Source organism: Haladaptatus sp. T7 (genome assembly GCF_026008575.1).
Lineage (GTDB): Archaea > Halobacteriota > Halobacteria > Halobacteriales > Haladaptataceae > Haladaptatus > Haladaptatus paucihalophilus.
In genome coordinates this window covers 783,515-838,425 of sequence record NZ_BROP01000001.1, presented here as the reverse complement: position 1 = coordinate 838,425, position 54,911 = coordinate 783,515, and the positions used below count along the sequence as shown (strand labels likewise).

The 54,911-nt window shown below is 63.0% G+C and carries 57 protein-coding genes and 1 tRNA gene (1 of these 58 cut by a window edge); 26 read left to right on the top strand and 32 right to left on the bottom strand.

What is annotated here, in order from left to right; genetic code table 11:
• Nucleotides 1-99 precede the first annotated feature (99 nt).
• Complete coding sequence (locus tag OPC11_RS04605) at nt 100-684, top strand: DUF6149 family protein (protein ID WP_264781145.1); 585 nt, start codon at nt 100-102, stop codon at nt 682-684.
• A gap of 10 nt (nt 685-694) precedes the next feature.
• Here the strand turns inward: OPC11_RS04605 and OPC11_RS04600 are convergent, their stop codons facing one another.
• The 4 genes from OPC11_RS04600 to OPC11_RS04585 form a co-directional block, all read right to left on the bottom strand.
• Nucleotides 695-1,132, bottom strand: a complete 438-nt coding sequence (locus tag OPC11_RS04600; RefSeq protein WP_264781144.1) for a universal stress protein — start codon at nt 1,130-1,132, stop codon at nt 695-697.
• Nucleotides 1,133-1,207: 75 nt separating this feature from the next.
• Nucleotides 1,208-1,855: a DUF5828 family protein gene (locus OPC11_RS04595; RefSeq protein ID WP_264781143.1), complete on the bottom strand. Its 648-nt coding sequence runs from the start codon at nt 1,853-1,855 to the stop codon at nt 1,208-1,210.
• A 105-nt stretch (nt 1,856-1,960) separates the two neighbouring features.
• On the bottom strand, nt 1,961-3,130 hold the full coding sequence (locus tag OPC11_RS04590) for an inorganic phosphate transporter (RefSeq protein WP_264781142.1): 1,170 nt from the start codon (nt 3,128-3,130) through the stop codon (nt 1,961-1,963).
• 66 nt (nt 3,131-3,196) lie between these two features.
• On the bottom strand, nt 3,197-4,567 hold the full coding sequence (locus tag OPC11_RS04585) for an NAD(P)/FAD-dependent oxidoreductase (RefSeq protein WP_007977017.1): 1,371 nt from the start codon (nt 4,565-4,567) through the stop codon (nt 3,197-3,199).
• 220 nt (nt 4,568-4,787) lie between these two features.
• Between OPC11_RS04585 and OPC11_RS04580 the strand changes: the two genes are divergently transcribed.
• Nucleotides 4,788-5,021 (top strand): hypothetical protein, encoded by a 234-nt coding sequence (locus OPC11_RS04580; protein WP_264781141.1) that lies wholly within the window; start codon nt 4,788-4,790, stop codon nt 5,019-5,021.
• A 361-nt stretch (nt 5,022-5,382) separates the two neighbouring features.
• Here the strand turns inward: OPC11_RS04580 and mptA are convergent, their stop codons facing one another.
• A complete protein-coding gene (mptA, locus tag OPC11_RS04575) occupies nt 5,383-6,318 on the bottom strand; it encodes a GTP cyclohydrolase MptA (RefSeq protein WP_264781140.1) in 936 nt (311 codons plus the stop codon).
• Between the two features lie 48 nt (nt 6,319-6,366).
• Entirely contained in the window at nt 6,367-7,191 is an 825-nt protein-coding gene (locus OPC11_RS04570) for an NAD(+)/NADH kinase (RefSeq protein ID WP_264781139.1), read from the bottom strand.
• 167 nt (nt 7,192-7,358) lie between these two features.
• Here OPC11_RS04570 and OPC11_RS04565 point away from each other — a divergent pair, with 167 nt between their 5' ends.
• The gene (locus OPC11_RS04565) at nt 7,359-8,453 is read left to right on the top strand and encodes a KaiC domain-containing protein (protein ID WP_264781138.1); all 1,095 of its coding nucleotides are present in this window, start codon (nt 7,359-7,361) and stop codon (nt 8,451-8,453) included.
• Between the two features lie 491 nt (nt 8,454-8,944).
• Here the strand turns inward: OPC11_RS04565 and OPC11_RS04560 are convergent, their stop codons facing one another.
• The 4 genes from OPC11_RS04560 to OPC11_RS04545 form a co-directional block, all read right to left on the bottom strand.
• Nucleotides 8,945-9,598, bottom strand: coding sequence for a hypothetical protein (locus OPC11_RS04560; protein ID WP_264781137.1), 654 nt, complete (start codon nt 9,596-9,598; stop codon nt 8,945-8,947).
• A 110-nt stretch (nt 9,599-9,708) separates the two neighbouring features.
• Nucleotides 9,709-10,332, bottom strand: coding sequence for a hypothetical protein (locus OPC11_RS04555; RefSeq protein ID WP_264781136.1), 624 nt, complete (start codon nt 10,330-10,332; stop codon nt 9,709-9,711).
• 612 nt (nt 10,333-10,944) lie between these two features.
• On the bottom strand, nt 10,945-11,367 hold the full coding sequence (locus OPC11_RS04550) for a universal stress protein (protein ID WP_264781135.1): 423 nt from the start codon (nt 11,365-11,367) through the stop codon (nt 10,945-10,947).
• Between the two features lie 58 nt (nt 11,368-11,425).
• Nucleotides 11,426-13,255 carry an ATP-binding protein gene (locus tag OPC11_RS04545; RefSeq protein WP_007977032.1) on the bottom strand — a complete coding sequence of 610 codons (1,830 nt, stop codon included), beginning with the start codon at nt 13,253-13,255 and terminating at the stop codon, nt 11,426-11,428.
• Nucleotides 13,256-13,426: 171 nt separating this feature from the next.
• On the opposite strand from OPC11_RS04545, the gene OPC11_RS04540 reads away from it, so the two are divergent.
• A complete protein-coding gene (locus tag OPC11_RS04540; RefSeq protein ID WP_007977034.1) occupies nt 13,427-13,762 on the top strand; it encodes a hypothetical protein in 336 nt (111 codons plus the stop codon).
• Here OPC11_RS04540 and OPC11_RS04535 read toward each other — a convergent pair.
• The gene (locus OPC11_RS04535) at nt 13,756-15,006 is read right to left on the bottom strand and encodes a DNA double-strand break repair nuclease NurA (RefSeq protein WP_007977036.1); all 1,251 of its coding nucleotides are present in this window, start codon (nt 15,004-15,006) and stop codon (nt 13,756-13,758) included. The genes OPC11_RS04540 and OPC11_RS04535 overlap by 7 nt on opposite strands.
• 543 nt (nt 15,007-15,549) lie before the next feature.
• On the opposite strand from OPC11_RS04535, the gene gpmI reads away from it, so the two are divergent.
• Nucleotides 15,550-17,070 carry a 2,3-bisphosphoglycerate-independent phosphoglycerate mutase gene (gene gpmI, locus OPC11_RS04530; RefSeq protein WP_264781134.1) on the top strand — a complete coding sequence of 507 codons (1,521 nt, stop codon included), beginning with the start codon at nt 15,550-15,552 and terminating at the stop codon, nt 17,068-17,070.
• Here gpmI and OPC11_RS04525 read toward each other — a convergent pair.
• The 7 genes from OPC11_RS04525 to OPC11_RS04495 form a co-directional block, all read right to left on the bottom strand.
• On the bottom strand, nt 17,067-17,264 hold the full coding sequence (locus OPC11_RS04525) for an HVO_0649 family zinc finger protein (protein WP_264781133.1): 198 nt from the start codon (nt 17,262-17,264) through the stop codon (nt 17,067-17,069). The genes gpmI and OPC11_RS04525 overlap by 4 nt on opposite strands.
• A 97-nt stretch (nt 17,265-17,361) precedes the next feature.
• On the bottom strand, nt 17,362-18,129 hold the full coding sequence (locus OPC11_RS04520; RefSeq protein ID WP_264781132.1) for an inositol monophosphatase: 768 nt from the start codon (nt 18,127-18,129) through the stop codon (nt 17,362-17,364).
• A 54-nt stretch (nt 18,130-18,183) separates the two neighbouring features.
• Entirely contained in the window at nt 18,184-18,990 is an 807-nt protein-coding gene (gene nadC, locus OPC11_RS04515) for a carboxylating nicotinate-nucleotide diphosphorylase (protein WP_264781131.1), read from the bottom strand.
• On the bottom strand, nt 18,980-20,515 hold the full coding sequence (locus tag OPC11_RS04510; protein WP_264781130.1) for an FAD-dependent oxidoreductase: 1,536 nt from the start codon (nt 20,513-20,515) through the stop codon (nt 18,980-18,982). Before OPC11_RS04510 ends, nadC begins: the two co-directional genes overlap by 11 nt.
• Entirely contained in the window at nt 20,512-21,636 is a 1,125-nt protein-coding gene (gene nadA, locus OPC11_RS04505) for a quinolinate synthase NadA (RefSeq protein WP_264781129.1), read from the bottom strand. Before nadA ends, OPC11_RS04510 begins: the two co-directional genes overlap by 4 nt.
• A 160-nt stretch (nt 21,637-21,796) precedes the next feature.
• On the bottom strand, nt 21,797-21,982 hold the full coding sequence (locus tag OPC11_RS04500) for a hypothetical protein (protein ID WP_007983737.1): 186 nt from the start codon (nt 21,980-21,982) through the stop codon (nt 21,797-21,799).
• A gap of 24 nt (nt 21,983-22,006) precedes the next feature.
• Entirely contained in the window at nt 22,007-23,563 is a 1,557-nt protein-coding gene (locus tag OPC11_RS04495; protein WP_264781128.1) for an amidohydrolase, read from the bottom strand.
• A gap of 113 nt (nt 23,564-23,676) precedes the next feature.
• Here OPC11_RS04495 and OPC11_RS04490 point away from each other — a divergent pair, with 113 nt between their 5' ends.
• On the top strand, nt 23,677-23,901 hold the full coding sequence (locus tag OPC11_RS04490; RefSeq protein ID WP_264781127.1) for a hypothetical protein: 225 nt from the start codon (nt 23,677-23,679) through the stop codon (nt 23,899-23,901).
• A 52-nt stretch (nt 23,902-23,953) separates the two neighbouring features.
• Here the strand turns inward: OPC11_RS04490 and pyrF are convergent, their stop codons facing one another.
• Nucleotides 23,954-24,751: an orotidine-5'-phosphate decarboxylase gene (gene pyrF / locus OPC11_RS04485; protein ID WP_264781126.1), complete on the bottom strand. Its 798-nt coding sequence runs from the start codon at nt 24,749-24,751 to the stop codon at nt 23,954-23,956.
• Between the two features lie 71 nt (nt 24,752-24,822).
• Between pyrF and OPC11_RS04480 the strand changes: the two genes are divergently transcribed.
• Nucleotides 24,823-25,497 (top strand): HAD family hydrolase, encoded by a 675-nt coding sequence (locus OPC11_RS04480; protein WP_264781125.1) that lies wholly within the window; start codon nt 24,823-24,825, stop codon nt 25,495-25,497.
• 16 nt (nt 25,498-25,513) lie between these two features.
• On the opposite strand, the gene OPC11_RS04475 is transcribed toward OPC11_RS04480, so the two are convergent.
• Nucleotides 25,514-25,882, bottom strand: a complete 369-nt coding sequence (locus OPC11_RS04475; protein ID WP_069449281.1) for a hypothetical protein — start codon at nt 25,880-25,882, stop codon at nt 25,514-25,516.
• Nucleotides 25,883-25,906: 24 nt separating this feature from the next.
• On the bottom strand, nt 25,907-26,353 hold the full coding sequence (locus OPC11_RS04470; RefSeq protein WP_007983725.1) for a DUF2240 family protein: 447 nt from the start codon (nt 26,351-26,353) through the stop codon (nt 25,907-25,909).
• A gap of 91 nt (nt 26,354-26,444) precedes the next feature.
• Between OPC11_RS04470 and OPC11_RS04465 the strand changes: the two genes are divergently transcribed.
• The gene (locus tag OPC11_RS04465) at nt 26,445-26,822 is read left to right on the top strand and encodes a 30S ribosomal protein S8e (RefSeq protein WP_007983723.1); all 378 of its coding nucleotides are present in this window, start codon (nt 26,445-26,447) and stop codon (nt 26,820-26,822) included.
• Nucleotides 26,823-26,951: 129 nt separating this feature from the next.
• Here the strand turns inward: OPC11_RS04465 and OPC11_RS04460 are convergent, their stop codons facing one another.
• Nucleotides 26,952-27,947 (bottom strand): phosphate uptake regulator PhoU, encoded by a 996-nt coding sequence (locus tag OPC11_RS04460; RefSeq protein ID WP_007983721.1) that lies wholly within the window; start codon nt 27,945-27,947, stop codon nt 26,952-26,954.
• 322 nt (nt 27,948-28,269) lie between these two features.
• Between OPC11_RS04460 and OPC11_RS04455 the strand changes: the two genes are divergently transcribed.
• Genes OPC11_RS04455 through phoU form a run of 5 tightly spaced genes read left to right on the top strand, consistent with a single transcriptional unit; the run spans nt 28,270 to nt 33,594 of the window.
• The gene (locus OPC11_RS04455; protein ID WP_264781124.1) at nt 28,270-29,382 is read left to right on the top strand and encodes a substrate-binding domain-containing protein; all 1,113 of its coding nucleotides are present in this window, start codon (nt 28,270-28,272) and stop codon (nt 29,380-29,382) included.
• 14 nt (nt 29,383-29,396) lie between these two features.
• Entirely contained in the window at nt 29,397-30,461 is a 1,065-nt protein-coding gene (gene pstC, locus OPC11_RS04450; RefSeq protein ID WP_007983717.1) for a phosphate ABC transporter permease subunit PstC, read from the top strand.
• Nucleotides 30,458-32,005, top strand: coding sequence for a phosphate ABC transporter permease PstA (pstA, locus tag OPC11_RS04445; protein ID WP_264781123.1), 1,548 nt, complete (start codon nt 30,458-30,460; stop codon nt 32,003-32,005). The genes pstC and pstA overlap by 4 nt, the downstream gene beginning before the upstream one ends.
• Nucleotides 32,002-32,910 carry a phosphate ABC transporter ATP-binding protein PstB gene (pstB, locus tag OPC11_RS04440; protein WP_007983714.1) on the top strand — a complete coding sequence of 303 codons (909 nt, stop codon included), beginning with the start codon at nt 32,002-32,004 and terminating at the stop codon, nt 32,908-32,910. The genes pstA and pstB overlap by 4 nt, the downstream gene beginning before the upstream one ends.
• Nucleotides 32,911-32,916: 6 nt before the next feature.
• The gene (phoU, locus tag OPC11_RS04435) at nt 32,917-33,594 is read left to right on the top strand and encodes a phosphate signaling complex protein PhoU (protein WP_007983712.1); all 678 of its coding nucleotides are present in this window, start codon (nt 32,917-32,919) and stop codon (nt 33,592-33,594) included.
• 276 nt (nt 33,595-33,870) lie between these two features.
• Here the strand turns inward: phoU and OPC11_RS04430 are convergent, their stop codons facing one another.
• Both OPC11_RS04430 and OPC11_RS04425 read right to left on the bottom strand, forming a co-directional pair.
• A complete protein-coding gene (locus OPC11_RS04430; RefSeq protein ID WP_264781122.1) occupies nt 33,871-34,323 on the bottom strand; it encodes a hypothetical protein in 453 nt (150 codons plus the stop codon).
• A 266-nt stretch (nt 34,324-34,589) separates the two neighbouring features.
• Nucleotides 34,590-36,812, bottom strand: a complete 2,223-nt coding sequence (locus tag OPC11_RS04425; RefSeq protein ID WP_007983710.1) for a CDC48 family AAA ATPase — start codon at nt 36,810-36,812, stop codon at nt 34,590-34,592.
• A 199-nt stretch (nt 36,813-37,011) separates the two neighbouring features.
• On the opposite strand from OPC11_RS04425, the gene larC reads away from it, so the two are divergent.
• Both larC and OPC11_RS04415 read left to right on the top strand, forming a co-directional pair.
• On the top strand, nt 37,012-38,460 hold the full coding sequence (gene larC, locus OPC11_RS04420; protein WP_264781121.1) for a nickel pincer cofactor biosynthesis protein LarC: 1,449 nt from the start codon (nt 37,012-37,014) through the stop codon (nt 38,458-38,460).
• Between the two features lie 25 nt (nt 38,461-38,485).
• Nucleotides 38,486-38,710, top strand: a complete 225-nt coding sequence (locus tag OPC11_RS04415; protein WP_232423749.1) for a hypothetical protein — start codon at nt 38,486-38,488, stop codon at nt 38,708-38,710.
• Between the two features lie 9 nt (nt 38,711-38,719).
• Here the strand turns inward: OPC11_RS04415 and OPC11_RS04410 are convergent, their stop codons facing one another.
• A complete protein-coding gene (locus tag OPC11_RS04410) occupies nt 38,720-39,448 on the bottom strand; it encodes a hypothetical protein (protein WP_264781120.1) in 729 nt (242 codons plus the stop codon).
• 88 nt (nt 39,449-39,536) lie between these two features.
• Between OPC11_RS04410 and radB the strand changes: the two genes are divergently transcribed.
• On the top strand, nt 39,537-40,235 hold the full coding sequence (gene radB / locus OPC11_RS04405) for a DNA repair and recombination protein RadB (protein ID WP_007983701.1): 699 nt from the start codon (nt 39,537-39,539) through the stop codon (nt 40,233-40,235).
• A gap of 98 nt (nt 40,236-40,333) precedes the next feature.
• On the opposite strand, the gene OPC11_RS04400 is transcribed toward radB, so the two are convergent.
• On the bottom strand, nt 40,334-41,476 hold the full coding sequence (locus tag OPC11_RS04400; protein ID WP_007983699.1) for a CBS domain-containing protein: 1,143 nt from the start codon (nt 41,474-41,476) through the stop codon (nt 40,334-40,336).
• A 95-nt stretch (nt 41,477-41,571) separates the two neighbouring features.
• Here OPC11_RS04400 and OPC11_RS04395 point away from each other — a divergent pair, with 95 nt between their 5' ends.
• The 5 genes from OPC11_RS04395 to OPC11_RS04375 all read left to right on the top strand — a co-directional run bounded on the left by OPC11_RS04395 (nt 41,572) and on the right by OPC11_RS04375 (nt 44,274).
• Nucleotides 41,572-41,874 carry a lycopene cyclase domain-containing protein gene (locus OPC11_RS04395; RefSeq protein ID WP_007983697.1) on the top strand — a complete coding sequence of 101 codons (303 nt, stop codon included), beginning with the start codon at nt 41,572-41,574 and terminating at the stop codon, nt 41,872-41,874.
• Between the two features lie 174 nt (nt 41,875-42,048).
• Entirely contained in the window at nt 42,049-42,717 is a 669-nt protein-coding gene (locus tag OPC11_RS04390) for a hypothetical protein (protein WP_007983696.1), read from the top strand.
• A gap of 228 nt (nt 42,718-42,945) precedes the next feature.
• Nucleotides 42,946-43,086, top strand: coding sequence for a hypothetical protein (locus OPC11_RS04385; protein ID WP_264781119.1), 141 nt, complete (start codon nt 42,946-42,948; stop codon nt 43,084-43,086).
• Between the two features lies 1 nt (nt 43,087).
• A complete protein-coding gene (locus OPC11_RS04380; RefSeq protein WP_007983691.1) occupies nt 43,088-43,270 on the top strand; it encodes a hypothetical protein in 183 nt (60 codons plus the stop codon).
• 527 nt (nt 43,271-43,797) lie between these two features.
• Nucleotides 43,798-44,274, top strand: coding sequence for a hypothetical protein (locus tag OPC11_RS04375; RefSeq protein WP_007983689.1), 477 nt, complete (start codon nt 43,798-43,800; stop codon nt 44,272-44,274).
• A 529-nt stretch (nt 44,275-44,803) separates the two neighbouring features.
• Here OPC11_RS04375 and OPC11_RS04370 read toward each other — a convergent pair.
• Nucleotides 44,804-44,877: transfer RNA gene (locus OPC11_RS04370), tRNA-Val, on the bottom strand.
• A gap of 165 nt (nt 44,878-45,042) precedes the next feature.
• Here OPC11_RS04370 and trpD point away from each other — a divergent pair.
• The 4 genes from trpD to trpG are packed head-to-tail and all read left to right on the top strand — an operon-like array spanning nt 45,043 to nt 48,966.
• Nucleotides 45,043-46,047 carry an anthranilate phosphoribosyltransferase gene (trpD, locus tag OPC11_RS04365; protein ID WP_264781118.1) on the top strand — a complete coding sequence of 335 codons (1,005 nt, stop codon included), beginning with the start codon at nt 45,043-45,045 and terminating at the stop codon, nt 46,045-46,047.
• The gene (locus OPC11_RS04360; protein ID WP_264781117.1) at nt 46,044-46,682 is read left to right on the top strand and encodes a phosphoribosylanthranilate isomerase; all 639 of its coding nucleotides are present in this window, start codon (nt 46,044-46,046) and stop codon (nt 46,680-46,682) included. Before trpD ends, OPC11_RS04360 begins: the two co-directional genes overlap by 4 nt.
• Nucleotides 46,679-48,349 carry an anthranilate synthase component I gene (trpE, locus tag OPC11_RS04355; protein WP_264781116.1) on the top strand — a complete coding sequence of 557 codons (1,671 nt, stop codon included), beginning with the start codon at nt 46,679-46,681 and terminating at the stop codon, nt 48,347-48,349. Before OPC11_RS04360 ends, trpE begins: the two co-directional genes overlap by 4 nt.
• The gene (gene trpG, locus OPC11_RS04350; protein WP_264781115.1) at nt 48,346-48,966 is read left to right on the top strand and encodes an anthranilate synthase component II; all 621 of its coding nucleotides are present in this window, start codon (nt 48,346-48,348) and stop codon (nt 48,964-48,966) included. The genes trpE and trpG overlap by 4 nt, the downstream gene beginning before the upstream one ends.
• Here the strand turns inward: trpG and OPC11_RS04345 are convergent.
• Nucleotides 48,939-49,103 carry a hypothetical protein gene (locus OPC11_RS04345; RefSeq protein WP_264781114.1) on the bottom strand — a complete coding sequence of 55 codons (165 nt, stop codon included), beginning with the start codon at nt 49,101-49,103 and terminating at the stop codon, nt 48,939-48,941. The genes trpG and OPC11_RS04345 overlap by 28 nt on opposite strands.
• Before the next feature lie 349 nt (nt 49,104-49,452).
• Between OPC11_RS04345 and OPC11_RS04340 the strand changes: the two genes are divergently transcribed.
• Entirely contained in the window at nt 49,453-52,539 is a 3,087-nt protein-coding gene (locus OPC11_RS04340) for an adenosylcobalamin-dependent ribonucleoside-diphosphate reductase (RefSeq protein ID WP_264781113.1), read from the top strand.
• An 83-nt stretch (nt 52,540-52,622) separates the two neighbouring features.
• On the opposite strand, the gene OPC11_RS04335 is transcribed toward OPC11_RS04340, so the two are convergent.
• The 4 genes in view from OPC11_RS04335 to OPC11_RS04320 are tightly spaced (at most 40 nt apart) and all read right to left on the bottom strand, a layout consistent with a single transcriptional unit that may run on beyond the window.
• On the bottom strand, nt 52,623-52,910 hold the full coding sequence (locus tag OPC11_RS04335; RefSeq protein ID WP_007983675.1) for a hypothetical protein: 288 nt from the start codon (nt 52,908-52,910) through the stop codon (nt 52,623-52,625).
• Nucleotides 52,907-53,182 carry a winged helix-turn-helix domain-containing protein gene (locus OPC11_RS04330; protein ID WP_007983673.1) on the bottom strand — a complete coding sequence of 92 codons (276 nt, stop codon included), beginning with the start codon at nt 53,180-53,182 and terminating at the stop codon, nt 52,907-52,909. The genes OPC11_RS04335 and OPC11_RS04330 overlap by 4 nt, the downstream gene beginning before the upstream one ends.
• A gap of 40 nt (nt 53,183-53,222) precedes the next feature.
• Complete coding sequence (locus OPC11_RS04325; protein WP_007983671.1) at nt 53,223-54,698, bottom strand: molybdopterin-dependent oxidoreductase; 1,476 nt, start codon at nt 54,696-54,698, stop codon at nt 53,223-53,225.
• A 3-nt stretch (nt 54,699-54,701) separates the two neighbouring features.
• Nucleotides 54,702-54,911, bottom strand: the final stretch of a protein-coding gene (locus tag OPC11_RS04320; RefSeq protein ID WP_264781112.1) for a PGF-CTERM sorting domain-containing protein. The gene runs 243 nt beyond the window's last position; 210 of the gene's 453 nt are visible here — the last part of the coding sequence; the start codon falls outside the window, past its right edge — the gene reads right to left on this strand; the stop codon is at nt 54,702-54,704.

The window sequence follows — 54,911 nt, the reverse complement described above, 5'->3', positions numbered from 1 at the left end:
TCGTCGGGGTTAAAGTGGATTGCTATCTCGATATCGCTGTCAAACGCCAACACACGCCTGAGTCGGGACGTTGAAGACCGTCGCGTCCCAAACACGGGTATGAAAATCCGTCAGAACGCGCGCCACTTCGCGTCGAGAAAAGCTCTCGAACTGCCCGTCGTCAGCGACGTGGTGAAGTCGAAACTGGTGGACATGCACACGGGTATTTTCCTCAAAAAAGCCGAGGAGGGACGTCGAGAGGAACGCAAGGAACGACTCGACGCCTTCTTCGACGCAACGATGGATTCGTACCTCGCGGCCCTACAGGCCGGTGCGCCGGAGGCGGAAGCCCGCGAAATCACGCACATCCAGTCGAACTTCGACTTCTACAACCACGGCTGGACGGAGATGATGGAGTTCCCGAGCGACGAACTCGAAGAACACTACGAGCGCTACGAGACGTTCTTCGCCGAGCACGACATCACCATCGCCGACCCGCTGGGCGAGTTCGCCCCCGACGAGATGCCCGACGCGCCGTCCACGCCCGAAAAACTGGACGACCCGGAACACCCGTTCGCGGAAGGCGGCTTCGCCGACGACGTGTACGTCCAAGGCGACGACGGTGAAATCCGAGTCGGCGGCCAGGACGAACCCGAGAACGTGGACATCTCGGATGCGGTCGGCGTGGACGAAGGCGAAGCCTGAATCCGTCCACCTACTCCTCCGCTTCCCCCAAGCGAATCGTCAACACAGGAACGTCCGCCTGCCTGAGGACTTTCTCCGTGACGCTCCGACGAAGCGGATAGCGAATGCCGCCTCGTCCGTGCGTTCCCATCACGATGCAGTCGATGTCCTGCTCGTCCGCGTACCGTAAAATCGCGCGGTGCGGTTTTCCTTCGGCGATGGACCCCGCCGCCGTTCTGATTCCCTTCTCACGCGCCCGGTCGAGCAGCTCCTCTACCTGCCGCTTCGACTCCGGCCCAAACTTCTCGTACATCGACGTGCGTTTTTCCCCATCCTCGCCGCCGCTCGCACCCACGACGGAAAGCGTGTAGAGCGCGGCGTCGTACGTCTCCGCGACATCGAGTGCGTACGGAATCGCGTTTTTCGCCGCCGTGCTGCCGTCGATGGGAACGAGGATTCGGTCGAACATGATAGCTCATCCACGCTCCGGCCATCAATAGAAGTAGCGTCGAGTTCCGAGCCCCAACCGACGAACCAAACTCCGTCACTCCACCGGGTCGATTCCCTCCGCGGCCTCGACGGACTCGGTTTCCTTTTCGGTTTCGCCGCGCCAGCGGTCTATCTCCTCGTCGTACCGCTTCAGTCGGTCGCTGACGCGGGCCTTGAGGTCGTCGTCGTTGACGTTCACCTCGAAGGTGTATCGGTTTTCGCCCCGGCCGCGTTCGACGTTCGCGCTCACCAGTTCGTTGTCGAAGTAGGCTGGCGACACCTGCGTCATGACGTGTTTGTACACCGTCTCCTCGACGGTTCGAAGCGCCTTCCGTCCCGCCGTGTCGGCCGCCCGAGTCGCGTACTCGATGGTGCCTTTTCCTTCTTCCAACGCATCGTCGATGTCGCCCTCTGCGAGTTCGGACACCGTGTCTTCGAGTTCTTCGCGCGCCGTTTCCGCGTCTTCCGTGGACGACTTCCCCGCCTTCTCCCCCTCGCCACGCGCCGCACTCGCCTGCTTCGCCGTCTTCTCGTTCACGTCCTCCCTGAGTCGCTCGCCCGCTTTCGGCCGCCACTCGTTCCACTCGTCGAAGTCGTGACCCTCGATTCCCTCCTCGTCGAGCGCTTTCGTGATTCGCTCGCCGTGTTCGACGATGGCCACCCAGTCCCCCGTCTCCTTGAAGCCAGCAATACTCTCCTCCATACGTCGAGGTATGTCAGCGACGGCTATCTACGTTTCCGACGGGTTCTTGCCGGTTCAAGGTTGAGATAACGCTCCTCCGCGAATCGTTAGCCTCGATACGTCGGACTATAGCATTCCGACCCCGAGGACCGCCCCGTAGGCGAGCGCGAACGAGAGGAGCAACGAGACGAGCCATCCGAAGACGGTGTAGGACATCTTTCGCTTGCTGATGCGTCCGCCTCCTGCGGCGTAGCCGCTGCCGATGATGGCGCTGACGACGATTTCGTTGAACGAGACGGGGATGCCGAACAGCACCGCGGTCTGTGCGATGGCGAACGCTGGGATGAGCGCGGCGGTGGCCCGCCGTGGTCCGAGCGAGGAGAAGTCCCGCGCGAGGGCTTTTATCATCCGCGGCGCACCCATCCACGCGCCGAACATCACCCCGAGACCGCCGAACAACAACACGACGGCGAGCGAGAGTCCGATGGGTATCACCAGCGGCGCGAGCGGTCCCACGGCGAGTCCGACCTGACTGCCCCCCGCGGAAAAGGAGACAAGCGCGCCGATGCCGAACAGGAGGTGTCGCTGCCCCGCCCGTACGTCCGCGCGAACGTCCACCAGGAGCAGACCGCCGATGACGAGCGCGACGAACAGGGTTACCACGGCGACGCCGGTGAACTCCGGGAGCGGTAAACGCTTCGCGGCTACCGCCGCAATCGACGCGCCGCCCGACTCCGGAGCGAGGACGGTGAACGGCGAGTTCGCGAGGACGAGTCCCACGATGGCCCCGAACAGGGGAATCGAATACTCGTCGGGCACGTCGTCGCGGCGAATCAACCGAGCGAGGAGATACGCGATGCCGCCACAGAACAACGGTGTCAGGACCCACAGAAGCAGTATTTGCTGATATTTCGCGTAGGCTGGCGTCCCGCCGAGGGCCAGACCGACGCCGATGACCGCACCCGTCGCCGTGAACGCCGTCGCCAGCGGGTACCCCGTGAATATCCCGACGGCGACGAGTCCGGCGGCGACGAGGAGCGCGATGACGGCCGCAATCGGTGTGAGTGTCACGCCGTTAATGAGTCCGGCGGAAATCGCTTCCGTAACGTTCGCGCCCTGTAAAATCGCTCCCAGTATCCCGAACAGACCGGTGAAGAACGCCGCCCGCATGACCGTCGTGGTTCGAGCGCCGACGCCCGGTGCGTACGGTGTCCATCCGGCCCCGACCGTCCACGCCATGAAGAAGCTCGCCACCGCGCCGATACCCACGACCGCCAGCTGCGCTGTCCCCACCATGCAGACTACCGGCGACGAACTGGCAAGACCCTACCCGTAGCGTATTCCGGGAGGTTATTACCGGTACTACTCGTCGTCCGGACTGACGACCACTTTCTTCCCGGAAATTCGGTCGGCACACTCGTAGCCAGCGACGATGCCGCCGTTCAGACTGCGCTCGGGATACTGGGCCTTGCTCGCCATTCCGGCGTAGTAGATGCCGTCCGCGATGTCGTCGCCGAGGTCGTAGGGGACGACCATATCGAGGTAGCCGCGCTCGTACACCGGCGCTGCGCGCGGGTTGCGCGCGAGGCGGAAGTTCGTCACCGACGAGCGGTCCCACTCGGGGAACATCTCCTCGATGTGACTCAACCACAGTTCCTCAACCTCGTCGTCGTCCAGTTGCCACAACTCCTCCTCGTAGTCCTGAATGTAGCTGGCGACGTAGAGCAGGTGGTCGCCGCCGTACTGCTCCGGCGGGATGTAGTTGGTGTGTTCGATGAGCGCGCCGAACGGCGCGTCGTGGCCGATGTTGAGCCAGTAGGTGTCGGTCAGCGGTTCGTCCATCGTCACGAGCGCACAGACCGCGCCTTGGAAGTCGATGTCGCACTCGTAGCCGGTTAAGTCTTCGAGGACGTTCGGCATCGCGGCGACGACGACGCTCTCCACGTCGTGCGTTTCGGTTGCGGTGCCGCCGTCGGCGGCCGCGACCTCGGCGCTTTCGGTCGCTTCCGTCGTCAGGGAGGTGACGTGCCCGTCCTCGGCATCGAGGTCGGTGACGTACACGCCGGTCGTGATGTTCTCTCGTCCGACTTCTTCGACGAGCGCGTCGATGAGCCGTCCGAAGCCGCCGCGGAGGTAGCCGAGCGGTTCGCCGCGGAGCAGGTCGCGCTCGCCGCGGAATTTGATGCGGCCGAGCAGCCATGCGGCGCTCACCTTCTCCTTTTTGCTCCCGAACTTCGCGTCCAGCAGCGGGCCGAAGAAGTTCTCGTAGACGCCCCGCGAGGTGTGTTCCACCAGGAAGTCCTTGATGGGAACGTCCTCGTAGTCCTCCAGTCGCTCGTAGCTGTCGAACTTCGGAATCCCGCCGCGAACGTCGATTTCCTGCGTGAGCATGCCGAGGCGGAACTTGTCGTAGAAGCTCATGTGCGGGTAGGCGAGAATCTCCCACGGCTTGTCGAGGGGGTGGACCACGCCGTCCATGTAGTAGGCGTTCTTGCCGATGGGCCAGTCCAAATCGTCGTCCAGTCCGAGTTCCTCGATGAGGTCGATGATGGTCTGCTCGGACGCGGAGAGGTGGTGATAGAACTTCTCGATGCGGTCCCCGTTCGTCTCGTAGGTCGCGGCGAGTCCCCCGAGGTCATCGCTCGCTTCGAATACTTGCACGTCGTAGCCGTGCTGTTGGAGGCGGTAGGCGGCGGCCAATCCGGCGATTCCCCCGCCGACGATACCTATCATAAAAGACGGATTCGTTGTCGCATGGAATACGTCTTACGACCCCGCAATCCGGGAGGTTCGTTTTTCGGACGGGTCGCTCACGCGAAGATTCCACGCCCGGTGCTGAACGAAAGACCGCCGCGGGCCGTTCCTTCCCGCTGTTCTCGTGGCGTTCGAGCGACTCTCGAACTCTCGTACTGATGCACAACGTATTTGGTACTGTCACATCCCTCAGTATACAATGTCACCCGATACACCCGCGTCCCCTTCCTCCCGTTCGTTCGGCCCACTCCTCGTCCTCCGGCGGTCCCTCGGTCGGCACCTCTTCGGTCTCTTCCTCGCGTTCATCGGGTTCAGTATCATCGATTGGGCCATCGACCCGCATACGGTTCCCACTTCGGGCGTCATCTACGGCGCTATCGGCGTGTTCGTCCTCTGCAACGGCCTGTACGTCGGCGGCGTCCGAATCCGGTAGCGACGTCGTGGTGAACGTCGGGACCACGGCTACCGAGCGAAAGCGACCGAACCGAGGGCGAAACGCCGTTTTCACGGCCGCTTTCGGGATGCGCGGCGAGGACGCCCGAGCCATACGGCGATGGCGTCCGAGCACCGGGGAGGTCAGGGGCCGAGCGGACGGACGGCCGTGCGGTCCCGGTGCGGTCACGGTCCCCCGAAGTTGTAATTATGGTCTCCCGCAGTTGCAATTACGGTCCCCCGCAGTTGCGGTCACGGCGGACGAGTTCGCTCACGATACCGAACAGCCACGTGCCTCCAAAACGCTACACGTTGTCGCCGAAAAGAAGGATACCTCGGGAAAGAAACGGCGAAAATCTACGTCACTCGCTCGATTCGGCGACTTCCTCGCGGAGCGTGCCTACCTCGGCCACGCGCTCGGCGTGGGCGTTGTGCTGGTGGATGGACTCGTCGTTGCTCTGTTTCATCGTCACGACCGCATCGTCGGGCAGGTCGCGGAACGTCTCCACGACGCCGTGGGCCATGTCGCGCACGCAGTCCTCGACGAACTTCGCGTCGGCGTGCGCCTGAAACGTCATGTGGTCCTCGTCGGGGCGCTTGGCGAGGTTGTAAATCCGAGCGCTCATCGAGTCGCGGGCGACCTCGATGAGTTCGTGGAGGTCCACTTCGGGCGCGCCGGAACTCTCGACGGTGAGGGTCGCGTGGCCGCGTTGGGAGTGGCCCGCCTGCGGAATCTCCCGTAGGAACTCCTTCACTTCGCGCTCGCCGACGCCGAGGTCGAGGAGTTTCTCCTTCGCGCGGCCGCTCATCATACCCTGCGAGCAGGGACAGACCGTCATGCCCGTGACGCGCGCGCCGATTTCCTCGGTCGTCTCCTCCTCGGTCGCGGTCGCGCTGGCGATGATGTCCACCATGGCCTGCGTGGGGCGCTCGCTCTCGGGCGTCGTGTCGCGCACCATGAACTCCGCCTCCATGCTGACCTCCGCTTTCGAGGTGTACTCGTGCTTTTCGAGCAGTCGCTCGGCGGCGTCGCCGCACACGTCTTCGAGTCGGTAGGTCGGTTCGCTCACCGCGTCTTCGAGCACTTCGTCCACGACCTCCATGTTTCGGCTCATGTCCGCGCCTTTCCGCCAGCTCGGGAGGTCGACGAGCACGTCGAACTCCGCGGTGAGAACGTAGGGTCGTTTGTCAGGTCGGGCGACTTCGACCAACTTCTCGACCCCCGTCACGCCGACCCGATTCAACCCGACGGTCACGTCGGGTTCCGTTGCCTGTACGTCTGGAAGTTGCCCTTTCATTGTCGTTCCCTTGTGAGCAACGGAATTAGAGGCTTCCGCTTCCGGCAGTCAGTCTAACTTTCCGAGGGCTTCGAAGAAGTTCGGCGACGGCCCGGCGATTCGGGCGGGTTCGGACGCGAGCGAGACGGTAATCGTCTCCGGCGGTTCGATGCGTACTTGCGTCCCGTCGCTGCCGACGACGGCGGCGTCCGCGTTCGACACCTCGACCACCACCTCGTGGTCCGGTTCGAACACCAGCGGCGGCATGGGATGTGACGCGCACATCTCGGTGAGTATCAACCCGTTCACGCCGGGGTGGACCAGCGGCCCGCCTTCGCTGAGATTGTAGGCGGTGCTCCCAGTCGGCGTCGAAACCAACAGGCCGTCAGCGTGGCCGCTGTTGTACTCCACGTCGTCCACGTGAACTTCGTAGTCGAGTCCCTGTCCGTGTCCGCGCTGTGCGCCCTGTATCACGATTTCGTTCAGCGCGGGGTGGACCGACCAGTCGCCCTCCCCGGTCGCACGGAGGCGGGGCACTTCCCAGGACGGTATCTCGTCCGTCTCCAGATACTCCGCGACGACCGCGCCGACTTCGGCCACGGCGTCTTCCGGCGCGACCGCGTTCAGAAATCCGACTTCGCCGAGGTTGACGCCGAGTATCGGCGTCCCGCCCGCACCGCTCGCCGAAAAGAGGAAGGTGCCGTCGCCGCCGATGCTGACGACCAGATCGTTTTCGGCCATCCGGCTCACGTCCACGCCGTCGACGCCCAACCGCTCTGCGGTCGCGGCGTCGATGTACACCGCCACGGAATCGTCTCTGAGCGTTTCTCGGAGCCGTCCCGCGAGTGTCGCGGCCCGCTCGTTTCCCCGCTGTGCGACGATACCGACGTTCATCACGGCCTCGTTCTCTCCCGGTGCTCAAAAAGCCGCCGACACGAACATTAATTTACGACGGGTGCCAGTGACAGGACGATGAGAACTGTCGCTCGGAACCGGACGCGGACGACCGGGTTATCGGTCCGCGGTTCACGCCGAATCGAAGCCGATGCGGAGGGACTGACGTGAGCGACGACGACGATTGGTTCGAGGCCGCGCTTCGGGACGACGAGGAATCCGATGACGAGGAATCCGTCGGCAAGGAATCCGTCGATAGGAAAGCGGACGGAACGGAAGCGGACAGTGACGCCGATGAAAACGCGGTCGAGGGAAATGCGACCGACGACGCACCGGACACCGGCGACGACCCGCTGTTCGAGGACGATTTCGCCAGCGCGTTCGCCAGCGCTCCCGGTGCCGATGGAGGAAGCGAACCGGACTTCGGCGGCGGTGGCGGATTCGACGACGGCGAATTCGGCGAAGGCGGGTTCGACGACGGATTTGGTGGCGAAGGCGGGTTCGACGCTGGCGGTTTCGGCGGTGGCGGCAGTAGCTTCGACGACGAGGCGTTCGAATCCGCCATCCCGCGCATCGACATCGGCATCGACGGCCTCGACAGCATGATCCACGGCGGCGTCCCCGAACGAACCCTGATGGTCGCCATCGGCAACGCGGGGACCGGGAAAACCACGTTCGGACTACAGTTTCTGAACCACGCCCTCTCGAACGGCGAAAAGGCGGTCTACGTCACGCTGGAGGAGAGCCACGAGCGAATCGTCGCCAGCGCGACCGAGAAGGGCTGGCCCTACGACGAGTACGTCGAGGAGGACCGCCTCGCGGTCGTGGACTTGGACCCCATCGAGATGGCCAACTCGCTGTCGAGCATTCGAAGCGAACTCCCCGGCCTCGTCCGCGACTTCGGCGCGTCGCGGCTCGTCCTCGACTCCGTGTCGCTCCTCGAAATGATGTATCAAGGGCAAGCCACCCGCCGCAACGAGATTTACGACTTCACTCGAAGTCTCAAGGAAGCGGGCGTGACCACCATGCTCACGAGCGAAGCCAGCGACGAGAACCCCTACTCTTCCCGCCACGGTATCATCGAATACCTCACCGACGCCGTGTTCGTCCTCCGCTACGTGCGCAGCACCGACGACTTCCGCGAGACGCGACTCGCCATCGAAATCCAGAAAATCCGGGACGCGAACCACTCCCGCGAGATCAAGCCCTACGACATCACGGACGAGGGAATCAGCGTGTATCAACAAGCCAATCTGTTCTAGCACCTTTTTCTGCGGTCGCAGGCGGAAACGACGACGGCCGCGTCGTCGTTTCCGCTGGCTCCCTGGAAAAATCTGCACCAAAAGCGCTCCTCCCTCCCGTTGGTCGGTCGTCGGCCCGAAAAATCTTCGATTTTTCGGTGTTACATTTTACGCATATAATCCCCCACAGTGACCACGACGGCCATATAGGGTGTTGGTATGAGTCCCAACAGTTCGCCGAGTCGCGGCCAGCCCGGTTGTCCACCGGACGCCGTCCATTCCGTTGCCCCCGGAGCGCTTTGTGACTACCGCTTCAGGCAGTTACAACCGGATACCGAAGACGGCCGGTGAGTCAAGAGCGGACCGCTGTCGGAGAAAATTCGTCTCGTAAAATGATTCCCGAGAAGGTTCCCGAAAGGCAGGAGTGACGTTGCGCAAGTCACCTAGGGCGTCTCGGCTATCTCGACCGTATCGTAATATCGATACCAATCGATGATTGGCTCTTTCAACAATTACGGATCAGCGCAACTGTATCTATCGGAACCACCGTAATCGTACATCACGTGTGTTATCGTACAACTCTGATGTGTCCCGATGAAGCTTTTGAACGTACCGGTTCCATTTACCCTCCAAGAGCCAACACCTCCGTCAGAATCCTCCGTAGTTGAATCGGTGACGTTCGTAGAATCCGTACTCCAACTGTTCCAAGTGTCTGTTGAAATATCCCAACTCACAGACTCAATGTCTGTTCCGGTATAGGTCCACCACGTCGTTACTGTCAACTGCCACAGCTTATCTCCAGTAGCATTCTTGTTCGTGACGGTGGTCGTCATATTATCCGAGGGTGCAGACTCTACCGAAAGGTCACCTCCACTCTCGGTATTTGCCTGTGCTCGCTCATCTCTGCTAACTGTTTTACTATGCGGAAGGAGTGCGTATTCAATTATCTTATCGCTGTATCTCTCCAATTTTTCCTTTTTAGAGACTTCAGATAGATCCTCTCTGTTCACTATCTTCAGCACTTGGTTGATTTTCGCCTTTTCCTTTTTGCTGAGATTCACTTCGCTTTTTCCCTCTACTTGTCCCACAGCTAGAGTGCCGACCAAACCAATTGAAGAAGCAGCGCCGACTTTTTCTAGTATGTCTCGACGATTGAGTTTGCTCATTTTGTCAACAATATTTATATGTTGTATTTTTGTACTTATAGTTTTTCCATTGCTGTTTACATATTATCACTTCGAATCATATACTCACTGAAATTAGAATATGTGAACGGTCAGCTACCAGCGGAAGCACCATTGTATTGGGTGGTCGAGCTAGTGGAGAGGAGGTATCCCATTGTAACTAGAGACACAGTGAGTAGTTCAACGAACGGAAGTTGTTCTGGGATTTCTCCGTTCTTCAGACCGACAATGTATATCAGAGCCCATGTCCCCGAGAAAACAAGTAGTGGAATCCCGACGAAGCGGATAGAACCGTCTTTCCAGAAGAAAGCCAGTCCGAAAAACCCAGACCCAACTATGTACGGCAAGGGGCTGAGCCATAGGAGATACGGCAATTCGGGTAACGGACGGATTAGAATTGTTAGGAGACCGCTCAAAAATAGGATCGGTGTGAGTGCCATCAGGGCGCTACCCAGAACCGCTAGTCGAGGGGTCTTGGAAGTCAGGCGGTGATACAGACCTAACAAAGCAATGAATGGAATTGCAAGTCCAACGAGTCCAATCAATTCCGTGGGGGAAATTAGACCCGCCCATTCCGGTAGTCTCTCTTGGATCGTAAACCCGACAAAATCCGAAAGGTTCCTGACCAGAGCTTGGATCAGCAGAGAACCTCCTGCAATCAACAAGAGGGCTCCGGTCATTTCTTCAAGAAGTTCTCGTAGTTTCAATTGCACCATTGACAATAATGTCGTACAATTGATTGGTATTAAATGTTGCTCTTGTCCCTGACATGTATCAATACAAACTGTAGTTGATTGAGAAGATACGGTTCCAAGCATTGTCTAGCTCTGAACCTCCTCAACAGGCGTCGATTGTGAGCGATTGAAGCGGTCGATGCGCATTTTGAGCGTATGAAACCATTTTTGGTGGGGTTTCGCTCGTTGTAGACGAGGTGACCCCTCTCCAAATCGAAAGAGGGAAGTTCGATACCCATAACCATCAACGAGAAATATCGTATCAGGAAAATTTTATTTCTCGGACAGCTCAGAGAGGAACGCAGTTACCGACTCGGTGCCGCGTTGCGCAAACACTGCGATGTCGAGCAGCAATTTTGTTTCGGTGGCGATTGCAGCGTAGACTCAAGACCACTCGCCGTTGATTTCTACAGCGTTTCATCAACTGTGATCCGCTATCTGCCAGTCGATGCACCCAGTTCTAAACCGCTCTATGCGAGCGTTCATTCCGCCAAGATCGTCGGTGAAACGGGGAACTTCGATGTGGAAAATAAGTCCCGTCCGACGGTTGCATCGCTGGCCGATTCCGGTAATCGTGAAAATTTCGTCGCCGAATTATCGAACGACAGTCACCGGAACGGACGAGCGCCGAACGACCGTTTCCGCGACGCTGCCGAGGAGGATTCGGGAGACGCCGGAACGCCCGTGACTGCCCATGATGATCTGGTCGAACTCCTCCGCGTAGTCCACGATGGTCTGGGCCGGTTGCCCGACTTCGGTCTTCGTGGTGAGCGTGACGCCGTGCTCGTCCGCGAGCTCCCGTGCCTCCTCGAACAGGGCGTTGGCGTTCTCCTTCGACTCCTCGTACCACTCCTCCGAATAGCCGGGCATGCCGACCGTGGACGTGTAGCCGACGTCGATGGGGTCGATGACGTTGATGACGGTGATATCGGCGTCCGGAAACTCAGAAAACGTGTACGAAAGTGCCTCGGTCGCCTGTTCCGACCCGTCCAACGGAACGAGGATTTTCTTTCCCATATCGAATATTACGCGTTCCTGTTACATAGCGTTTTGTCTCTCCGCGCGCTCAAACGATTCAGTCTCGGCCGTGCCGGGTGACACATTTCGGCAATCCGGTAATCTCGACCGGCTCGGAGTTGTCCGGCGAATAGACGACCATCTGACCCTTCTCCATGTACGGCACCTTCTTCTCCAGACTGGTCGGGATGTTCACGCTCTTGATGGCGTCCTCGTCGCCCAGATTGAGGACGACGGTCGTGTTTATCTGCTTGAACACGGATTCGGCGATGTCCTGCGGGTCCTGCGTGATGAGGAACAGGCCGAGTCGCTCCTTGCGGCCCTGCTTCGCCGCGTCGGTGAACTTGCCGATGACCTTCCGGGCCTGCACGCTGTCGGCGTTCGAGAGGAAGTTGTGCGCCTCGTCCATCCCGACGAGGAGCGGCGTCTCCTTGATGGTCGGGAACTCGGGCGCGTTCGAGAGCTTCTCGTCGATGAGGAGGCTCGACACGGCGAGGACGACCATCTCCTTCGCCCGACTCGACGGCAGGTGGTAGGTCGGCACGACCGAGAGCCTGCCGGACCGAACGAACTGGGGAACGAGTTCGGTGATGGACTTCGCCGACTGGTCGAACACGCCGCTCGGCACGGAGCGGGCGCGGCGCTTCACCGCGTCGAACGTCGCCTCGTGGACGCGCCCGGTTTCGTCCAACTCCTCGCGGAGCGCCGGATCGTCGAGGTAGGAGAGGAACTCCTGATACGTCCCGCCGTCGCCGTGGCTCCGGAAGAACCGATTCAGGAGGTGCGTGAGCGCGCCGTACTGGTTGTCGTTGAGGCTCGCGCCCGCGACGAGCCACTGGTTGTCCCTGACCATCGAGAACGGTATCGTGAACTCGATTTGCTCGGCGTCGTGGTGGCTCGCGGCGTACGTCGAACCGCCGACCTTCGGGACGAACGCGACGGTTTCGTCGTGGCCGCCGTGGGCGATGCCCTCGCGCTCCCACGCGCGCTCGTCGCTCGCCGTCACGTCCGGGTTGTCGTCGTGCATCTGGGCGTACTCGTCCTGCGGGTCGAACTGCACGACGGCCATCCGTGCGTCGCGGCCGTCCTCCATCGGATACGTGCGTTCGTCGGCGAGGTACTGCCGGAGGATGTTCTTCGCGCCGTGGGTCTTCCCGGACCCGGTGCCGCCCGCAACGAGCGAGTGGCGGAAGACGAGCGGGTCGCCCGAGTCGTAATCGTCCGTCACGCGGTAGTCGATGGTCGGCGGCTCCGCGGCGGTTCGAACCTTCTCGCCCCCGACGGAGAGGTGCCCGAGGAACACGCCGTCCTCGGGAATCTTCAGCCCCGTCTTGATTTCGCGCTTGTCGCTCGCCTGTCGGACCACCGTCTCGGGTTTCGGCACGCGGTCGGTCATCCGCCGCTTTAGCTCGCCGCCGTCGGAAAAGAGGACCGCGATGGGTTCGAGCGTCGCCATGAACTTGTAGTCCGTCTCGTCTATCGTCCCGTTGCGCATCGCTCGCCGGGCGTGAATCTCGGTGGCGTCGTCGCTGTGGAACTCCTGTGCGTACTCCAGCGTCGTGATGCGACAGAAGAGCTTCTCGCCGTCGGGATACGGCACGAGCAGGTACTTCCCGATTCGTACGTCGCCGCGGTTCGGCGCGGTGATGTACGCCCGGAGGCAGGTGTCGTCGCTGTCCTCGCCGATTACGAGGCCCTCCGATACGGCGAGACTGCCGAGGCCGCGGTCCTCGCCGATGGGGTCGAGGTCCATGCGGTCGAAGTCGTCGTTTGCCTCCGTCGCGCTCGTTTCGTCCGTCCGCCCTTCGTCGGTTCCTGACGACGTTTCCGACCCCGACGAGTCGTCGGTGTCGCTCCCGTAGTTCGAGAAGTCGCCCAAATCGCTCATGGACCTGCCATCTCGGGCGCGAGTGAAACGTGTTTCGCACGGGACCGGACGTGCGAGTTACTGGCCGACGGCGTGAAACGAACCGAAACGCCCCGTCTTTACCACCGATTGTCGTGATTTGGCACCAAATTCCCCACTTGCCTTTTATTCTCCCACCGCCTATCTATGGGTATGTTGCTCGTTCGTGGTGAGGCAGGCGGGACGACCCTCACGGGGACGTTGTACGAGCGGGGCGAACGCTCGCCCTCGTTCAAGGGCGCGCCGGACGAAGACGCGCCGTACGTCTGGGTCTGTGACGAGTTCTATCAGGTCGAGAGCGGCGGCACCGCCCAGATGGTATCCGGCGAGGAGGTCCACGTCGCGTTCGAGACGCCGATGCCGCGCGGGTTCGACACCCGCGAGCAGGCCCTCGACGCCGCGGAAGAACACGTCAGAACGCAGTTCGCTCGCATCGGCGTGAACGCGGACGACGTGGAGTTCTCGATAGAGAAAGCGGAGCTTCAGTAGTCGAGCCCCCACCGGATGTCGTTGTAGTTCCGGTCGAGTTCGGTATCGAACGACCTTTCGAAGCTCGTTATCAGCGAATCAGTGCTGTTTCGACCGATTTGCGCCAGCGAATCGGCCTTCGTGATGACCGTCGGCGGTCCCTTCGAGATGGCGATTTCTTTCAGGAGTTGGCGCTCGATACGCCGCCGACACGTCTCGTCCTCGGTGAAGATCCGCGGTGCTTCTATCTTGAACAGCAATCGCCGCCGAGGGTCGTAGACGACGCAGAACGTCAGTTCGTACTGCTCCGGCGCGTACTCTCGCTCGACGTGCCGTGCGGCCTCCGTGCTCCCGAAGAAGGCGTCGGACCCGGCGCGGGAGACGAACCAGTTCGTCAGGGTCATGTCGTCGGTGAACCGCTCGTACTCCCCGTTTTCGTACTCGCCGCGTTCGAGGACTTGCGAGAAGAAGGCCGCGTCGTGCACCCACGGCGTGTTCACCCCTTTCGCCCGAAGCGTGCGGATGATGGACTTCGCGGAGATGTTCTTGACGAACCCCGCGAGCGGCACGTCGCGCTCGGCGAACGTCTCCACCAGTTCGACGTAGTTCTGCAGAATGGTCCGCACCTCGTCCGACTCCTCGAACAGGTCGGGAAGTATCGACCCGCGGTCGCGCCAGCGGATGATGCCTTTCGGGTACACCGGCCCGTCCAGCAGGAGGAAGTCCGACACGTCGTCGGCGTGGTCGAGCGCGTGCCGACTCTCGGCGCGGTACAGCGCCAGCGCGTGCACGATGTCCCGTTCGTAGTCGTCCCGGCGCGGCGCGTGGACGATGCGTCGCTTGCTCCCCTCGCTGTAGGACTCCCAGTCCGTGCCGAACTCCGTCGTCGCGTCGTTGGTGTGGACCGCCTTGACGATGGTCCGCGACCCGTGCAGGTCGAGGTCCGACGGCGACGAACTCATCGCGGCGTGCGCCACGTCCACCACCAACCCGTTCTTGAACGGTTGCGGGTTGATGGTCCCCGAATCGAGGCCGTGCATCGTCCCGAACTGGTCGGCTTCGAGCGCCAACTCCTCGATGTTGGCGCGCTTCCGACGGAGGTCCGAGAGCGGTTCGAGTATCTCCGTCCCGTCGTGAAACAGCGGGTCGAGGTAGTTCTCCCAGACGTTCCGTGCGAGTTCCCGATGGTCGCGCTCTTCCCCTTCGTACTCAATCCTGTCCGCCAGTTCGGCGATGCCGTCGAAGTGAACGGGGTCGAGTGTCATGCCCGCTTCAACCCGGTCCACCCCGAAAAAAGGTACCGTTCTCCGATTCCCGCGCGTAATCGAATACCGACTGCTTCCGAACCGACGACTGGTCGCTTCCGAACCGACGGCCGACGCTCGGCGTGACCGACGTCCCCGCCGCTACGAAACGATTCGTTTCGGGCGAACGATAGCCCTGCGGCGTCAGTCGCCCGGTCTCTGCCTCGCGAGTATCACCCCCACGACGATGAGTATCCAACCGACGTCGTTTCGATTGGCAATTATCGTCGCACCGGCGGTGATGAGCGCCACGGAAACCCCGTTTGATGGTGCCCTGTTGGGCATAGTATCACCCGTCCCTGTGAACGAGCGACTACAACCAGCACCGCCACCGTAGTTAACGGAATTCTTACGCGGAGTGAAAGTGAACGGAAAACGACCGAGGGGAGAAGCGAACCGAAAACGACCGAGGGGAGAAGCGAACCGAAAACGACCGAGGGGAGACGCCTCCGTTTCAGCGACGCAGGCGAAGAATAGTTACCCCGCGGTGCCGTCGGTTCGCCCATGAAAGCGGGACTCATCGTGCTCGACGGATGGGGACTGGGTAGCGAAGACGGCGGCCGGAACGCAATCGAGGCCGCGGACACGCCGAATTTCGACCGCCTCGCGCGGGACGGCGCGTACGGGACGCTCGACGTGACGGGGCGGCGGGTCGGACTCCCGGACGGCCAGATGGGTAACAGCGAAGTCGGCCACCTCAACATCGGCGCGGGTCGCGTGGTCAAACAGGAGTACACCCGCATCAGCGACGCCATCGCGGACGGCGAACTTGGCGAGAACGAGGCCATCAACGGCGCGTTCGACTACGCCGAGGAACACGGCGGGCGCGTCCACTTCATGGGATTGGTGAGCGACGGCGGCGTCCACTCCGACCAGGAACATCTCTACTCGCTCATCGAACTCGCGGCGGACCGCGGTATCGAGGCGACGACGCACGCCTTCACGGACGGGCGGGACACGCCGCCGAAGAGCGGGGCGGGCTTTCTTTCCAGTCTGGAAGATGTGGTCGAGGAACAGGGGACGGGCGAGATAGCGACCGTCTCGGGGCGCTACTACGCGATGGACCGCGACCAGAACTGGGAGCGGACCCAGCGGGCCTACGACGCAATCGTGAATCGGGAGGCCGAGTACGAGAAGGGGAGCGCCGTGGAGGCCGTGGAAGCGTCCTACGAACGCGGCGACACCGACGAGTTCGTCAAGCCGTCGCTCGTGAGGGGCGGGCACGCGCTGGAGGACGGTGACGCGGTGGTGTTCTTCAACTACCGCTCCGACCGCGCCCGACAGCTGACGCGCATGATTGCGGACATCGACCCGGCGTGGTCGTTCGACACGCACCCGCCGGACGTCGAGTTCGTGACGATGACCCAGTACGACCCCGAGTTCGACCTGCCGGTGGCGTTCCCGCCTCATCAACCCGAAGAGACGCTGGGGGAGGTACTCTCGGAGAACGGCCTGACGCAGCTTCGGCTTGCGGAATCGGAGAAGTACGCCCACGTCACCTACTTCCTGAACGGCGGGCGGGAGGTCGAGTTCGACGGCGAGATTCGGCGCATCATCGAGAGTCCCGACGTGCCGACCTACGACCAGCAACCCGAGATGAGCGCCGAAGGCGTCACGGACACCGCTATCTCGGTCATCGACGCCGAGGACCCCGACGTGCTCGTCCTGAACTACGCGAACCCGGACATGGTGGGCCACACCGGGGACTTCGACGCCGCCGTGGAAGCCGTCGAAGCGGTGGACGAACAACTCGGACGACTCGTGGACACGCTCGAAGCCCACGGTGCCCACGTCCTCATCACCGCGGACCACGGCAACGCGGACGACATGGGGACGCCGGAGAGCCCGCACACGGCGCACACGTACAATCCCGTTCCGCTCGTCTACGTCTCCCCGGAGGGCGACGACGGCGGAAAGAGGGTTCGGAGCGGCGGGTCGCTCTGTGACCTCGCACCGACGCTCCTGTCGCTCATCGGCGTCCAGCAACCGGCCGAGATGACCGGCGAGTCGCTGTTGGAAAACTAGTCGTACCGGAGGATGCGCGTGTCGATGGCGTCACAGCGCGGGCAGAGGTGTTGGTAGTGGATTTCCCGTCCTCGTTTCGTGACGCGCCAGTTACCTTCCGTATCGACGTAGCCGCACTCGATGCACTTGCGCTCCGTGTCCTCGTAATGCTGTCGTAGCCGGTCGAACGGGGAACGGCTGGATTTGGCTGCCATGTGGTAACGTATGGTATGGCACTGCATAACTATAACGATTTTTTGATATTTGTTGGATACTCAACCAGAATGGTCGTTGCTCACCGGCATTCCCTACTCACAACAGCGTTCGCAGCGTCTCGAAGGTCTCGTCGCTCGCCGCCGCGAGGAACAGGTCGTCGTCGTTCGCCAACCGCGCGCCGCTCTCCTCCGCCAGCAACCACCCCGCGTGCTGTTCCACCGCGTCCGGGTGGACGGAGACGACGGCTTCGAGTTTCCCCCGCGCGAGCAGGCCCCAATCCAACGCGGGTGCCCAACTCTCCCAGACTCGCTTGCAGCGTTCGGCGACCTCGTCGTTCAACGCGTCCGCTTTCGCCCGCAACTCCTCGTCCCGAACCGCGTCCAGCCCGAGGACGAACGAAACCGTCGCGTGGTCGCTCGCCACGTCGCTCTCGGCCCGAATCGGTTCGCCGTTCAACGTGACGCCGCCGCCCCGTCTGGCGACGTAGGTGTCGTCGTGAAGCGGGTCGCGGACCACCGATAGAACCGGCACGTCCTCCCGAAGGAGTGCGAGCGCGGTACCGAAGTACGGAATCCCGGAACAGAAGTTGTTCGTGCCGTCGAGCGGGTCCACCACCCAACGGTACTCGCCCGCACCGGACCGCTTTCCCGACTCCTCGGCGTAGATGGCGTGGTCGGGAAACGCCTCGGTCAACACGTTCAGCACGCGACGCTCCGCCGCACGGTCGGCGAGCGCCTTCACGTCATCCGGGCCGTGTTCCGCCGCGAGCGAGTCCGTTTCGAATTCGGAAGCCAGATACGCCCCGGCGGTGTCACACGCCCGCACCGCGACCGCCTCGAACGAATCGAGGTCACTCTCGTCCATACGGATACGTATCACCGAGGCGTAAAATCCGTCCCGGTTGCGATTCGTCCCCTCTCAGCCGGTGCGGAACGAGAAATCCACCGACGGCGCGCTGTGGGTCAGCGCGCCGATGGAAATCACGTCCACGCCGGTCCCGGCGTAGTCGGGTACGTCCTCGATACCGATGCCGCCGCTCGCCTCCGCGAGGACGCCATTCGGGAGCAGTTCGACGCCGCGCTCCACGTCCGCCGCCGGGAGGTTGTCGAACATCACGATATCCGCCCCCGCCTCGGCCGCCCGGCGGCCGTCGGCGGGGCGCTCCACTTCTACCTCGATTTTCGTGGCGAACGACGCCGACTCGCGGAAGTGTGCTATCGCGTCGTCGAGTCCCATCTCCTCGATGTGGTTGTCCTTGACCATGACCATCCCCGAGAGCGTGAGCCGGTGGGTGTCGCCTCCACCGGCCGCGATGGCCCGTTTCTCGATGCCGCGAAGGCCGGGCGTCGTCTTTCGCGTCCCCGCAATCGCCACGTCGTCGCTGACGGTTCGGGCGGCGGCCACCGCGTTCGCCGTCTTCGTTGCGACGCCCGACGCGTGGCCGACGAGGTTGACCGCGACTCGCTCCCCGCGGAGGACGTCCGTCGCCGGACCGTGAACCTCGAACATCGTGTCGCCCGCCTCGACGCGGGTCCCGCTCTCGACCGCCTGTTGGGAGTCGCAACCGAGGTAGTCGAATACGGCCAGCGCGGCGTCCAGTCCGGCGACGACGCCGGACTCCCGCGCGACGAGTCGCCCGACCGTCTCGCCGGGGACGTGGTTGGTCACGTCGCGGTGGCCCACGTCCTCGCGGAGCCACCGTTCCACGTCGCCGTCAGTCAGCATGGACCTCCTCCACGTGGTGACAGCCGACTGATTCGGCGTCCAGCGCGTCCCGTGCGACCAGCAGGGCGACGACGGTCGCGTTCCTGAGTTCGTAGAGGTCGCGCGCGGTTCGGGTTCTGGCGTAGGCGTCGACCTCGCCCTTCAGTCGCCTGAGCACCGCCGTCGCCCGCCGAAGGTCGTCCGGTGTTCGGGTGAGGCCGACGCACTCGTCCATCACCGCCCGCAGTCGGGCGAACTTGTCGCGGGCGAATCCGTCCGGAAGCGCCGGGTCGCTGTTCAACAGATCCGGCGCTTCGACGGGTTCGGGCTTCGCTCCGCCGGTCGCCGCCGTCTCCCCGGCGCGGAGTCCCCACACCAACCCTTCGAGCAGGCTGGTCGAGGCGAGTCGGTTCGCGCCGTGGACGCCGGTTCGTGCGCACTCGCCGACCGCGAACAGGCGGTCGAGGCTCGTCCGTCCGCGGTCGTCCACGTCGATACCGCCACAGAGGAAGTGCTCGCTCGGCGCGACCGGAATCGAATCGCGCGGAACGCCGCGCTCGTCGCACTTCTCGGCGAGGTCCGGGAACGTCCCGGCGAAGTCGAGCGGCGTCGTATCGAGGACGACCTCGCCGGTTCGCTCGCGTTCGCGCTGGACCGCGCGGGCCACCACGTCCCGCGGCGCCAACTCGGCGTCGGGATGCACGTCCGTCATGAACCGCTCGCCGTCGGCATTCCGGAGGACCGCGCCCTCGCCGCGAACCGCCTCGCTGACGAGGAAGGAGTCGTCTCGCGGCGTCGCCGCTCGGTTCGTGGAACGTGGTTCCACGCGTCCCGAATACGCGGTCGGATGAAACTGCACGTAGGCCATGTCGGCCGTCTTTGCCCCGGCGAGCGCGGCCATGGCGATGCCGTCACCCGTCGCCGACGCCGGATTCGTCGAGTGGCAGTACAGCGCCCCTACGCCGCCGGTTGCGAGTACCGTCGCCCCCGCGAAGACGGGACGGCGGTCGCCCTCGCGTTCGAGCATCGCACCGTGAACCCGTCCCTCGCGGGTCACGAGCGACAGCGCGGCGGTGCCATCGTGAATCGTCACGCGCGGGTGGTCGTCCAGATGGGACAGGAACGGCCCGAGAACGTGCTGGCCCGTGCTGGCATCGACGTGGAGGATTCGCTCCTCGGAGTGAGCGGCCTCCCGTCCGTAGTCGTATTCTTCGCCGTCCGTGTCGAAGGAAACGTCGAGCGTGTCGATGAGCACGTCCGTCACCGCGTCGTTCGCGTTCTCGACCAGCACGTCCACCGCGTCCGGGTCGGCCGTGTTTGCGCTCGCCGTCAGCACGTCCGCGCGGAGCGATTCCGGGTCGTCGCGGGTCACGGCGATGCCGCCCTGCGCCCAGTGCGTCGAGGCGTTTTCGGGGCGGGTCGCCTTGGTGGCGACGAGCACGTCCGCGCCCGCACGCGCCGCGGCGAGCGCGGCGCTACAGCCCGCGATGCCGCTGCCGACGACCAGTACGTCCGTCGTTTCGGCGTCGTTTTTCGTCCCGCTCATAGGTCCAACATCCTGTCGAGCGCCAGCATTGCGAGGTCCTTTTCCTCCGGTGCGACCTCGATGACGTTTCGTTCCCGTCCGCTGACCAACTCCTCCAGCACCCACGTCAGGTAGTTCGGGTCGATTTGGCGCATCGCGTTGCAGTCCATGCACGCGTCGCCACAGAGGGGGAGCACGTTCACCTCCGGATGCCAGCGCTCGAGGTGCTCGACGAGGTGAATCTCCGTCCCGACGGCCCACGTCTCGCCGGGGTCGGCCTCGGCGATGGACTCGCAAATCGTCGCCGTGCTGCCAACGACGTCGGCCGCCTCCACGACTTCGCGGCGACATTCGGGGTGGACGACCACATTCGCGTCCGGATGCCCCTCGCGGACGCGCTCGACGTGTCCCACGTCGAAGCGCTCGTGAACCTGACAGTAGCCGTCCCAGAGGACGATTTTCGCGTCCGCCACGGACTCCGAATCCTGTTCCTCGGGGTCCCACGGATTCCACAGCACCGTCTCGTCCTCCAATCCGAGTCGGTGAGCGGTGTTCTCGCCGAGGTGTTTGTCGGGCAGAAAGAGAACCTTGTCGCCCCGTTCCAGCGCCCACTCGAAGACGCGGTGGGCGTTCGAGGAGGTACAGACCGCTCCGCCCTGCTCGGCGCAAAACGCCTTCAGGTCGGCGTAGGAGTTCATGTACGTTATCGGAACGATGTCGTCGTCGGGCGCGGCCGCCTCGATACGCTCCCACGCGGCGTCCACCTGCAGCGCCTCCGCCATCCCGGCCATCGGGCAGGACGCCTCCATCGACGGGAGGATGACCGTCTGGTCGTCGTCCGTGATGATGTCCGCCGACTCGGCCATGAACGTGACGCCACCGAAGACGACGTATTTCGCGTCGGCCTCCGCCGCTTGGACACTCAACTGATAGGAGTCGCCGACGAAATCCGCGTGTTCGACGATTTCCCGCCGCTGGTAGTTGTGACCGAGGACGACCACGTCGTCGCCCAGTTCGTCGAGCGCCCGCTCGATGCGCTCCGTTCGCTCTTCTTCACTCAGTCCTCGATATTCGGAGGAAAGTTGCTCTAAATTGTCGTACTTGAACAGACTGAGTTCCGTTTCGAGGTTTGCTGTCTCCATTTTTGGCACGTTGTTCCACCTGTGGTTGCACTAGCCCACAACAGCAGGTATTGAAAATATTTTCTCTTCAAAGGTGACTATCTGATTTCGGTAGCGACTGGTGGGCCATTTCGTCGGCTAATCACTCGAAAATACCACTCGAAAATGAGTTCTGCGTTCCCTATCTGCGGTCGCGCGTGTCGCGGCGCGCGGCGCGTTCGGCGCTCGACCAATCCCGATGTTCGGATTCCTCGCCGTCGCTTTCCGTGTCGATGAGCCACCACAGGAGGAGCGGACCGCCGATTGCGAGGACGAAAAACAGCGGGAATACGACGGCGATTCCGGCGTCGAGGAGGGGCTGGAACATGACAGAAATCGGTGTCGAACCGGCTTAATCGTTCCGTCCGTCGAAGACGACGGTACCGTCCACCACCGTCATCGCCACGTCGATGTTCTCGATGTCGTCCTCGTGTTCCCACGGCGAGCGGTCGAGGACGGTGAAATCCGCCCGCTTACCCGTCTCGACGGTTCCGAGGTCGTCCTCGTCGAACCCGGCGTAGGCCGCCCCGAGCGTGTACGCGCGGAGCGCCTCCGTCACGGACAGGCGCTGTTCCTCGACGGGCGCGTTGACGGTCTGGTGAATCCCGAGGAGCGGGTCGAGGGGCATGCAGTCGCTCCCGAACGCGAGGTGGGCACCGGCGTCGAGCAGGGTGCGGTAGCGGTTGGTCTGCCGTCGTCGCTCCTCGCCGAGTCGGGCGTCGTACAGGCCGTCCGGTTGCGCCCACTTCAGGAAGTTCGGTTGGACGGACGCGATGACGCCCGACTCCGCGAACCGCTCTATCTGTTCGTCCGTCACGAGTTCGACGTGTTCGACGCGGTGGCGCTTTTCGCCCGCATCCCCCGTTTTCTCGAAGGCGTCCAACACGGCTTCGATGGCTTCGTCGCCGATGGCGTGGGCCGTTACCTGAAAGCCCGCGCCGTCAGCCCGCTCCACGATGTCGTCCAGTTCTTCCGGGGAAACGACCCACTGGCCCGTCACGTCGCCGTCGGTGTCCGCGGCGTCGTCCGCGTCGGCGTACGGTTCCGAGAGCTTCGCCGTCCGGCCGCCGAAACTGCCGTCGGTGAAGGACTTTATCGCGCCCGTCGTCACCAGCGAACTGCCGTGGTTCGTCACGAGGCCGATCTCGTCCGCGGCCTCGATGTGGTCGCTCCAGTAGTTGATTCGGACCCGCAAGGAGAGGTCGCCGTCCCGTTCGAGGCGGCGGTACACCTTCGGCGCGCGCGACTGGCGAACCATGTCGTGGACCCCGGTGACGCCCTTCTCGTGGGCGTCCCGCTGTGCCGCGAGCAGGAGTTCTCGCGTCGTCTCGGCGTCGGGTTCGATGGCTTCGTACACCGCGTTGACCGCATCCTCCACGATGACACCGGTCGGGTCGCCGTCCTCCGTTTCGACGTCTTCGTCCGGCATCTCGTCGCCGAGTCGGTCGAGGGCGACGCCGTTGACGGAGGCGACGTGGAGGTCCTCGCGGAACGCGACCACGGGGCGGGTTTCGCTCACCGCATCGAGGTCCTCGCGGGTGAGGTAGCGCGATTCGTCCCACATGCTCTCGTCGAACCCGTAGCCGAGTATCCACTCGCGGTCGCCCTCCAACTCGGCCAGCAGGTCCACGCAATCGCCCGGCGAGTCGGCCGCCGAGAGGTCGGCGTTGACGATGTAGCTCCCGACCGTCTGCATGTGCGTGTGGGCGTCGATGAATCCCGGCAGGAGGACGCGACCGCCGAGGTCGATGACCTCGGTTTCGATGCCTTCGAGGAACGCGACTTCGTAGGCGGAATCCACGCGAACGATTTTCCCGTCGCGGACGGCGACCGCTTCGGCGGTCGCGTCGCCGTCCGACAGGGTGTGTACCTCGGCGTTCGTGAGAATCACATCCGCTGGCGCTGTCATGCTTTCGTGGTCTGCTCCGACGCCGATAACTGTTCGGGGTCCGGTAGAACGGGACAGGCGACGGGTCCGCTTCCGCCCGCAGACTGATGTGCGTCGCCCCCGTCGCACTACCCATGAGCGTGACCGGCCTGTGTCAAATCTGCGAGGCGGCCGAGGCGACGCACGACTGTGACCGCTGCGGTGCCCTCGTCTGTGACGAACACTGGAACCGGCAGAGCGGCTTCTGCGTCGAATGCGCGGCGGAACTCGGCGTCGGCGAGGGCGGGAGCACGCCGAACGGGCAAGGAGCGGAAGACATCACTCCGCCGGACACCGAGGACGAAACGCACCGATTCTGACGACGCGATTCGCGGTAATCCGTATCGCGGTTACCGATAATCCGTATCGCGGTTACCGGTACTGATTCAGCCGTTTCTTCAGTCGCTTCGCGGCCTGTCCCGACGCCTCGGCGAACTGCTCTCCGGCGTCCTCGCCCGCGAAGATGATGCCGCGCGAGGAGTTCACCAGTCCCGCGCCGTCCGCGAGGGCGTAGGTCGCCGCCGCTTCGACGTCACCGCCCTGCGCGCCGATGCCGGGGACGAGGAACGGGAGGTCCGGGACGCGCTCGCGGAGTTCTTCGAGTTCGTCCGGCGTCGTCGCGCCGACGACGAGGCCGACGTTGCCGTTACCGTTCCACAGGTCGGCGAGCGAGGCAACCCACTCGTAGAGGGTCTCGCCGGACGCGAGTTCGAGGTTCTGCATGTCCGACCCGCCGGGATTTGAAGTCCGACAGAGGATGAAGACGCCCTTGTCTTCCCGCGAGAGGAACGGGTCGAGCGAGTCACGGCCCATGTAAGGGTTGACCGTGATGGCGTCCGCCGAATCGAGGAGTTTCGCGTACTGTCGCGCCGTGTTGCCGATGTCGGCGCGCTTCGCGTCGAGCAGGACGGGAACGTCTTTTCCGTGCGCGTACGCGATGGTCTCCTCCAGCGCCGCCCACCCGTCCGCGTCCTCGTAGAACGCGACGTTGGGTTTGTACACCGCCGCGTGTTCGTGTGTCGCGTCGATGATACGACGGTTGAACGCCCAGCGGGGCAGGTCGTACTCGTGCAGATGGTCCGGAATTCGGTCGATGTCGGCGTCGAGTCCGACGGAGACGATGCTGTCCGTCGCCGCGATGCGGTCCGCGAGGCGGTCGAAGAAGTTCATATTCGGAGATTTTCGCCGGGGTTCATGGAGCTATCGAACTGGTAAAGGTACTCCGCTCCTATGTATCCCCCATGTGCGTGACCGCCGTGGGGTTCGACCTCGATGCCACCCTCGCCGTGACCGATAGACCGCGGGCGAAACTGCTCGCGGACGCGACGACGGCGGTGGACGCGCCGTCGCTGTCCCGTCAGGCGTATCTCGACGCCCACAGTCGCCACCTCGCCAGCGAGACGCGCGAACCCATCTTCGCCGACTTGCTCGCGGACGGGTGCGGCACCGACGCCGACGAACTCGCCGCCGCCTATCGACGGGCGATATTGGACGCGCTGTCGCCGCTCGATGGCGTCCCGGACCTGCTCTCGTCCCTCCGTCGGGAGTATCGCGTCGGCTTGCTTACGAACGGCCCGGTCGTCGCCCAGCGCGGCAAACTCGCCCGACTGGGGTGGGAAGACAACTTCGACGTCACGGTCGTCACCGGCGAACTGGAGGCGGGAAAGCCGACCCGTCACGCGTTCGACGCGTTCTGTGAGAAACTCGGGGACCCACCCGCCGACACCGTGTACGTCGGCGACGACCCGAAAATGGACGTTCGGGGGGCGAACGACGCCGGGATGAAGACGATACAAGTGCTGTTTCCCGACGGGCCGGACCCGGAGCCGTCGGCGGACGCGTACGTCGAGCGCGACGAACTCGTTACCGCGCTTCCGGACGTGATTGCATCGCTCGAAGCGCGAGACGACGGATAAGAAAACACGGAGACGACTATAGCGATTCGATCACGGCGTCCACGGCGCGTTTGACCTCCGCGCCGCTCTCGACGAAGACGAGGACGCGGGGCGGACGGACCGCCTTCGGTCGGACGCGGATGCCCGACTCGGCCGCTTTCCGCTCGACGGCCTCGATTTCGTCGGTCAGTTCGATGCGAACCCTGTCCGGGTGGACGAACACTTTTGCGGCGGGTTCGCCGTTCCGTTCGAGTTCGTAGGCCAGTGCGCCGTCCTCGCTCGGTTCGACGTCCGGGTCCGCGTTCACGACGGCGACCGAATCGAGCGGCGGGTCCTCGCGGCCGTCGAATTCGGAGGAGAGCAGTTGTGCGATGCGCACCCCGTCGGTAATCCTATCCTCGACCATACTCGGCGTTGGCGGGGCGGCGGTTTACGCTTTGAGGTCCGCGAGCGCTTCCCGCGCTTCGTCGCTCACGTCGATACCCTTCCGTCGCGCGTAGACGACGGCGGCGGCCTCGACCGAAACGGCGACCTCCGCTTGGAGCTCGTTGATTTCGGCGACCGCGGTCTGTTTCGTCGTTCCGTGGGAGACGACCTTATCCAGCACTTTCTCGAACGTCGATTGCTCCTGGAGTAGGCTCTCGTCGGGAACGAAATCGTCGGGAATCTCGACGCTCGCCGGGTCGAACTCGGTGATCAGTTCGTCGTCCTCGTGGGACAGCAGTCCCTGCCCGCTGGCGACATCGACGAGACGCTTCGCTTGGTCGGGGGAGAACCAGTCTCGGTCGAGCGACAGCGACACCACGAACTCGCTTTCACGCATCCGTTCGCGGCCCTTCTGCTGAAACGGCGCGGCGACGGCGATCCGCAAACTCATCGTCCGGCGAAACTGGACACGGCGGCCTAAATCTGCCGATGTGGGATTGCGAACCGAGTCATTGAAGTATTTCGTAGGCTACTTTCCCGATATGAAAGACCAAGGACGCTCCACGCGAAAGCGAACGGGTGGACGACTGAAGCCCCTCGACAAGAAAAAGAAACACCAACTCGGCCGTGAACCCACCGAAACGCAGGTCGGAGAACCGCGCTACCGCACCACGGACGCCCGTGGCCGCAACTCGAAGATTCGCGCGCTCACGACCGACGTCGCCAACGTGACCACCGACGGCGAGACGGTCAGCGCGACGATTCAGGACGTGCTCGAAAACGGCGCGAACCCGAACTACGCCCGCCGAAACATCATCACGAAGGGCGCCATCATCGTCACGGACGAGGGCAAGGCTCGCGTGACCTCGCGTCCCGGCCAGACCGGTCAGGTCAACGCAGTTCTCCTCGACGACGAATAATCGGCGTCGATTTCTTTCGATTCGCGAACCGCCGAGCGGCGGCACTGCTCTACATGTTTCGCCCGGAAACGTCCGCGGTCAGAACCAGTCTCGGCTCGGGTTCAGCGAGAGTTCGATTTTTCTCCACCCTCAGGGTCGCGGTGCGGCCTTCTGCAATGCCGTCTCGGCGATGTTGCCGCCGTAGTCGGCACACCGGGACAGCGAGTCCACGACGAGGCCGAGCAGTTGGGCCTGCTGTGGGTCCTGTTTTCGCAGAAGTTTGTCTATCGCGCGCGCGTGCTCGTCGATGTCGAGGATGGACTCGCGCGCCTCGTTCGCCAATTCGGTGGCTTTCTCGCTGTCGTCCATGAGCAGCGCGTCCATCGCCTTGTCGATGACCGCGGTCGAATCCTCGTGAAGCGCCTCGTAGCTCTCGATGACGTCCTCATCGACCTCGGGCAACTGGAGCGTGAGCTGGCCGATTTTGGCGGCGTGGTCGGCGATGCGTTCGAGCTGGCGGGCGCTCGAATGGTAGTCGAAACACACCTCGCGGGACATACCGAGTTCCTCGGTCGCCTTCGCCGTGCGGAGCGTCGCGCGGAAGATGCGCGAGACGACGAACCAGAGTCGGTCGACGTCCTCGTCGCGCTCGATGACGTCGCGCGCGATGTCGTCGTCGTTCTCCGCGATGGCGGTGATGGCGTCGTCCAACATCGAGAGGGCGATGAGACGCATGCGCGTGACCGCGTTGTGAATCGACAGTTCCGAGGAGTCGAGCAGGTCCTGAATGACGACCTTGTTCCCGGTCTCTTCGAGGACTTCGAGACCGACGAGGCTCTGGGTCGCCGCGCTGATGGTGCGGCGCTGTTCGGTCGTGATGCGGCTCGCCTCCAACGTGATGATATCGAACCCGCTCACGTACATCGTGAACACCGCGCGTCTGAGTTCCTCGTCCTTCAGGTTCGTGATGTCGATGGACCCCTCCAGCTGTCCGCGGTCGTTTTTCGGCGTGAGCAACAGCGAGTCGGACTCGGGATAGAACTCCACGACGCTTCCGGCCTCAACGCCGTTATCCGTCGCCCACGACTTCGGAAGCGAAACGGTGTACGTCGAACCGCCCGTCACCTGAACTTTGCGCGTCTCCATACCGACAGGTTGGTTCGGCCGAGACTATAAATCCAACTATCTCTATATACTCGTTCGGAACAGAGATTATTTCCGTACATAATATGGTATTCCATCGAACCGTTTCTCTCAAGATATGTTTTCAACATCTTGGAGCGGCAAAATTATAGAATACATACGTAGTACAAACGGCGAGCTCTCATCGAAACTGCTGAATTCGCCGGAATAGGGCATCTAAGACGGTCGTGTGAGAATCATATGCATCCGTAGAATAGTAGCAAACGTAGAGATATATAGAAATAATAGCAACGTATTATTACGTTCTGTTCATGGATTGCAGTGTATGTCAGGTAAGTCGTCAAGCGGCGTTTCGCGGCGGAAATTCCTCGTGGCAGCGGGAACTTCGAGTGCACTCGCGCTCGCTGGATGTACAGACAACGGATCGAGCGGGGAAACCACCGACGGCGACGGTGGGAACAACGATGACACCGGCAACAACGGCGGAAACGACTCGTCCGGGGCCCTCACGGCGGGAGGTTCCTCGACGGTGTACCCCATCACGAACAAGGCGGCGTCCGTCTGGGGCTACAACCCACCGGCGGACGACAAGGAGTACTGGCCGCAGGAGAAGTACGGCATCAGTACCGACAAGAACCTCGCCGACTACTGGGCGGGCAAATACGGCTTCGAGGCGGGCAAAGACGGTCAGCCCCCGTTCAACGTCAGCATCGGCCTGAGCCACTCCGGTGTGGGTCTGACGAAGCTCCAGAAGGGACAGGTCGACATCGGTGACGCCAGCGCGCCGGTCGACGCCGAACTCGACGCGAGCAAGTCCGAACTCGAGAAGTTCAAGAACCACGTCGTCGGCGTGGACGCCCAGCCCATCGTCGTCAGCAAGTATCTCTACGAGAACGGCGTCAAGAAACTGAAAGCCGACACCGTTCGCAAAATCTACACGGGCAAGATCAAGAACTGGAGCGAAGTCGACGGCTACACCGGTAAGGACATGGAAGTTCAGGCCATCGGCCGCTCCGTCGGTTCGGGGACGGACACGTCGTTCCGCGCGAACATGCTCGGCAGCGGCGACGCCAAGATGCCCGGCGTCGATATCCGTAAAGGCGAGAACCAGGAGGTCGCAAAGGCGGTCGGCAACGCCAACAACGCCATCGCGTACATGGCGCTCGCGTTCGTCTCGAAGGACGTTCCCGCCATCGCGCTCAACTTCGACGGAACGACCTACGAACCCGGCAAGAACCTCTCCGACAAGGGATACCCGCTCTCGCGTGACCTTCACTGCTACACGTACGAGGGGACCTCGAAGAAGGAAGCCGCGTTCCTCCGAATGATCCTCACCGAATTCGGTCAGGGTCAGTTCGTCGACCCGGCCGGGTATGCGACGCTCTCGGACAGCCGACGCAAAGAGGAACTTTCAAAACTCCCTGAGACGACCAACTAACCACTCGATAATTTATGGTTGATGCACCCAGTTTCTCGGCGGTTCGACGCTCGGTCGATGAACTTGAGACACCGGCCCAAATCGCGGCCGCCGTGGGTGCGCTATCGCTCGTTGCCGCGTTTACCGCGTTCATCGCGGCACCGACGTACGTGGCCTTCCCGCTCGCGGCGTTCATCGCCGTCGTCGTGTACGGATGGGTCACGTATCAGGCGGAAACGGCCCGGGCGCTGTCGCTGCTGACGACTGTTTCGACGGTCATCATCCTGGGCCTCATCACCGCCTATCTGTTCATCCAATCCGTTCCGGTCGTCCGGAAGATGGGACTCTCCATCGTTACCGACACCGTCTGGCGGACGTCCACGAACCGGTACGGACTCCTGACGATGATGTGGGGGACGCTCGTGACGACCATCATAGCGACGCTCGTCTCCGCACCGCTCGGTATCGCGGGCGCAATCTTCATCAGCGAACTCGCGTCCGACATGGTTCGGGAAGTGACGAAACCGGCTATCGAACTGCTCGCCGGTATCCCGTCCATCGTGTACGGATTCATCGGCTTCATGGTCCTCAACCCGTACCTGTCGAACGAACTCCTGTTGCCGACCAGCGGAAGCCTGTTCTTGGTCGGAGTCATGATCGGATTCATGGCGCTCCCGACGGTCGTGTCCGTCGCGGAGGACTCGTTGACCGCCGTCCCCAACTCGATGAAGAGCGGGTCGGTCGGCCTCGGCGCGACTGACTGGCAAACGACGAAGAGCGTCACGCTTCCGGCCGCCATATCGGGAATTTCGGCGGCCGTCATCCTCGGCGTCGGTCGTGCCGTCGGCGAGACGATGGCCGCAACCGTCATTCTCGGGAACGTGACTCGACTTCCCGACCCGCTGTACGACGTGTTCGGGAACACCATTACGCTCACGTCCGCCATCGCCAGCCAATCCGGGGTGGCAATCGGGCGACCGACCCAACTCAGCGCGCTGTTCGCCGCCGGTGTCGTGTTGTTCGTCATCGTCCTGACGCTCAGTATCGTGTCGCAGGCCATCGAACGCCGCATGGCGCGGAAACTGGGAGGTGAACAATGAGCGAAGCGTACTCACAGGACAGTGAAATCGTCACCGAGACCGGTGTTCTCGGGCAACTCGCAACCGTACCGTTCGTGCTCGCACTCGGCATGATTCTGCTGGGAGGGGCGCTCCTCTTCCAGTGGGTGTCATTGACCACGACGGTGGCGGGAGTCAGCGTGGCGACCGTCTTCGGCGGTCTTCACGTCGTCATCGCGTTGTCGTTGTTCGCCCTCGGCGCTCTCTCGTGGCAAGGGTCGGTCGATACGACGCCGAGTCCGAGCGTCAGTAGCGTCGTCGCGTTCATCGATGGCTCGATTGCGGCCGTCATCTCCGGTCTGGTCGTTTCCCAGACGTTCGGACTGGGATGGTTCGCGTGGATTCCCGCCGCACTCGTCGCCGGTGTCGCCGTCTTCGTCGGAACCCTGCTTCTCCGCGAGGACATCGGCGTCACGGTTCCGGTCGGTATCTTCGAACTCGTCTTCGGCCTCGTCGTGTTGACCGGCGTCATCGGCTCGGGATGGTCGTGGACGCCCGAGGGCTTCTCGGCGACGTTTCCGGGATTCATCGCCATCGCAATACTCGGCCTGTTCGGCGGGCTGTTGACCGCGTGGTCTTCGGCAGCCGCCTACCGCGGCTTCGGTGCCCGCGGCCGCGAGTTCGGCGCGTACGTGCTCATCAGCATCAACACCGCCATTCTCCTGTTCATCCTCGCGCGAATCATCCTGTTCATCGTCCAGAAGGGACTCGACCCGATGCTGAAAGGGGCCACCCTATGGCCGCCGGCGATTCCGTTCATCACGAACGGAAATGGGTTGCAGTACGACATCAACGGCATCTTCCCCGCCGTCGTCGGGACCATCTGGCTCGTCATCGGTGCGATTTGCTTCGCCGTCCCGCTTGGAGTCGGTGCGGCGGTGTACCTGACCGAGTACGCGGAACAGGGCCGATTCACGTCGATAGTCGAAATCGCAACGAACGGTCTGTGGAGCACGCCGAGCATCATCTTCGGCCTGTTCGGGTACGCGTTCCTCGTCCCTCGACTCGGAAATACACCGTCGCTGCTGGCTGGGCAGGTCGTTTTGGGCGCGATGCTCCTCCCGCTGGTGCTCATCACCAGCCGGGAGTCGCTGCAGAACGTCCCCGACGAGTACCGGGATGCGAGCGCCGCGCTCGGGGTGAACCAGTGGGAAACCATCAAGAGCGTCGTCCTTCCGGCGGCGGTACCGGGCGTCCTCACGGGGGTCATCCTCGGTGTCGGTCGAATTGCCGGGGAGACGGCACCCATCTTGCTTATCCTCGTGCAGGACCCGTTCCCGTCGGAAGCGCCGAAGGTTCTATCGTCGTTCACGCTGCAGGCGACGCCACCGTTCGTCGTCAACGACGCGCTGTTGCAACCCGCGAGCGCGCTTCCGTATCAACTGTTTGCAGTCATCACGGCGGGTGTCTCCGCGCCCGAATCGGTCGGATGGGCGACGGCACTCGTCCTGCTCATCGTGGTGATGTCGTTCTACGTGGTTGGCATTGCGATGCGCATCTACTTCAGGAGGAAACTTCAACAATGAGCGAGACAATCAAGGAGATGGATTCAGAGCAGAACAGTTCCGGGTCGCAAACGACCAAGGGCGAAACCGAGGAGCGGATTCGCGCCGATTGGGTCGAGTACGACTTCGACGGACAGCCAGCGTTGTCGGTGGAAGACTTGGACGTCTACTACGGCGACGAGCAGGCGATTCAGTCCGTTTCGATGGACATCCCCGAAAAGAGCGTGACCGCCCTCATCGGGCCGTCCGGGTGCGGTAAATCCACGTTCCTCCGGTGTCTCAACCGGATGAACGACCGCATCAAGGCCGCCCGAGTCGACGGAAACATCGAGTTCCACGGGCAGAACATCTACGACGACGACGTGAACCTCGTCGAACTCCGCAAGCGAATCGGGATGGTGTTCCAGCAACCGAACCCGTTCCCGAAGTCCATCCGGGACAACATCGCCTACGGGCCGCGAAAGCACGGCGAACTCGACACCGGCCTGCTCGCCCGATTGCTCGGGCGCGACGACAGCGAGGAGGAAGAAGAACTCGTCGAGCGCTGTCTGAAACAGGCCGCGATTTGGGACGAGGTGAACGACCGCCTCGACGACAACGCGCTCGGTCTCTCCGGCGGTCAACAACAGCGCCTCTGTATCGCCCGCTGTCTGTCGGTCGAACCGGAAGTCATCCTGATGGACGAACCGGCGAGCGCGCTCGACCCCATCGCCACCTCGAAGATCGAGGACTTGATTCAGGACCTCGCCGAGGAGTACACCGTCGTCATCGTCACCCACAGCATGCAGCAGGCGGCCCGCATCTCCGACCAGACCGCGGTGTTCCTCACGGGTGGCGAACTCGTCGAGTACGACAACACGGACAAAATCTTCGAGAACCCCGAGAGTCAACGCGTCGAAGATTACATTACGGGGAAGTTCGGATAACAATCTATGCCACGAGAAGACTATCAGACGCAACTCGAAGACCTTCGAGAGAACGTCCTCTACATGAGCGAGGTCGTGATGGAACGCCTCCGGCTCGGTCTCAACGCCCTGGAGCAGAAGGACCGCGAACTCGCTCACGAAGTCATCGAGGGCGACGACGAGGTGAACGAACTCTACCTCTCGCTCGAAAAGGACTGTATCGACCTGTTCGCGCTCCAGCAACCGGTCGCAACCGACCTCCGAATGATCGCGGCGTCGTTCAAGATCATCACCGACCTCGAACGCATCGCCGACCTCGCCGTCAACCTCGGCGAGTACACGCTCGAAGCGGACCACGACGTGTTCCCCGAGGTCGATATTCAGGAGCTGGGCACCCTCACGCTCGACATGCTCGAAGTCACGATGGACGCCTACGCCGAGGAGAATTCCGAGGACTGCTACGCCGTCGCCGACCGCGACGAGGACCTGGACAACCTCTGTGAGCGCGCCAGCGCCCTCGTCGTCCGCGACCTCATCGAGACCGAACTCGAAGAGAACACGGAAGCGGAAATCGAGCGACTGCTGCAGGACGTTTCGCGCCTCCTCCTCACCATCCGCGACCTCGAACGCATCGGCGACCACGCCGTCAACATCGCCGCCCGCACGTTCTACATGGTCGAGAACGACGACGAGCTCATATACTAGCACCTTTTTCTGCGGTCGAGAAACGAAGCCAGCGCGGTTCGGAACCGCGCTGGCTTCGTCCGTCTCCCTGGAAAAATCTGCACCAAAACCTCGGTGCTCCCTCGACTCACGGCTCACTTACGTTCGCCGTTCGTTTCGGAGGCGCTTCGCGCCTCCCGGTCCGCTCCGAGTCCGCTCACTCGGCTCACGGCTTCGCCGTTCGCCTCGTTCGCGGTGAGAATTTTAGCGACCGGCGGCTGTGTCCCTGCCGATTGTTACTTTTGATGCAGCATTCGCTCACTCGCCACAGGAATCCGTCTCGTTCGATGGCATGTCCAATACTCCACCGTGACGAATACGGATGATCACGGAAAAACAGTCTCCCGTCCGATTCTTCGCCGGAAACCGATGTTCGTACCAGTCGGACTGGTCATCGACTCGTGCCGCGACGGTGTATTCACCCGCCGTGGACATCAACTCCTCCTGTATCACCGGTGCCGGATTTTCGCGGGTTCCGAACTCCGACCCTTTGTCAAGGGAATAGCTCGCGGTATGAACCCGCTCACCGTCCCGAGAAATCCGAACGTGAACAGTGTGTGAGGGTTCATCGAGATTGAGCAGTATCAGTTCCGCGAGGCGCGCCGTTTCGGGTCGAGCGAGCGCCGAACAACCGCTCAACCCACCGACTACACCGCCCGCGGAGAGGACACCAAATCGTCGGAGGAGGGGCCGTCGGGAGGGAGATTTCATATCCTGTGTCTGTATCGGTCGAGTAAATCTTTTCTCTATAGTGGTTCCGAGAACAGATGAGAAAACGAAATTTCCACGAGAATCAGCAGGATGGTCAACCGCTAGGGCACCAGTTCGTCACCGGAAAATCTCCGATTTTCCGGGCCGACGACTGAATGGAGCGTAGCGAAGTGAAGGAGGAGTGCTTTTGATGAACCTTTTACAGGGAGACTGCCAGCGGGCGGGCGATTCGCCCGCCCGCTGGCTTTCGACCGTCGTAAAAGGTTCTATTGGAAACCGATGCGGCCGCCGGTCTGGCGCTGTGGGCCGGACGAACCGCCCTTGAACTCCTGTTCCATGTCGGCGTAGTAGTCGAGGAGGTCCTCCGTGACGGTGGCGCGGACGCTCTCCATCGCGGCGCGGAAGTGTCGCATCTCGACTTCCTCCGCGTCGTCGTCCTCGCGAAGGGCCTCGATTGCGGCCTCGCGGGCGATGGACTCCAAGTCGCTGCCGACGTAGCCGTCGGTCATCTCCGCGAGTTCGCGGAGGCTCACGTCGGGCGCGAGCGGGCTGTCCTCGGTGTGGATCTTGAGGATCTGTTCGCGGCCCTCCTCGTCGGGTTGGCCGATCATGACGAGGCGGTCGAAGCGACCGGAGCGGATGAGCGCCGGGTCGATCATGTCCGGGCGGTTGGTCGCGCCGATGACCATCACGTCGCCCTTGTCCTCCAACCCGTCGAGTTCGGTGAGGAGTTGGTTGACGACGCGCTCCGAGACGTTGCTCCCGACTTCCTGTCCCCGACCGGGGGCGAGGCTGTCGAGTTCGTCGAAGAAGATGACCGTCGGGCTGACCTGCCGCGCCTTGCGGAACGTCTGCCGGATGGCCTTCTCCGACTCGCCGACCCACTTCGACAGCAGTTGCGGGCCGCGCACGCTGATGAAGTTGGCGTTCGTCTCGTTGGCGACCGCCTTCGCCATGAGCGTCTTCCCGGTTCCGGGCGGCCCGTAGAGCAGGACGCCGGACGGCGGTTCGATGCCCATGCGCTCGAACTTCTCGGGCGAGGAGAGCGGCCATTCGACGCTCTCTTTGACTTGACTCTTGGCGTCTTCGAGGCCGCCCACGTCGTCCCACGACACCTTCGGGAGTTCGACCAGCACCTCGCGCATCGCCGAGGGTTCGACCTCGTTCAGCGCGCCGCGGAAGTCCTCGCGCTTGACGATCATCCGGTCGATGAGCGACGGCGGGATGGACTCCTCGTCGAGGTCGATCTCCGGCAGGTAGCGCCGGAGCGCCTTCATCGCGGCTTCCTTCGTCAGGCTCTCGATGTCGGCTCCGACGAAGCCGTGCGTGTCGTTCGACAGGCCGGGGAGGTTCACGTCGTCCGAGAGCGGCATCCCGCGCGTGTGTATCTGCAGGATTTCCGTGCGGCCTTCCTCGTCCGGCACGCCGATTTCGATTTCGCGGTCGAAGCGGCCGGGGCGGCGGAGCGCCGGGTCCACCGAATCGACGCGGTTCGTCGCGGCGATGACGATGACCTGTCCGCGCGCTTCGAGGCCGTCCATCATCGTCAACAACTGGGCGACGACGCGGCGTTCGACTTCGCCGGTCACGTCCTCGCGTTTCGGCGCGATGGAGTCGAGTTCGTCGATGAAGATGATGGAGGGAGACTCCTCGGCGGCGTCCTCGAAGATTTCACGGAGTTGCTGTTCGGATTCCCCGTAGTATTTCGAGATGATTTCCGGACCAGCGATGGAGAAGAAACTCGCGCTGGTTTCGTTGGCGACCGCTTTCGCCAACAGCGTCTTCCCGGTCCCCGGCGGGCCGTGCAGGAGAACACCCTGTGGCGGCTCGATGCCGAGCTTCTGGAATATCTGCGGGTGCTTCATCGGGAGTTCGACCATCTCCCGCACGCGTTGGATTTCGTTCTGGAGGCCGCCGATGTCCTCGTAGGTGATGCCGCCGCCGGTCTTCTCGAAGCCGGAAATCGGCTCTTCGCGCAACTCGACTTCCGTGTCCTCGGTAATGAGACAGACGCCCTGCGGGTCGGTTTCGACCGCGATGAGCGGGATAGCCTGTCCCGGCGACCGCATGAACGGGTGGTTCGTGCTCGACATGACGGGCACGATGTCGCGCTCGACGACCGGCCGCTTCAGGATCTGTCGCTTGACCATTCCGGCGGCGTCGCTGCCGAACTGGACGCTCGCTTCTTCCGGCGGTGCGAGGACCAGTTTGTCGGCCTTGTCGGCCTCCGCTTTGCGGATTTCGACGCGTTCGCCGATACCGACGTCGGCGTTCTGGCGGGTGAACCCGTCGATACGTACCGTATCGGTGTTCCAGTCCTGCCGGTCGGCACGCCAGACTTTCGCGGCGGTCGTATCGCCTCCTTCTATCTCGATTATATCTCCGGGGCTCAGCTTCAGATGCAAGAGCGTGTCCGGGTCGAGACGGGCGATGCCGCGTCCCGAATCGTTCGGATACGCCTTCGCCACCTCCAGTTGCACTTCGTTCATGATTGTTCAGTCACGGGGGATAGTTGTGGATGATAGTTCGCGGGGCATAAGTCCTGTGCTACCGGGAGGTTTAGCCACGTCGCCGATAGCGATGGATGGTGCCCGCGTGCGATGACCGTCAATACGTGGGGGCAGTACAAAGGGATAGTGGTGGCGACACGACCGCAGGGGTTTTCGCGTCTCGGAACAGGAACGACGTATGAGAACGCTTGCGTTCGACGGCCGAATGGGGGCCAGCGGCGATATGATTCTCGGAGCGCTGCTCGACGCGGGAGCGAATCGGGACGCGCTGGAACCGGTCGAAGACGCCCTTGACGTGGAGTACGAGGTCGAAACCGTCGTCAAAAACGGGATTTCAGCGACGAGCGTCGCCGTTCTTCTGACCGACGGTGGGGACGAATCGGAAGACGGGGACGACAACGCACGCGACGACGGTCACGACCAGCACCACGGAAACGGGGAGATACACGACCACGGCGACCACCATCACGGGGACGACGGAAACCACGAACACGACCACGATGACGACGACGGCCATCACGGCCACGATGAGCACACGCACCAGCACGACCACACTCATCACCACGCACACCAGCACGACCACGACCATCACCACAACCACCAGCATGCCGAGGGTTCCGGTCCGGCCCGGACCTACCGTGAGGTCATCGACGTGCTCGAATCCATGGGTCTCGACGGCTCTATCGAACGCGACGCCAAAGCCGTCTTTCGAATTCTCGGCGAGGCGGAGGCGAGCGTCCACGACACCGACCTCGATTCGACCCACTTCCACGAGGTCGGGACCGACGACGCGATCGCGGATATCGTCGGCGCGTCCCTGCTGTTCGCCGACCTCGACGCCGACCGAATCGTGACGACGCCCCTGGCGACCGGCGGCGGCGAAGTCGGCATGAGCCACGGAACGTTCCCGATACCCGCACCGGCGGTCGTGGAAATCGCGGCGGGTGCGGACTGGTCGCTGTCCGGCGGCCCCGTCGAAGCGGAACTGCTCACGCCGACCGGTGCCGCGATTTTGGCCCACTTCGCCGATGGCGTCGAAACGCTTCCGACGCTGAACGTCGACGGCTCGGGATACGGCGCTGGCGGCCACGATTTCCCCGACCATCCGAACGTGTTGCGCGTCCTCGCCGGTGAGTCGAGCGGTGGTCTCGTGCGCGACGACATCACCGTCCTCGAAACCAATCTGGACGACGCCCCGCCGGAGGTGCTTGGCGGGCTTCAAGAAATCCTCGCGGACGCAGGCGCACGCGATGTCTCGATTCTCCCCGCGACGATGAAGAAGGCCCGACCGGGGCACGTCGTGAAGGTCGTCGTCAAACCCGAGGACGCGGAACGGGTCGCCCGGAAACTCGCCGAGGAGACCGGGACGCTGGGCGTCCGCGAGACGGGTGTCCGCCACCGCTGGATTGCCCACCGGGAGTTCGAGACGGCGACGCTGGAAATAGACGGAGCGGAGTTAGACGGAGGGGAATTCGACGTGTCGGTCAAAGTCGCCCGCGACGAGTCCGGGACGGTCTACGACGTGAGCGCGGAGTTCGACGACGCGCTGGCCGTGGCGACGGAAACCGGACTCGCGGTTGGTGAGGTTATGCGGCGGGCGGAAGGGACGATTCACGAAAACCTATAACCGACGATAGGTCCTCGTTCGAAGTATGGCTCGTGTGCGCGTCCAGTGTCCGTACGAGGGATGTGACGGCATGGACGAGTTCGAAACCGACCCCGAAAGCGAGGTCATCGCCCGCGAGAAGGGACACGTCGAGGTCGATAGATTCCAGAAAATCGGCAAGCAACTGCTCTCGGGCACCATCGTGAAGGAAGAACACCTCCAGTGTCCGAAGGACGAGTCGCATCAGTACACGGTTCTGGTCGAGCTATGACCGCCCGGGTCATTCCTCGCGGTGTTTCGCCAGCGCCTCCTCGATGGTCAACTCCCCGGCGGCGACCCGCCGGGCGAGTTCCTCGTCGATTTCGCGGTTGTCGGCCGACCGTTCGCGCGACCGGCGTTTGATGACGCCGAGTTCGCCCGCCGTCGGTTCGATTTCGCGCTCCTCCACGATTTCGCCCTCCAACCGTGCGATGTTGACCGCCGCGAGCACGTCGCCCATGCCGCGGGCGCCGGTGCCGAGGTACGGCGTCGTCCCGGTTTCGTCCACGAGTTCGACCCGCACGTCTTCGAGTTCGCGGATGAGTTGCGACCCCTGAAGTCGCGCGCCGTCGCCGATTCGAACCACGGGGTCGATGGCGTCCTTCGCCTCCTCCCGAACCACGTCCGCGGCGTCAGCGATGGGGACGTGGAACGACGCGACCACCATGTCGCCCGAGAGCACGGCGATGCCGGGTCGCGTTCCGGGGTCGATGCCGATGACGGTGCGGCCGTTCTCGCCGCGGAGCAGCCCCAACGCTTCCTCGACCGCTTTTCGGGGACGGTTCGGGTCGGCGACGACCACGGGTAGGTCGATGGCGATGTCGTCGCCCGCACCGCGAATGACGATTCGAGCGCCGTCTGGGAGTTCGCCGTCCGGTTCGACCGTCGTGAACCGGACGCCCCTGTCGCGGAGTTCGCCCACCACGTCGTGGTACACTTCGAAGTCCTCGGTCGCAACGACGATTGTCACTACGCTCCCTTCGCTCGGGTGGAATAAAGTCGGCTCGGTCTCCCCGAAAAACCGGAACCTTTTGCGTGAGAAGCGCCAAGCCCGGCATGTGACCGACGCCGAGAAACTGACGACAGGGTGCCCGCCGGTGGACGACTTGCTCGGGGGCGGCTTGGAGCGCGGAACCGTGACACAGGTGTACGGCCCGCCCGCCGCCGGGAAGACGAACGTCGCGCTGGGTGCCACGGTCGAGACCGCACGGGATGGCGGTACCGTGGTGTACATCGACACCGAGGGGCTGTCCATCGACCGCTTCGAACAGATCGCCGCCGCGCGCGCGGACGACGTGGACGAAGTTGCCTCCCGAATCGTCATCAAGGAGGCCCTCGATTTCGGAGAACAGCAGGAGGCAGTCAAGGACGTCTCCGAGTTCGCGGAACGGGCGGACCTCGTTGTCCTCGACAGCGCGACCGGATTTTACCGCCTCGAACGCGGCGACGACCGAGAGGGCGGCGAGGCGCTTCGCGGGGTCGCCCGCCAAGTGACGCACCTGCTTTCGCTCGCGCGCAAACACGACATCGCTGTTCTGCTGACGAATCAGGTGTACACCGACCCGGATTCGGACGGAACGCGGCCGCTCGGAGGGCATACGCTCGAACACTGGACGGGCGTCGTCCTCCGCGTGGACCGCTTCCGCGGCGGCAATCGCCGGGCGACCCTCGAAAAGCACCGGTCGAAACCCGCTGGCGGCCGCACTCAGTTCCGAATCACGGATACGGGACTCGAAGGCGCACAGGAAAGCGTTTGAGACGACGGAATCGACCGAGAGCCGGGACTTGCCGGTGAAACAGAAAAATCGCGGTGAACGACAGCGGGTCGGCGGACCGAACGACGCGAGTCGTGCGGTTACAGTTCGTTGAGTTTTCGGAGCAGTTGGCCTTCGTACTCGCGGTCGCTCTGGACGCCCTTCAGTTCGAGGACGTTGCGCTCCAACACGTCGCGGGCGACGTTGAACGCCTGTTCGGAACCGTAGCCTTCGCCGGTTCCGGCGACCTGTCCGCGGTTGGTGCGGAGGCGGATTTTACACTGGATGAGCGGCGTTCCGCGGAGTTTCTCCTTGTGTTCGTGGAATCGCACGTGCGCGTGGCGCACCTGCATGTCCTGATACTTGTCCGTGATATCCTCGACGCCCTCACGGATGTCCTGTCGGGAGATGGTGTCGAGCAGGTCGATGTTCGTTATCTGGACGTCCATGTGGTCCTCTTCGGTGTAGGTGAGGGCGCGAAGCACGTCGGTCTTCGTGAGGACGCCGCCGACCACGCGGTCGTCGTCCTCGGCCGTGACGACCAGTCCGGCGTAGTCTTTCTCGAACATGCGTTCCACCGCATCCTCCACGGTATCGGTGAGCGAGATGGTTTCGACGGGGTTGTTCATCACGTCGTACACCGGCAGGTCGAGCATCCGGTCGCTGTCGCCCATCCGCTCGCCCGTCGTCGGTTTGTCCATGTTCCGGGTGACGAAATCCACGATGTCGTGAGTCGTGACCATCCCGGTGAGGTAGCCGTTTTCGTTCACGACCGGAAGCCGGGAGATGCTGTGCTCGCGCATGAGATTGATGACGCGTCCGAGCGTCGCGTCCTCCGGAATCGTGACTGGGTTCTCGGTGTAAATCTGCTGAACGGTGAGGGCGTCCAGATTTTCGAGGACGCCTTCGAGGATGATGTCCTCGTCGATGATTCCCCACAGTTGCCCGTCCTCGAAGACGGGTGCGACCTTGGTCCCGCCTTCGACGAGCGCGCGGGCGACGTCACGCACGTCGTCGGTACGGTTCACCTTCGGCGCGGGTTTCGTCAACGTCGCCACCTTCGTCTGGTCCTCGATATGGGATTGGAGGAGTTGTTTCTGGGTGATGACACCGTTGTACGTGCCCGCTTCGGTGACCACGATTCCTTTCGGGTTCTCCTCTTCGAACATCGAGCGGGCTTTGCCCAGTCGCTCTTCCGCTTCGATTTCGAAGTAATCGGTGGTCGCAATGTTAGAGATATCCATCGGCATTTAGAATGACGAGGCCACCCGTCTTGAACTTTGTCGCGGAATAGGCATTTTGACGGGATTTTTTTTGCACTACGCGTCGTAGACCGACCGTGCTCCCTGACATCGGCGCGGTGTTCGGTCCTTACACGTATATTGTCAGCGAACTGGTGTTCGGCTCGTTCGCGCTGTGGTTGCTCGTTCGAGCGGACGCCCTCACGCGCGCCGGGAAAACCATCCTCGTTCTGTATCCGTTGGCCTACGTCTGGGATTGGTACACCCTTACTATCGGCGTGTTCGCCATTCCACTTCGAACGGGCATTGAACTGGTCGGTATCCCCCTCGAAGAGCACATTTTCATGGTCGTCGTCCCCGCACTCGTGCTGGGGATTCACGAGAACCTGCACCGTCGCTGAGAGGTCGCCGAAAAACCGCCAGTAACTGGCGATTACCGCATGAAGGCGGCGAGGTAAAATTCATTTCTCGTCGTTTGTAACCGGTCGTTTACGGCTGGTAAATGGTGAATAACAAAGAACAAACCCGGCAATGTTCGAATCCATGCTGGGTTACGAGCAAGGGGTGGCATAGTAATGAGCACAATCGGTGATTCCTCCGGCACCGGGGACAGCGACACCGGTAACGAAACAAGCGAGGCGGACTCGACGGTTGCGAAACAGGTCTCGGATATCCTCGATTCGAATCGCTCGAACGACGAACGCGCGACGCCGCTCTCCCGCGATATGGTCTTCGACGTATTGAAAAATCAGCGACGACGGTACGCCCTGCACTACCTGAAGCAGGCGGACGAAACCGTCCAGTTGAGCGACCTTGCGGAGCAGGTCGCCGCGTGGGAGAACGAAACCACCGTCGGCGCGATTTCGGCGGCCGAGCGAAAACGAGTCTACACCGCGCTTTACCAATCCCACCTCCCGAAACTCGACGACGCAGGAATCGTGGATTATAACCAAAACAGGGGTATCGTAGAACTCTCCACGGCGGCCGAGCAACTCGACCCGTATCTCGAAACGAACACGCGGGACGACATCTCGTGGTGCAAGCGATACCTCGGCATCGCGGCCATCGGATTCGCACTCCTTACCGCGGCGTGGCTCGAAATCCCGCCCCTCGCGGGAATCGGCGACATCGGACTCGCGCTTCTCGTCGTCGTCGCGTTCACCATCGTCGCCGTAGCGCACACCTACGACGCACGACGCGCGCCGACGACCGGCGAGCAAGCACCGGAAATCGTGGACGACTAGGGGGGTCCGTTTCTCCTTTCTTCTCCGCTCTTCGACGGGCGACGGAAGACCGACGGCGACCGACTATCGAAATCGGAAATCGCGTAACCAGTCCCGACGATTTCTCGAAACTCTCGTTACCGCGCGGTAGACTCTCCGTGAGTGCCGTCGGTATCGTCGAATAGGTTCTGTTTCAACACGCTCATCATTTTCACAAAGTAGATACCGACAGGCGTGAAAAATCCGAGCATGTCGCACCTGATAAAAGACGGCGGGTTCTCAAGTCGTCCGAACCTCCTCGACCCCATCGCCTTCGGAGCCATCGGCGGCGGCCTGATGCGCGAGGTTCACAAGCGCGGCGTCCGAGAGGACGCGCCCGTCGCACGCTGACATGGTGTCCCACGAAAACAAGGTCATCCTGTTCGCCATCCTCGTCGCCCTGCCGGTGACGCTGGGGGCGCTCCGGGTGGTCAACGACTACTGGTTCGACGTCCCCGCGTGGGCCGGTGGGGCCGCCGTGATTCTCGTGGCCGTCATCGTCCCGCAACTGTACCTCGGCTATTCCGAAGGCTAGCCGGTATCAAGATTTCCGCCGCTCGTTCGCGCACCTGTCGATTTTCGATTCATTCAGGACCAATAGAATTAACTCACCGGGACGTGATACGTCGGACGAAGCAACAGGGTTTTGCCAAACGGCCGGAGGTGGAAGCTCCGACCCTGCTTGCTTCGACGGACTCGAAGCATGTTCACAAATGATTCTGCGCAAGAAAAGAGTACCGCTCAGCGACCGCTCCCGAAAACCTGCCCGCGCTGTGCCGAACGGGTTTCGATGATAACGGTCACGGACTCCGAGTACATGCGGGTGTGGCCGTGCGGCCACCGGATTCCGGTGTAGGGCGTTCCGCGAGTCGAGTTTATTTTTGCCGAAATACCCTCGTCACCCGAATTCCTCGTCGTCGGGTGGAGAGCGGAGCAGTCAACGCTCTATTTCTGTTCTCCGCTCACGGACGGCCGTCGAGTTTCGACAGGCTTAACAGCGTTATTGTGTAATGTCCACAATACAGCCCAATACCGAAATGGTCCATTGGGTATCCAACAACCATGCAACGCAGAACGTACCTCTCGAAGCTCGGTGCTGTTGCACTCGCTGGCGGGGCCGCCGCCGTCGCCACCACTCCCGCGTCCGCGCAGGACAGTTACGACATCGAACTCGCGCCGGACACGACGATTTCGTACGCGAAGACGTATCTCGGCGAATCGCTCATCTACGCGGACCTGCCGGATGGTAGCACGTACTACCTGTTCCAGAACTACAGCCAATGCTGTCAGGTCGATGACGTCGTGATGGTCCTCTCCGAGACCGGCGAAGTGCTGTACCTCGAAAGCCTCGACGGCGTGCTCTACACCGAAGACCAGATCGGGCAGATGGCGGACCGCATCGGCGAGATGGCGGACCGCATCGTCTACACCGAGGAACTCATCGTCGAGACGGAGTACCTCATCGTCGACGTCACGAAATACACGCAGGACAGCGTTCTCCAGTTCGTGGACATGCTGAACCCTCTCAACCTGTTCTAACCGGCCGAAATACCGCTGTTCGACTACTTTTTACCCCGGAGCTATCGATTGTTCGGAGTCATAACGCTCGGTCACCGGAGTTGGTGTGAGTGTCGTGTCTCGCCACGGACTCTGGCGCGGCATTGCATCAAATGCACAATACTATTGGCGAAAACACAAAAATTCGACCGCGGCGCACCACGGTCCGATTCGGATTCGTTGCTTCGACAGCAACCGCTGAAAGAGTAGGTCCGTAGGTGATTGAATAGGGTTTGGGCAGATTCGAACCACGCCGAGACGGTCGCCTCGCGTCGCTCGGCGCTGCGTCTCGTCTGATTCAAATCTGCCAAACGAACGAACCCGCGCCTCACGAAGTTGTTCGGCGCAGAATTAGTGGGTTTGGGCAGATTTGAACCTCGCCGAGACGTTCCTGCTCGCTCCACTTCGTTGCGCTCCGCGGGCTTTCGTCTCGCCTGGTTCAAACTGCCAAAGAAGATTTTCCGCGCTACGGCGACTCGCTTCGCTCGCCGGTTGGTAGCGCGGAAAAGTATGGGTTTGGGCAGATTTGAACTGCCGGCCTCCTCCATGTCAAGGAGGTGTCATAACCAACTAGACCACAAACCCAGTCGGCTTCGTTTGAACGCATTCATCAGTTACCCGCAAGGGTAATTGAATGTTTCGAAACGCGCCTCCGTCCCTCGGTTTTATTCATGACCCTCCCGACGACAGCTTTAAGTTGATGTACGTATGTGTTCATTACAACCCAAACACGTTCATTGGTGTTCCACTATGCAGGATTACATCGAACTCGTCACCGACGGGCAGGACCTCACGATATCGCAAGCACGGGAGGCGGCGACGGCCGTCTTCGACGGGGCTACGGAGGCCCAAATCGGCGCGCTCCTCACCGGATTGCGGGCCAAGGGGGAAACGGAGGCCGAAATCGCCGGCTTCGCGCAGGGAATGCGCGGGGCGGCGCGGACGATTTCGCCCGACCGGACGCCGCTGGTGGACACCTGCGGCACCGGCGGCGACGACTACGACACCATCAACGTCTCGACCACCTCGGCCATCGTCGCCAGCGGCGCGGGCGTTCCGGTGGCAAAACACGGCAACTACTCCGTCTCCTCCTCGTCCGGGAGCGCCGACGTGCTCGACGAGGTGGGCGTCGTCGTGGATTCCGAACCGCCCGCGGTCGAGCGCGCCATCGAGGAGCAGGGAATCGGCTTCATGCTCGCGCCCGTGTTCCACCCCGCGATGAAGGCCGTCATCGGCCCGCGCAAGGAACTCGGCATGCGCACCGTGTTCAACGTCCTCGGACCGCTGACGAACCCCGCCGGGGCGGACGCGCAAGTCGTCGGCGTCTACGACCCCGACCTCGTTCCCGTTCTGGCCCGCGCCCTCTCCCACATGGACGTCTCCCACGCGCTCGTCGTCCACGGCTCCGGCATGGACGAAATCGCGGTCCACGGCGAGACGACGGTCGCCGAAGTCGAAGGCGGAACCATCGAGGAGTACGCGCTCTCCCCGACCGACCTCGGCGTCGAGGAACACGACGTGTCCGCCGTCTCGGGCGGCACACCCGCCGAGAACGCGCGGGACCTCGAAGGAATCGTGGAGGGAACCGTCGGCGGGGCCAAGCGGGACATCGTGCTGGCGAACGCCGGGGCCGCGATTTACGTCTCCGGGCAGGCGGATTCGCTCGCGGATGGCGTCGAACAGGCCCGAAACGCCATCGACTCGGGAAGTGCGGCCGAGCAACTGTCGGCCATGACGGGGGCGCTCTCGGCATGACGCGCGTGAAAATCTGCGGCCTGACCGACGAGGACGACCTCGCGGCCGCCGTCGATGCCGGGGCCGACGCCATCGGCCTGCTGGTGGACGTGCCGGTCGATTCGCCGCGCGAGATACCCCCCACTCGGGCCGTCGAACTCGCCCGCGAAGTCCCGCCGTTCGTCTCGACTGTCCTCGTAACGATGCCCGAGACGACGGAGCGAACCGTCGAAATCGCCGAACTCGTCGAACCCGACATCGTACAGGTCCACGGGACCAGCGTGGGCGACCTCGCGTACCTCACGGCGAACGTGGACGCGAACGTGGTCTGTTCCATCGACCCGTCGACCGACCGCCCGGAGCGGTACGACAGCGTGGCCGACGCGCTGTTGCTCGACGCCGCGGAAACCGGCGGCACCGGCGAGACCCACGACTGGGACCGTGCACGGGAGTTGACCGAATCGCTCTCCTCGCCGGTCCTGCTGGCCGGGGGACTGACCCCGGAGAACGTCGCGGACGCGGTTCGGGCGGTCGAACCCTTCGCCGTGGACGTGGCCAGCGGCGTCGAATCGACCGGCGGGCGAAAGGACCCCGACGCCGTCGAGTCCTTCATCACGAACGCGAAACAGCGCCAACGGGCGGTTCTCCAACGATGAACCGGGACGAGTTCGAAACGCTGGCGACCAGTGGCCACGATGATAACGACGGCACCGATAGCAACGACGGCGACGATAGGAACGACGGAGACGGGAATCACGACGGCGCGGTCGTCTACGTCTCTACCGACCTCGACGTGTCCATCGACCCGCTGGCGGCGTATTCGGTTCTCGGCGGGGAAAAGTACGATTTCCTCCTCGAAAGCGCGGACAAAATCGCCTCCAGCGACCCTTCCGGCGCGTTCGACGCCGAACGGAACGACGGGTCGAGGTCCGCCCAGACGAGCCGGGCGCGCTACTCCTTCGTCGGCTACGACCCCGCCGCGGTGATTTCCGTCGCCCCGGGCGAAACCCGCGTGGAAGTGTTGAACGACGAGTGGGAGTCGAACCGGTTGGACGAGGGACCGAACCGGACGGGCGGCGACCCCCACGCCGACCGTGACGTCCTCGACGCGCTCCGCGAGACGCTCCCTGACGCACCGCGTCGCGGGTTCCCGGACGGCGAAGGGTTCTGTGGCGGGCTGGTCGGATTCCTCGCTTACAACGCCGTCTACGACCTCTGGTTGGACGAACAGGGTATCGACCGTCCCGAAACCGACCTGCCCGACGCGCAGTTCGTCCTGAGCACGAAGACCCTCGTCTTCGACCACGTGGAAGGGACGCTCTCGCTCGTGTTTACGCCGCTCGTGTCGTCGGACGACGACATCGACGACCGCTACGACGAGCTGGTCGCGGAGCGCGAGCGCGTCGCCGAGCTCCTCGAAGCGGCGAACCAGCCGTCGTTCGGCGAGTACGACCCGACGGACGGGACGGCCGGGCCGCAAGCGGAGTACGAGGAGGCCGTGAAGCGGGCGAACGAACACGTCGCGGCGGGCGACATCTACCAGGGCGTCATCTCGCGCAAGCGGACCGTCGAGGCCGACATCGACTCGCGGGCGCTGTACGCGGCGCTTCGGGACGTGAACCCATCGCCGTACATGTACCTCCTCGGCCACGACGATTTGAGCATCGTCGGCGCGAGTCCAGAGACGCTGGTGTCGGTACAGGACGGCGAAATCGTCTCGAACCCAATCGCCGGAACCTGCCCCCGCGGCGGGAGTCCGATGGAGGACCGCCGTCTCGCGGGCGAACTCCTCGCCGACGAAAAGGAGCGCTCGGAACACGCAATGCTCGTCGATTTGGCGCGAAACGACGTGCGCCGGGTCGCCGAGTCGGGGAGCGTCCGCGTCGAGGAGTTCATGAACGTCATCAAATACAGCCACGTCCAGCACATCGAGAGCACCGTGACGGGGACGCTGGCCGAGAACCGCGACGCCTTCGACGCGGTGCGCGCCTCGTTCCCCGCGGGGACGCTGACGGGAGCACCCAAAATCAGGGCGATGGAGATAATCGACGACCTCGAACGGACCCCCCGCGGCGTCTACGGCGGCGGCGTCGGTTACGTCTCGTGGACGGGCGACGCCGACTTCGCCATCGCCATCAGGACGGCGACCGTCTCGCACGGACCGACGGACGAAATCACGGTGCAGGCGGGGGCGGGAATCGTCGCCGACAGCGACCCGACCGCCGAGTTCGAGGAGACCGAACAGAAGATGGGCGGCGTGCTCGCCGCGCTGGAGGCCCTCGAACAACCGCCGGAGACGGAACTCGCGGAGGTGCCGAAATGACTCGCGTGCTGTTCGTGGACAACTACGATTCGTTCACGTACAACCTCGTGGAGTACACCGAGGACGCGCTCCGGGCCAGCGGCGCGGCGTTCGAGACGAAAGTCGTCAAGAACACGGCCTCGCTGGACGACATCCGCGACTTCGACCCCGACGCCATCGTCATCAGTCCGGGGCCGGGCCATCCCGCGAACGAGCGCGACGTGGGTGTCACGGCGGCCGTGCTCCGCGAACTCTCGTCCGACATCCCGACGCTCGGCGTCTGTCTCGGACTGGAAGCCGCGATCCACGAGTACGGCGGCGAAATCGGGAGGGCACCCGAACCGGTTCACGGCAAGGCGTTCCGCGTCGAACACGACGAGAAGGGGGTTTTCGAGGGAATCGAGCAGGGCTTTCGGGCCGGACGGTACCACTCGCTCGTGACGACGAGCGTCCCCGACCCGTTCGAGGTGAGCGCGACGACGACCCACGACGGGACGGAACTCGTGATGGGGATTCGCCACCGCGAGTACCCCATCGAGTGCGTGCAGTTCCACCCCGAGAGCGTTCTCACGGCGTGCGGCCGGGAGCTAATTGGGAACTTCTTCGCGTCTTATATCGTCAGCACGCCCGCCGCGTAGAGTGCGGCGGCGACGAGGACGCCGACGATGGCGACGCGAAAGAGGATGCTGATGGCGAATCGGATGGCGGCGATGAGGAGGATGACCGCGATAACGGCCACCACGATTCCGACGGGTTCGATGGCGAGGGGAAGCATGCGAGAAATGACTCCCTACTGAATCGTAAACGTATCGGTGGTGTCGATTCCCGAGCGACCGAAAATCGGCCGACGTGACCCGAGTAACGGGACATTACCGTGGGAATGTTCGGCATTCCGGTCACTTTCGCTCCGGTCTGAACACTCTTATATTCCTCCGCGCCTTACTAGTGGATAGGCCGAAGAAAATTCGCAGAGGCATCACTATCCAACTACACTTGAAATAAAGAAAGTAAACTTAATTGGGGTTGGGGTAAATGGATTCTTCGTCACGAATGAAACGGGTCTACGTGCGAAACCAAGTGAGAATCGACGTGCAGAGTAACGAACGAACGGTGGTGGCGCGCACATGAGCGGCGCGCACGAGGCGGACGCCGACGACGTAACCCTCCCGGTCAAGCGAACCGAGGGCGACACCCTCGAAGACCGGATGACGGGCAACGCCTATCAGAACATCCTTCCGGCCCGGTATCTCCGGAAGAACGCGGAGGGCGAACTGGTCGAATCACAGGACGACTTGTTCCCGCGCGTGGCGAAGAACATCGCGCTCGCCGAGGCCGTCTACGAGGCCGAAAAGCAGGGCGTCGAACTCACCGTCACGCCCGAACAGTTGAAACCCGACCACCCCCGGCGCGACGAACTCGCGGCCGAAGTGTTCGGTAAAGGGACGACGGCGGCAGACGACGCCGAAACGACGCTTTCGGTCTACAACGTCAACAAGTTCGCCTACGAGACGGTCGTCCCCGAACTCCCCGACGACATCCGCGACCACGTGGAGTCCGTCCGGGACGAGTTCGGCGACCTGATGGAAGGGCTCTCGTTCATCCCCAACTCGCCGACGCTGATGAACGCGGGCGACGAACTCCAGCAGCTTTCGGCGTGTTTCGTCGACTCGCCCGGCGACGACATCACGGACATCCACCAGACGGCCAAGGAGGCCGCCGAGGTGTTCCAGTCCGGCGGCGGCATGGGCTACGCCTTCTGGCGACTTCGGCCGTACGGCGACGCGGTGGGTTCGACGGGCGGCATCGCCTCCGGTCCGATCACCTTCATGCGCACGTACGACCAGATGTGCGAGACCATCGCGCAGGGCGGTGCCCGGCGCGGCGCACAGATGGGCGTCATGCGCGTCTCGCACCCGGACGTCATCCAGTTCATCCACGCGAAGAACAAGGACGTGAGCCTCGCCAACACGCTCCGCCTGAACGACCCCGACGACTACACGCACACGTCGTTCAAGGAGGCGCTCGAAGAGGCCCGCGAACTCATCGACGACGACGGACGCGTCCCGAAACACCTCCGCAACGCCGCCGAGGGACACCTCTCGAACTTCAACATCTCGGTCGGCGTGACCGACGACTTCATGGAGGCGTTGTACAACGACGAGGAGTTCGTCTTCACCAACCCGCGGACGGAGGAACCGCACGTCGCCACCGAACACACGAAGGAGATGTACGACATGTTCGGCCTCGGCGACTACGTTACGCCCGGCGAAGTGCTCTCCATCCCGGCGAAGGTCCTCTGGGACCGCATCGTTGAGGGCGCGTGGGAGAACGGCGAACCCGGAATCATCTACCTCGAACGGGTGAACAAGCAACACTCCTTCGACGTCGAGAAACACCCGGACCACCGGATTCTGGCGACGAACCCGTGCGGCGAACAGCCGCTCGAAGAGTACGAAGCTTGCAACCTCGGCCACATCAACCTCTCGACGCTCGCCGACCTCGACGCCCCCGACTGGCGCGTCTGGTACGACGAGAACGGCGACAACTACGGGTCGCTCTCGGAGGCCGTCGACGCCTTCCTCCGCGAGGGCATCGACTGGGAGGAGTTCGACCACCGCATCGAGTACGGCACCCGCTTCTTGGAGAACGTCGTCACGATGTCCGACTTCCCGGTCGAGAAGATAGAACAGAAGGTCCGGGACATGCGCAAAATCGGACTGGGAATCATGGGACTGGCCCAGCTGTACATCCAACTCGGCGTCCGCTACGGCAGCGAGGAGGGCAACGAGATTGCAAAGCAGTTGATGACCCACATCAACCACGAGTCCAAGTGGGCCTCCCACGAACTCGCCGAGGAGCGCGGGTCGTTCAACGACTGGGAGGACTCGAAGTACGCGAACCCGATCGAGTACGCCGAGTGGTTCGAAAAGCAGACCGGCCTCGACGCCGAGAAGTGGAAGGACGGCTTTGCAGTCCGCAACCACAACACGACCACCATCGCGCCGACGGGCACCACCTCGATGGTCGGCAACACCACGGGTGGCTGTGAGCCGATTTACAACGTCGCCTACTACAAGAACGTCTCCGACGACGTGCAGGGCGACGAGATGCTCGTCGAGTTCGACGACTACTTCCTCCGCACGCTGGAGGCGAACGACATCGACGTGGACGCGGTGAAAGAAGAGGCCCAGACGCAGATGGCGAACAACGAGTTCTCCGGCGTCGAAGGGCTGGAAACCGTCCCGGACGCCATCGGCGAACTGTTCGTCGTGACGGGCGACCTCACCGGCAAGCAACACGCCGCGGTGCAGTGTTCCTGTCAGCAGGGCGTTGACTCGGCCATCTCGAAGACCTGCAACTTCCCGAACTCCGCCAGCAAGGAGGACATGGACGAGGTGTACCGCTACATCTACGACCACGGCGGCAAGGGCGTCACGGTCTACCGCGACGGCACGCGCTCGAAGCAGGTGCTCACCACGCGCGCCGACAACGCCGAGTTCGCCGACGAGGAGGAGGCGGCGGAAACCATCGTCGAGCAGATAGAGGAAGTCTTCGGCGGCGTCGAAGGCTTCATCGAGAACGAGGACGTGCAGGCCGCGCTCGGCACCGAACTCGACGACCTCGTGGGCGAGGGCGTCACGGGCGGCGCGTACGCCCAAGAGCGTCCCCGGCCCGACGTGCTCCACGGCGTGACTCAACGCGTGGACACCGGCTACGGCAAGATGTACATCAACATCAACGAGGACGAGAACGGCGAACCGTTCGAACTGTTCGCCACCATCGGCAACTCCGGCGGGTTCACCAACTCCTTCACGGAAGCGTTGGCGAAGGTCATCAGCTACGCGCTCCGCAGCGGCGTTGACCCGAACGAAATCGCCTCCGACCTGCAGGGCATCCGCAGTCCGAAGGTCGCGTGGGACAAGGGCGAGCAGATCAACTCCATCCCGGACGCCATCGGCGTCGCCATGCGGCGCTACCTCGACGGCGAAATCGAGAAGGCATCCTACCCGCAACAGAAGACGCTCGAAGAGACGGCCGACGACACCGAAGCCGACGGCGGTGCGGTGGAGACGGAGACGCAAAAGGACGCCTCGCAGTCGCTCATCGACGCGGGCGAAAGCCCCGAGTGTCCCGAGTGTGGCTCCCTCTCGCTGTACTTCTCGGAAGGCTGCAAGACCTGCGAGTCGTGTGGCTGGAGCGAGTGCTCGTAAATAGCATCCGAAGGAACTAGCCGATTTTCCGTTTCTCCCGCTCTTCCTGCTCTTCTCTCCTTCTTCTCGATTCCGCGTCCCCGCTACTTCACCGTCACCCACGTCAGGAACACGAGCGCGACGAGTTGGAGCGCGCGGAGCACCAGCACGGCCTGCTGAACCGCCGGGTCGCCGGAGTAGAACATCTTCATGCCGAAGAAGTAGTAGATGGCGACGGCGTTCTCGGCGAGCATCACGAGGGCGAAGGCAAGCAGGCCGAGGACGAGCGAGGTGCGGAACTTCAGATAGCTTCGTACCCAAACGGCAACCAACACTGCCAGCAGGAGGATGTTCACGACCGCGAGTCCGCTTGCGAGTTGTATCGAGTTCATTCTATCTGCTCCATTATCTCCTCGAACGCGTCCCGATGGTGTTCGAACCGGTCGGTGAGAAAGTAGAGTTTCCCGTACTCGTTGTCACCGGGCTCGACGACGCCGTGGTCAACGAGCATGTCGAGGTGGTGTCGAACCGTCTTGTACTCCACGTCGAGCGATTCCGCCAGCTGGTTCGCGTTCCGTGGGCGCTCCGAGAGGGCGCGAATGATGCGCGCGCGGTTCTCGCCGCCGCGCGTCGCCGTGAGTAGGTACCAGAGCGCCTTGTCCATCGAACGGTCACTTGGGAGAGGGTCATGCAGCCAGATATATCTACGGCTCGATACGCTCCGACACCCACCCGGACGCGCCGTTCGGATAGGCTTCCGTCTCGTTTGCGGACTGTAGATTTCCCTCCCCGTCCGTCGCTCTGACGACGACCTCGTGCGACCCCGACGGTTCGTAGGTGTGCTCCCACTGCCGCCACACGTCGGTTCCGGGAAGCGGTTCGGAGAGGCGGGCGTCGGTCCACGACGCGCCGCCGTCGGTGGACACCTCGACGCGTTCGATGCCGCGCGTCCCGGCGTAGGCGTGCCCGCCGACTTGCACACGACCGTCGTCGAGGTGGTTGACGGCGTGCAGTTTGGCGACGATGTTGACCGGTCCCGTCCCGTGCCAGCCGCGTTTCTCCCAGTACCCCTCCGCCTCCCGTTCCAGCACTTCGATTTCGGTAATCCATTTGACGTTGATTTCGCCCCAGTGACCTGGAATCAGCGCCCGGACGGGGTGGCCGTGCGAGCGCGGAAGCGGGTTGCCGTTCATCTCGTAGGCCAAAAAGCCGTCTTCGAGCGCCGAGAGCGGGAACTCCTCGTAGTAGTCGTCCGCGGCGCGGAACATGACGCAACATTCGTCGGGCATCGTCGTTCCCTCGAACAGCGCCGAAATCGGCACGCCCGTCCAGAGCGCGTTGTCCATCTTCATCCCGTTCAGCGATTCACCGACGCAACGTAGCGTGATGAACCGGTGTTCCTCGGGCATCGATTCGAGGTCGTCGAGGGTAAAGCGCAGTTCCTCCTCGACGGCCCCCGTCACCCGGAGGTCCCAGTCTTCCGCGGACACCACCGGGTCCACGCTGTTGATGTCCACCTGATAGAACTCTTGGCTCACTAGCCCTTCGAGACCGTCGATGGAGAGCGATTTCGCGTCGGCTTCGTCGAGGAGCGACTCCACGTCAGCGCTGACTGGTCCCGTCTGCTTCGGCGCGTCGCCGCCCTTCCCGGACCCGAGCGCGCCGCCGACGGCACCGACCGCGACCGCCCCGGCGATGGCTCGGAGGATGCTCCGCCGCGTTTCGGAGACCGATTCCGTCTCCGTCGCACCGAATCGAGCCACCGCGACGACGAACCCGGCACCCGCTCCGGCGGCCAGCGCGGAACCGGGAGCGCCGGTCAACGCCAGCGCGGGTGCGACACAGAGGAGTCCGGCGACCGGCGCGGCAGGGAGGTCGGCGGCGTCGGCTATTCGCACGCCGACCGCCGCCGTCACCGCGAAGAGGAGAGCGGTCAGGACGAGCGCCAGCAGGAACCCGAGTTGGTCGCCGAGGTCGCCGAGCGTCTGTATCGACCACGCGATGACGGCGCTGGGCGTCGTTGCGACCACGAAATCGCTGACCGGCGCGGCGACGAACGACGGGGTGAAGCCGACCACGGCGTACGACCCGGCGACGGCGGCGACGCCCGCGGCGAGAGCGACCGCTCCGTCGGCCGCCACGTCCGCGAGCGAGTTCGTGGGGGACTGTTCTGCGGTCATGGTTCACCGGTTCCGTGCGATGTACAGCGCGCCGCCGACGAGCGCGACGAGCGCGACCACGATGCCGAATCCGGGCAAGGAAGTGTCCGAGTTTCCGCCCTCCTCGCCGTCGTTCATTCCGTCGGTCGTGGTGTCACTCATGTTGTCATCGGTCATGTTGTCATCGGTCATTCCGTCGTCGGTCATCGTCCCGTCCGTCATGTTGTCGTCGCC

Bases quoted from the DNA above. Each gene is read 5' to 3' on its own strand.
- OPC11_RS04570 (WP_264781139.1), bottom strand. From the start codon at position 7,191: ATGAACGTCGGTATCGTCGCACAGCGGGGAAACGAGCGGGCCGCGACA.
- OPC11_RS04525 (WP_264781133.1), bottom strand. From the start codon at position 17,264: ATGGCAGCCAAATCCAGCCGTTCCCCGTTCGACCGGCTACGACAGCAT.
- OPC11_RS04380 (WP_007983691.1), top strand. From the start codon at position 43,088: ATGGTGTCCCACGAAAACAAGGTCATCCTGTTCGCCATCCTCGTCGCC.
- OPC11_RS04535 (WP_007977036.1), bottom strand. From the start codon at position 15,006: ATGACACTCGACCCCGTTCACTTCGACGGCATCGCCGAACTGGCGGAC.
- OPC11_RS04425 (WP_007983710.1), bottom strand. From the start codon at position 36,812: ATGAACGAAGTGCAACTGGAGGTGGCGAAGGCGTATCCGAACGATTCG.
- phoU (WP_007983712.1), top strand. From the start codon at position 32,917: ATGCCACGAGAAGACTATCAGACGCAACTCGAAGACCTTCGAGAGAAC.
- OPC11_RS04560 (WP_264781137.1), bottom strand. From the start codon at position 9,598: ATGAGCAAACTCAATCGTCGAGACATACTAGAAAAAGTCGGCGCTGCT.
- OPC11_RS04495 (WP_264781128.1), bottom strand. From the start codon at position 23,563: ATGACAGCGCCAGCGGATGTGATTCTCACGAACGCCGAGGTACACACC.
- OPC11_RS04585 (WP_007977017.1), bottom strand. From the start codon at position 4,567: ATGATAGGTATCGTCGGCGGGGGAATCGCCGGATTGGCCGCCGCCTAC.
- trpE (WP_264781116.1), top strand. From the start codon at position 46,679: ATGAACCGGGACGAGTTCGAAACGCTGGCGACCAGTGGCCACGATGAT.
- OPC11_RS04580 (WP_264781141.1), top strand. From the start codon at position 4,788: ATGTCACCCGATACACCCGCGTCCCCTTCCTCCCGTTCGTTCGGCCCA.
- OPC11_RS04335 (WP_007983675.1), bottom strand. From the start codon at position 52,910: ATGAACTCGATACAACTCGCAAGCGGACTCGCGGTCGTGAACATCCTC.
- mptA (WP_264781140.1), bottom strand. From the start codon at position 6,318: ATGAAAGGGCAACTTCCAGACGTACAGGCAACGGAACCCGACGTGACC.
- OPC11_RS04330 (WP_007983673.1), bottom strand. From the start codon at position 53,182: ATGGACAAGGCGCTCTGGTACCTACTCACGGCGACGCGCGGCGGCGAG.
- OPC11_RS04550 (WP_264781135.1), bottom strand. From the start codon at position 11,367: ATGGGAAAGAAAATCCTCGTTCCGTTGGACGGGTCGGAACAGGCGACC.
- pstB (WP_007983714.1), top strand. From the start codon at position 32,002: ATGAGCGAGACAATCAAGGAGATGGATTCAGAGCAGAACAGTTCCGGG.
- OPC11_RS04595 (WP_264781143.1), bottom strand. From the start codon at position 1,855: ATGGAGGAGAGTATTGCTGGCTTCAAGGAGACGGGGGACTGGGTGGCC.
- OPC11_RS04470 (WP_007983725.1), bottom strand. From the start codon at position 26,353: ATGAGTTTGCGGATCGCCGTCGCCGCGCCGTTTCAGCAGAAGGGCCGC.
- OPC11_RS04540 (WP_007977034.1), top strand. From the start codon at position 13,427: ATGTTGCTCGTTCGTGGTGAGGCAGGCGGGACGACCCTCACGGGGACG.
- OPC11_RS04475 (WP_069449281.1), bottom strand. From the start codon at position 25,882: ATGGTCGAGGATAGGATTACCGACGGGGTGCGCATCGCACAACTGCTC.
- OPC11_RS04480 (WP_264781125.1), top strand. From the start codon at position 24,823: ATGTGCGTGACCGCCGTGGGGTTCGACCTCGATGCCACCCTCGCCGTG.
- OPC11_RS04390 (WP_007983696.1), top strand. From the start codon at position 42,049: ATGAGCACAATCGGTGATTCCTCCGGCACCGGGGACAGCGACACCGGT.
- OPC11_RS04345 (WP_264781114.1), bottom strand. From the start codon at position 49,103: ATGCTTCCCCTCGCCATCGAACCCGTCGGAATCGTGGTGGCCGTTATC.
- OPC11_RS04360 (WP_264781117.1), top strand. From the start codon at position 46,044: ATGACGCGCGTGAAAATCTGCGGCCTGACCGACGAGGACGACCTCGCG.
- nadA (WP_264781129.1), bottom strand. From the start codon at position 21,636: ATGGAGACAGCAAACCTCGAAACGGAACTCAGTCTGTTCAAGTACGAC.
- OPC11_RS04455 (WP_264781124.1), top strand. From the start codon at position 28,270: ATGTCAGGTAAGTCGTCAAGCGGCGTTTCGCGGCGGAAATTCCTCGTG.
- OPC11_RS04375 (WP_007983689.1), top strand. From the start codon at position 43,798: ATGCAACGCAGAACGTACCTCTCGAAGCTCGGTGCTGTTGCACTCGCT.
- OPC11_RS04490 (WP_264781127.1), top strand. From the start codon at position 23,677: ATGAGCGTGACCGGCCTGTGTCAAATCTGCGAGGCGGCCGAGGCGACG.
- OPC11_RS04340 (WP_264781113.1), top strand. From the start codon at position 49,453: ATGAGCGGCGCGCACGAGGCGGACGCCGACGACGTAACCCTCCCGGTC.
- nadC (WP_264781131.1), bottom strand. From the start codon at position 18,990: ATGCTGACTGACGGCGACGTGGAACGGTGGCTCCGCGAGGACGTGGGC.
- OPC11_RS04400 (WP_007983699.1), bottom strand. From the start codon at position 41,476: ATGGATATCTCTAACATTGCGACCACCGATTACTTCGAAATCGAAGCG.
- OPC11_RS04415 (WP_232423749.1), top strand. From the start codon at position 38,486: ATGGCTCGTGTGCGCGTCCAGTGTCCGTACGAGGGATGTGACGGCATG.
- OPC11_RS04600 (WP_264781144.1), bottom strand. From the start codon at position 1,132: ATGTTCGACCGAATCCTCGTTCCCATCGACGGCAGCACGGCGGCGAAA.
- pstA (WP_264781123.1), top strand. From the start codon at position 30,458: ATGAGCGAAGCGTACTCACAGGACAGTGAAATCGTCACCGAGACCGGT.
- trpG (WP_264781115.1), top strand. From the start codon at position 48,346: ATGACTCGCGTGCTGTTCGTGGACAACTACGATTCGTTCACGTACAAC.
- OPC11_RS04465 (WP_007983723.1), top strand. From the start codon at position 26,445: ATGAAAGACCAAGGACGCTCCACGCGAAAGCGAACGGGTGGACGACTG.
- larC (WP_264781121.1), top strand. From the start codon at position 37,012: ATGAGAACGCTTGCGTTCGACGGCCGAATGGGGGCCAGCGGCGATATG.
- gpmI (WP_264781134.1), top strand. From the start codon at position 15,550: ATGAAAGCGGGACTCATCGTGCTCGACGGATGGGGACTGGGTAGCGAA.
- OPC11_RS04605 (WP_264781145.1), top strand. From the start codon at position 100: ATGAAAATCCGTCAGAACGCGCGCCACTTCGCGTCGAGAAAAGCTCTC.
- OPC11_RS04430 (WP_264781122.1), bottom strand. From the start codon at position 34,323: ATGAAATCTCCCTCCCGACGGCCCCTCCTCCGACGATTTGGTGTCCTC.
- OPC11_RS04385 (WP_264781119.1), top strand. From the start codon at position 42,946: ATGTCGCACCTGATAAAAGACGGCGGGTTCTCAAGTCGTCCGAACCTC.
- OPC11_RS04510 (WP_264781130.1), bottom strand. From the start codon at position 20,515: ATGAGCGGGACGAAAAACGACGCCGAAACGACGGACGTACTGGTCGTC.
- OPC11_RS04590 (WP_264781142.1), bottom strand. From the start codon at position 3,130: ATGGTGGGGACAGCGCAGCTGGCGGTCGTGGGTATCGGCGCGGTGGCG.
- pyrF (WP_264781126.1), bottom strand. From the start codon at position 24,751: ATGAACTTCTTCGACCGCCTCGCGGACCGCATCGCGGCGACGGACAGC.
- OPC11_RS04555 (WP_264781136.1), bottom strand. From the start codon at position 10,332: ATGGTGCAATTGAAACTACGAGAACTTCTTGAAGAAATGACCGGAGCC.
- OPC11_RS04500 (WP_007983737.1), bottom strand. From the start codon at position 21,982: ATGTTCCAGCCCCTCCTCGACGCCGGAATCGCCGTCGTATTCCCGCTG.
- OPC11_RS04545 (WP_007977032.1), bottom strand. From the start codon at position 13,255: ATGAGCGATTTGGGCGACTTCTCGAACTACGGGAGCGACACCGACGAC.
- pstC (WP_007983717.1), top strand. From the start codon at position 29,397: ATGGTTGATGCACCCAGTTTCTCGGCGGTTCGACGCTCGGTCGATGAA.
- trpD (WP_264781118.1), top strand. From the start codon at position 45,043: ATGCAGGATTACATCGAACTCGTCACCGACGGGCAGGACCTCACGATA.
- OPC11_RS04325 (WP_007983671.1), bottom strand. From the start codon at position 54,698: ATGACCGCAGAACAGTCCCCCACGAACTCGCTCGCGGACGTGGCGGCC.
- OPC11_RS04460 (WP_007983721.1), bottom strand. From the start codon at position 27,947: ATGGAGACGCGCAAAGTTCAGGTGACGGGCGGTTCGACGTACACCGTT.
- OPC11_RS04520 (WP_264781132.1), bottom strand. From the start codon at position 18,129: ATGGACGAGAGTGACCTCGATTCGTTCGAGGCGGTCGCGGTGCGGGCG.